We start from the raw sequence: 57,671 nt of genomic DNA, 5'->3' as shown, positions 1-57,671 counted from the left end.
CGCATCACCTCTAACCATAGCGTTATAGGCTTTTTCCACACGGTCCCAGCGGCTGTCACGGTCCATAGCCCAGTAACGGCCTGTCATCGTTGCGATAGAAGCATCATTTGCACTTGCTATGTCAGCTTCGAATTTCTCAAGGAACGGTAGGGCAGAGCGTGGCGGTGTATCGCGGCCATCCATAAAGGCGTGGATGCGCACAGGCACCCCAGCTTCAGCAATAATTTTTGTAAGTGCTGTCATATGATCCTGGTGGCTGTGCACACCACCCGGTGACATAAGGCCCATCAGGTGCGCTGTGCCACCGGATGCCTTAAGCGCATCAATAAAAGCAACAAGTTCCGAGTTGCTTGCAAGCTCACCAGTTTCAGCAGCTTTATCAATGCGCGGCAGGTCTTGCATCACCACGCGGCCACCACCAAGGTTCGTATGACCTACTTCAGAGTTACCCATTTGGCCGTCAGGCAAGCCAACAGCCAGACCACTGGTTTTCAGCCATGCACGCGGCACACTGTTCCACAAGCGGTCATAGGTTGGGGTATTTGCCAGTTTAATCGCATTATCCGCTTCCTGTTCGCGGTATCCAAAGCCGTCCAATATGCAAAGAACAACTGGTTTTTTCGGCGTGGCTGTGTTTGTGCTCATGGCAAATCCGTTACTCGTCTGACAGTTTAACTAGGGCGTTAATCCCTATGATAAGGGTGCCCAGTAATGATCGACCAGGCACGATATATTTGTTCTGATAGCATAACCCGCACCATCATGTGAGGCCACGTTAAACTACCTAAGGCAATTTTCAAGTCTGCACGGTTGAGAACACTGCTATCCAGCCCGTCGGCACCGCCGATTACAAAAGCAATATGGCTGTAGCCAGCCATCTGCCAGTTATCAATTTTACCAGCGAATTCACGGGATTTGAAATTCTTGCCGTTCTCATCCAGTACCACAAGGGCGGCGCCGTCTGGCACAGCCGCGAGCAAGCGTTCGGCCTCACGCTTCTTGCGTTCAGCCGCTGTACCCGCGGGCTTTTTCATATCGATTTCTATGATATTGGTCTTCCAGGGAAGGCGCTTTTGGTATTCATCCACAAGCGCCTGTTCAGGACCCCGTTGCATACGGCCAATAGCGATGATTGAAATGTGCAAAACAGCCTCTTCGAAGCGAAAAGCTTCGGTCAATATCCTGATAACAGAAAGGCAGGGTGATTAGTTCACCACTTCCTTGTCATCAAGATCAGCACCCCACATTTTATCCAGATTATAGAAGCTGCGAACTTCAGGGCGGAAAATGTGAACTACAATATCGTTAGCATCGATCAATACCCAGTCAGCTTGCTCAAGGCCTTGAACAACAAGGTCTCTGTGGCCAGCTTTTTTTAGATCTTTGATAACATAATCAGCAAGCGCAGCAACTTGGCGCTGAGAGCGGCCATTCGCGATAACGATATAGTCTGCAATACCTGATTTACCAGCAAGATCAATGGATACGATGTCTTCAGCCTTATTGTCGTCAAGGCTGGTAACTGCTGTTTTTAAAAGATCCTCAGCAGCGAGTGCCGGGGAAGGATCAGCGACGCTTGGCGTCTCCGATGATGTGTGCAACTAGGTGTCCTTTCTTTTCCAATTCGCATACCAATTATCACCAACTTGGTTACGAATTTGTGTTGCCGAACCCGGATGACGGGGAATCGTCATAAAGGTCCATGCAGGTGTTTTAGATCGTTTAAGCCTTCGATACGGCACTTGTTTGCGAGCAAACTGCCGGGCAAATTGGCTCTTCAATCCTTTTAAAGCATACTCTGACCGGTCAAAAACCGCAATGGGTAGGATTCCTGCTATCTTTTGCCAATCCCGCCAATGGTGGAAAGTGGCAAGATTATCAGCGCCCATCAGCCATATAAAGTTTGTGTGCGGTAGTTCTGATTTCAAGGCAGAAACCGTATGTATGCTGATGTTTGTCTCAAGTTCTGATTCGATATCTCTTACCCGGAAGCCTGCACTGCCGCCTACACGGTCGGCTACGCTTTCCATGCGTTCTTCTAAGCTTGCCATCCCTTGGGTTGGTTTTAAGGGGTTGCCGGGGCTTACGAGAAACCACACTTCATCAAGACCAAGGCGTTTTTTTGCTTCCCTAGCAATATGGATATGGCCTTTGTGGGATGGATTGAAGCTACCGCCATAAAGGCCGATGGATCGGCCTCTATATTTTGCAGCTTCCCTGAACAGGGTGCCGGATTTCCAGGGGGTATTCACGAGCGGGTTTGCCCCGTGCCGCGTACTTGATACTTAAAGCTTGTTAGCTGCTCTAGCCCAACAGGGCCGCGGGCATGAATGCGGCCAGTTGCAATACCAATTTCTGCACCCATACCAAATTCACCGCCATCCGCGAACTGGGTAGAGGCATTATGCATTACAATGGCGCTGTCTACGCATTTTAAGAATTTCTCTGCGGCTTCTGAATTTTCAGTGATGATTGATTCTGTATGCCCGGAAGAGTGAACAGAAATGTGTCCTATGGCATCGGCTACACCGTCCACGAACTTCACAGAAAGGATAGGCTCCAGATATTCTGTATCCCAATCTTCATCTGTAGCTAGTTTGTATGAAGCATCTAGTGCCGCGATAGTTTCATCACCGCGGATTTCACATCCCAAAGCCGCGATAGGTTCGATAATCTCTAAAGCTCTATCAGCGATCTTGCGATCAATCAGCAGTGTCTCCATGGCCCCGCAAATGCCTGTGCGGCGCATTTTAGCGTTAAGCGCTACGTCTTTTGCTTTTTCGATATCAGCATCTGCATCCACATATACGTGGCAGATGCCTTCAAGGTGCGCAAACACGGGCACTCGGCTTTCGTTTTGAACACGCTCAACAAGTGAACGGCCGCCACGAGGTACGATGATATCAATCACGCCTGTCATCTTCAGCATCATACCAACAGCACAGCGATCACGGGTTGGTACAAGCTGGATAGAATCAGCAGGTAGACCTGCGCCTTCTAAGCCTTCTACCAAACATTCGTGAATGAGCGTACTTGAATGGAAGCTTTCACTGCCGCCGCGCAGGATAACCGCATTACCCGCCTTAAGGCAGAGTGCGCCAGCATCTGCCGTTACATTTGGGCGGCTTTCATAGATCACGCCAATCACACCAAGTGGTACACGCACACGGCTGATGTTCAGGCCAGATGGTTGGTCCCACTGGGCCATAACATCACCTACGGGGTCATCCAATTTGATGATTTCTTCAAGGCTGGCTGCAATTGCTTCAATACGCGTATCGTCCAGCTTCAAGCGGTCAATCATCGCGTCCGTCAGGCTTTTTTCTTCACCGTAGATAATATCTTTGGTGTTGGCAGCAAGCAGGCGGCTTTTGTTGGCGCGCAGGCTGTCAGCCGCCATTTGAAGCGCTTTATTCTTTTGTTCTGTCGGGGCTTGAGCGAGCACACTTGCAGCTTTGCGGGCGCGTTCGCCCATGCCTGTCATCAACTCAACAATTTCCTCAGCGGTCTGCACCCTCAGTACTCCTACAATAAAACCAGGTCATCGCGGTGGATTAGGGAAGAGCGACCTGCATGCCCAAGAATGGCATTGGCTTCGCTGCTTTTAAGCCCCATCATTTTTTCCGCATCTGATGCCGGATATGATATCAACCCTTGTCCGACGAGATGGCCATCTGGCCCCATGATAGCAATAAGATCACCCCGTTCAAAATTGCCGTCAACTTCTGTAACACCCGCTGAAAGAAGACTTGCGCCTTTCTTTAAAGCGTTTACGGCACCTTCATCCACATGGATAAAGCCCTTTGGTGCCATCATGCCCTGTATCCACTGTTTCCGAACCGCCAGCGGGGTGGTGGTTGCCGGGAACAATGTGTTGCGCTCTCCGCCCAAAAGGCGCTTCACAGGGTTCGGTTTGTCGCCGTTCATAATAATCATCGAGCAGCCACCGGCTAGCGCAATTTTCGCTGCGCCGATCTTGGTAATCATACCGCCTGAGCCCACCCCTTGCTGTGCAGGTGGCCCGGCCATATCCTCAATGTCGGCTGAGATGTTTTCGATCACCGGCAGATGCTGTGCATCAGCATTAGAACGCGGATCAGCATTGTAAAGGCCGTCGATGTCGCTCAGGAGTAAGAGCGCATCTGCGCTTGCCATTTGGGCCACACGTGCTGCCAGTCTGTCGTTATCGCCAAAGCGGATTTCAGTGGTAGCTACAGTATCATTTTCGTTGATCAGCGGTACGGCGCCGTGATCAAGCAGGGCTTCAACCGTGTTACGCGCGTTCAGGTAACGCGGCCGATCTTCCATATCATCAATGGTAAGAAGCACCTGAGCAATTAGCGTATCATGCTTGTCAAAGAGAGACTGATAAGCTTGCGCTAGTTTGATCTGCCCAATTGCCGCCGCCGCTTGTGCTTCTTCAAGCTGCTTGGGGCGAGATGTGTAGCCAAGCGCTTCACGGCCCATGGCAATCGCGCCGGAAGAAACGAGAATAACCTGCTTTCCTTCAGAGCGGAGCATGGCCACATCATCGGCGAGTGCTTCCATCCAGTCTTTGCGCAGGCCATCACCGTCCACAAGTAAAGCCGAGCCGATTTTAATCACGACCCGGTTTGAAGTTTTCAGAAGTGTATGATGGCTTTCGGCTTGCATAATCTCTCGCTAAATTGGAGACCAGCCGCCTGTGCTTTCAGTCTCTTCTTCCTGCTCTTCTTCGATTTCTTCTTCATCTTTACGGCGGTTAGCCATATCAACTTTTACGATTTCCCAGAGAGCACCGAGAACTTCTGGCACATTGCCGCCAGTGGCACCTGAAAGTGGATAAACCACATCACCGGAAGCTTCCTCAAGGGCAGCTTTCTTTTCAGTAATTTCTTCGTCAGTCAGGCTATCAATTTTATTCAGGCCAATGATCATTGGTTTGCCAATCAGCTCACCGCCATATTCATTCACCTCATTCATGATGGTCTCATAGGCGTCCACCACGTTTTCTTGCGTACCGTCGATAAGGTGGAGAAGCACACCACAGCGTTCAACGTGCCCAAGGAAACGGTGACCAAGGCCAACACCTTCACTCGCGCCTTCGATAAGGCCCGGGATATCAGCCATCACAAATTCATTGTTCTTGAAGCCAACCACGCCTAGTTGTGGGCGAATGGTGGTGAACGGATAATCTGCAATCTTCGGGCGTGCGCGAGAAACGGCGCTCAGGAATGTGGATTTTCCGGCATTCGGCAAGCCAAGCAGGCCAGCGTCAGCGATAAGTTTCAGACGCAGAACAATCCACATTTCTTCGCCTTCACCACCTGCTGTACAGCGGCGAGGTGCGCGGTTTGTGGATGTTTTGAAATGAGTGTTACCAAGGCCACCTTCACCACCTTTTAGAAGGGTGATTGTATCACCTTCTTTTGCAAGGTCGGCGAGGATAAATTCCTGATCTTCATCATAAATCTGGGTGCCAACAGGTACCTTCAGGATCATGTCATTACCGGCAGCACCCGTCATGTTTTTACCCATGCCGTGCTGGCCTTTTGGCGCTTTATAGTGGCGCTTATAACGGTAATCTACGAGCGTGTTCAGGCCTTCGACAGCTTCAAAAGTGATATCGCCGCCTTTGCCGCCATCACCACCATTTGGGCCGCCAAACTCTACGTACTTTTCACGGCGGAAAGAAACAATACCGTTTCCACCCGGGCCGCTTTTTACAAAAATTCTTGTCTGATCTACAAATTTCATGGGCGCCTTGTAACAGATAGTGAAGCTGTTGATAACCCGCAGAAATGCTTATGCAGGCAATTTATTTTTGCATGAGTGGCAAATTTAGCCTGCTTTTGCTTCTTGTGTGCTGGATTGAGAGTTTTTGTTGATGGTATCAGACAGGCATTTATCGAATTTACTATAGAGCTCTGTACGGCCCGCTTTACGAGAATAAGCCAAATAAACCGGCATCATGTTAAGTGACTGTTCTGAAGCAACCACTTTATCTTCGAGGCCTTGCAGGGAAACACCGTATTCTCCCATACGTCTGTCACCAACAAAGGCATATAGTCGGTTTCGGGAAATACTAAGCGCCATGGCATCATATCGTTCGCGGGCGGCCAGTTTGAAGCGTTTTTGCTTTTTTGCGACTTCAAAAGCTTCAGAGATGTATACGTTTCTGATTGTGCCGATAGTTTTTCCGTATAATTCGCGCAAATCTGCACTGATTGGCTGCTTGTTTTCCTTTAGCGTGAAAACGGCCATATCAAGTGTGAAAATTGGTTGCTCGGAAAAAATATAGGTTTTGTCGCGCCCATTTGTTTTGGCGAGAGGCGCAATAGCATCTGCATGCCCCATCTCTGCATGCCTGAGAGCACGTGCCCAAGTGTGATTGCTCAGTTCGATCTGAATATCGCAGTTTTTACCAGCAGCTTTCAGGATATCGGCACCGATGCCGGAGACAGAACCATCATCTGCATAATTGAAATAGGGCGGTACATGAGTAGCGATCAAACGCAAAGGAGTTTGGTCTTCCTCGGCATATGAACTTCCGGATAAACATCCGATCGATGTCGCTAATATTAATAACACTCGAAACATTTGTTTCAGTCTATCTATTTCTTGGGCTGTCAACGCAAGGCGTCGTAAGGAAAAAAGCCCAGACTGACAAGCCTAATTTGAGGGTCAGCCTGGGCGAATCACTTAAGTGATTAGTATTACGCTATATATTTTTAACATCTGTTAAGAAGCTTTTGACCAGTCTTTGTAATTCTTCATTGTATTTTGCAAGTATACTTGATGATTCTTGCACTTTTGAAGAAGAGTTACGCGTTTGACTGGCGATGGTTTGAACTGTTTCCACGCGATGAGATACGGTTTCAGTCCCTTGATAAGCTTCTTGAACACTGCGAGAAATTTCGCTGGTTGCGGCTCCTTGCTCCTGTACAGATGTAGTGATGGAGGCTGAAATTTGGCTGGTGGCCTCAATTGCCCCTTTAATAGAATCTACAACAGAAGTTACTTCGTCTGATACAGCTTGAATGTTGCGAACATGTTGTGCGATATCTTCCGTCGCTTTCGCTGTTTCATCTGCAAGTGATTTCACTTCATGGGCTACAACTGCAAACCCTTTACCGGCATCACCTGCGCGGGCAGCTTCAATGGTAGCATTGAGAGCAAGAAGGTTGGTCTGTTCTGCGATATCATTGATAAGCTTCACCACTTCACCACTTCACCAACTTTCTCAGAGGACTGATTGAGCTGATCAACAATAGTGGCCGCTTTTTCGGCTCCCGATACCGCATTGTTGGATTTATGGCTGGATTCAGCTACATGACGGCCAATTTCCTGAATAGAAGCGCTAAGTTCCTCAGTAGCAGAAGCTACGGTTTGCACGTTGGCATTTGTTTCTTCGGCAGCGGAAGCAGCAGCAGAGCTTTCTGCTTCATTTCCTTCAGCCTGCTTTGCCATATCGTTCGCAGTTATATCCAGTTCGCCAGCGGCTTGAATTAAAGCTTCAAGGGCTTGGTTCACTGAGGAATCAAAACCTGCTGTAAGTTCTTCCATTTTCTGAACTTTAGCTTCCCGTTGCCTTGCTTCTTCTTGTTCTAGGGCCAGTGCAGCCGCTTTTTCCTCTTCGGCCTGAAGGCGGTCTTCTTCTTCCCGTTGTCTTTGGACTTCCTCACCGGCTCTGGCTTTTTCTTCAAGTTTCAAGCGTTCCCGGGCATTTTGTTTGAAGGAATAGATTTAGCCATCTGGCCTATTTCGCTACCGTAATCAATAAAGTCTACATGGGTATCAAGGTTGCCGTCAGCTAGTGACACCATTGAGTTCCTGAGTGATTTCAGCGGGCGAGCTATACTGCGGAAGGTAATGAAGCAAGCAGCCAACAGTAAAACAGTGCCAAGAACGGTTAGGATAATGATGGTGATCAGGCTCGAATAAGCGCTGGATGAAAGTGCTTCTGTTTTATTCCGAATAGTCTGTATTTGAAATAATGCCTTTTGTTTCAAGAGCATGGTCACGCATTTGCTGAACGCGCCGAACAGGTGTTCCTGCGACTGTCCTGTCATACATAGCGGCCACCTCAGCGGAACTATAATCTTTGAAGGTACCCATAAAGGCATTTTGCGCTTCAATCAGTCCTACGAAACGGTTGTAAATATTGGTAGGGAAAGTGCCTTTACTAAAACCATTATTACCCATCGCGCGTTCTTGCCCAGCACGTTCTTTCTGCTCCAGTAGGCCAATATAAGAAGTGATTTCACGCGAAATATCAGCATCTCGGCTCAGAAGGGCCATGCTTTTGATGATATCCAAAAGTTCAGCAATCGTGCCTGTATAATATCCTGCCATTTGGCCTACAGAGAGCTGGCCGTCGTTGATGGACTTACGGGTTTTGCTAAGTGATTTTAGGCTGTTTTGTGCCTTAGTGATCAGGTTGGAAAAATCGTTTCCGAAGGCGGCACTGTCAAAATCAGAAGTTGTTGCCTGAAAAAGTGCTAATTTAGTGTCCGTATCTTTCCGTTGGTTATTCATATTGCGCTGACTGTCGCCCGCACCTTCTGAACCAATGAAACCAGCTGAGCGTCCGCGTTCTTTTTGTAGTTCATGCACCAGGTTGCTGACAGATGGCGCATAGTGTGAAAGCTGACTCAATGCTGCGGCTTCTGAATATGTAGAAGCTGCATTGAAAGCCGTTTTTACTGCAAAAAATAGAGCAATGAGAAGAGGGGCTATAGCGAGGGCAGAAATACGAGCAGCTAGTGAAAGCTGATTCAGTTGTTTTTCCATAATGGAATACCTGATTATTAGCTATTGAATTTTGAATTCAATTCAAAGTTTCTATGCACTTTGTGTATAGTAATAGGATTACCCAATAGTTAACCATAGCTGTACAATTCAACTAACAATCAGAGAATACACAAAAAAAACGGGCTCCGAAGAACCCGTTTTCTAAATTCCGAATTTTCGGTGTGCTTAGCCTTCAACAGAAACAAAAGCTTTGTTGCCTTTGCCTTTGCTGAATTTAACCTGGCCTTCAACAAGAGCGAAGAGAGTGTGGTCTTTGCCCATGCCTACGTTTTCACCAGCATACCAGCGTGTACCACGCTGACGAACGATGATGTTACCAGCAAGAACTTGCTCACCACCGAATTTTTTCACACCAAGGCGGCGACCAATACTGTCGCGGCCGTTATTGGAACTACCACCTGCTTTTTTATGAGCCATTAGAGTGTCTCCTTAGCTTATAGCTTCAACGGACGCGGACTTAAGCCGCAGCTTCTTCAGTTTTCTTCGCAGCTTTTTTAGCTGTCTTAGCGATCTTAGTCACACGAAGTACAGTAACCTCCTGACGGTGGCCAACTTTACGACGGTAGTTGTGACGACGCTTCTTTTTGAAAACTGTTACTTTTTTGTCTTTCTTTTGCTCAAGTACTTCAGCAGTAACATTAGCGCCTTTTACAAGTGGCTCACCCACTTTAACGCCTTTGTCATCACCAACCATCAGTACTTCATCAAGAGTGATTGACTTACCAACTTCGCCGTCAAGCTTCTCAACTTTAACAACGTCGCCTTCAGTAACGCGGTACTGTTTACCGCCTGTTTTAACGATTGCGAACATCAAATGTTCCTTTCAATTCTTACCGCAGTAAACCGGGTGGGGCTTAACCCTTTGAAATATCCCACACTTTGGGCGGTTTCCGCTGGCTATAGTTACATAGCAAAAGAGGCAGCAGGAATCGCTTCCTTCTGCCGAATGGGCGGAATATACGGATTTGGGGCTAAGAGTCAACCAGAGTCTGCCTATCAGCAAGGTAGGCTCTTTAAGTAAATTGCCTGTGAGCATAGAATAATTGCATTGGGTATCAGGAAAAGGAAAGCTATAGCTTTTGAAAACCCATAGCGAGATACCGGGATGATACTGAACAGCTTCATATTACTCATAAGCCTGTTTTTGCCGTTAGAGCAAAAGAGGCAGGGAGATATTCCTGTCTATAGCTATGAAATTGTGAATGTTTATCCGCATGACACTACAGCCTTTACTCAAGGGCTTTTCTTCAAGGATGGCTACCTTTTTGAGAGCACGGGGCAGGTTGATCAATCCACTATCCGTAAAGTGGAGCTGGAAACAGGAAACACGGTGCAGGTAGAGAAGTTTCCAGCAGGTATATTCGGGGAAGGTATTATTGATTGGGGGGACCGTTTAATCGGCCTCAGTTGGCGGCACCAGACGGGATTTGAATGGGATATCAATTCCTTCAAGATGAAGGGTACATTCGAATATCCGGGTGAGGGCTGGGGGCTAACCCGCAATGATACGCATATTCTGATGAGTGACGGGACACCGGCGATCCGGTTTCTTGATCCGGAAACGCTCAACGAAGTTCGCCGGATAGAAGTAAAAGCCCAAGGGCGCCCGCTGATAAACATCAATGAACTGGAATGGGTGGATGGTGAGATATTTGCAAACATCTGGCAGACAGATTTTATCGCAAGAATAAACCCTGAAAATGGCGATGTTGTTGGCTTGATAAACCTAAGAGGTTTGCTGAGCCGTGAAGATATTATTCCTGGTTATACGGATGTTCTGAACGGCATCGCTGTTAATGCTGAAGGCAAATTATTTGTAACTGGGAAATACTGGCCAAAGCTTTTTGAGATACGGCTCGTTAAAATAAAATAGTTGGGAGGGCTTTATGAGCACGATTATTGGTGCGGTGGTGCAGGCTGGCACGCCGCTTTATGATAAGAAAGCAACTTTTGAAAAACTGGCAGACCTGATCAGCGATGCAGCAAGCCAGGGTGCGAAGCTTGTTGTGTTGCCTGAAGCCTTTATTGGTGGCTACCCCAAAGGATTGGATTTTGGCGTGAGGCTTGGCTCGCGTACGCCCGAGGGCCGTGTGGAATTTCAGCGCTATGTAGAAAATGCTATTGAGGTGCCTTCCGCTGATACAGACCAGATTGGTAAAATCGTTCAAAAATTGGATGTTTATCTGGTTGTTGGTGTTGTTGAGCGTGATGGCGGTACGCTTTATTGCACCAGCCTTTATTTCAGCCCTGATGGCGGCATGATTGGTAAGCACCGCAAGCTTATGCCAACGGCGCTTGAACGTGTAGTGTGGGGCTTTGGTGATGGGTCAACGCTCGCTGCCCCTAAAACCGAGATCGGCACACTTGGGGGCGCTATCTGTTGGGAAAATTATATGCCGCAGCTTCGCCTTTCTATGTACGGTAAAGGTGTAGAGTTTTACTGCGCCCCAACGGTGGATGATCGCGATGTATGGCTGCCGACAATGCAAACCATCGCTCTTGAAGGCCGCTGCTTTGTGCTTTCCGCCTGTCAGTATATGGAACGTGGGTACGGCCCAGAAGATTATCATCCGGTACAGGGCGAGGCTGATGATACAGTACTGATCAGGGGAGGAAGCTGCATTATCTCTCCCATGGGGGAAGTGTTGGCAGCTCCGGTATTTGGTAAGGAAACCATCCTTACGGCTGAGATGGATAAATCAGAAATTATCCGTGGTAAGTATGATCTGGATGTGGTGGGCCATTACGGCAGGCCAGATATTTTTAGTTTGCATGTGAATGAGGAACCACAGAGCACGTGTAAGTAGGAGTGCCGCGATTAAGCGGCAATCCCTTTTTTCACTGCAAAGAAATACTCATGCCCAAGATAGAGTGAATAACAAGGAGAGAATTTAGCGATAATCTCTTCTTGTTTTTCTTTGTTCATCAAATTCCATTCGGAGAGAATGAGGTTTGGTGTCCGCCTTTCTAGATCAAGTGCTTTAAGGATTGTGTAATCGTGTCCTTCACAATCTGTTACCAGAAGGTGCAGGTTGTCATAAAAGCTGTGATCCAGAAGCTCGTTGATTTCCACGAGGCGAGCCATTTGCTTCTCAAGAGTTTCTTGTATCTGCACATTAATGGCCAGATCTGTTTCCTGCGAACCATCTGATGTTTCATAAACATCATCCATCCCATTTTTATTGAATTCTAGGGTGGCCATGCCTTGTACCCATTTGGGCAGTTTTTCGCTCTGTACGGCATGTAAAGGAATATATCTTAGCTCTGCTTCGCCGTTACGGTCTGATACAGCGATATTCAGGAAACTTACATTTTTACGGCTTGCGTAATTCTGAACCAGAGTACGGAAGTAATCCACAACAGGTTCTATGAGTGTAATATGGATGTCCTGTCTATCCTGGATATTATGATAAACAGGGTCATAGGATACACCATCATTGGCACCGATCTGCATAACCTTGGAATTTTCCGGGCTGTCTGTAAGAGCAGATATAAACTTTTGCAGAAGGTCTTTGTCCTGAAGGTCTGTATAAAGTTTTGGTTCGTTCGTTACCGCTTGCTGTTGGGTAGCGGAACCGTAGCGCATCTGCAGCTCTTCACATTTTGCTACATATTCAGTTTTTTCCTTATCATTGGAAAGAGTCCAGAAGATAGCGTCAGGGCTGCAGCCCACATCGGAAAGAAATTTAGCATCAATCAAACTGACATTATCTTGGGCATACATATAGCTGCCAAGCAGAGCCATTTGGTCAATATACCAAAAGACTTGCGCTTCTTCTTGGCTGTAAAAAGCACTGTAGAGATAATTAGCGCAGCGGTTAATGAAGCCTTTGCCAGCATCAGTATGGGGAATAAAAACAAATGGCGCTGATATCGTATCCCAGATGGGGCTTTCACCAATGTAATAAAGCGCGATGTTTTCTTCAGTTTTATAAAATTTTTCCAGAGCTTTTTGATTATTCAGGAGGGAATCCGCATCAACAATTAAATAATCGGTTTTAAATTTTTCAATGAAGTATGCAGCACGAATGAATCTCAAAGAGGCAAGGTATGTAGGTCTTTCTGAAAACTCGTCTTCACTTGTTTCACTAGAGACAATTAATTGAGGTCCCTCATACCCATCCAGCCATGCTAAATCTTCTGTCGTGGGGTTCATTAGGTGAATGTGAACGGTATGGAGGTTTTGGCTGTTTTTCAGTGAAAGCAACAAGTTCTGGGCAAACTTGCCGAAGTAGCCACTGTCACAACTACATAGTATAACAGGCTTTTTAGCGAGTTGGTCCATACTGTCCGGCACTTTATGGAACGTTATATTGGTATCATCCAATATTTGTGCAGAAGCTTGACTATTCATTTCAAAAAGTTCTGCGGTTTTAAAGGGTAGAACCTGGCTAGGGCTTCCCATTAAAAACAAACTAAACGTAAAAGCTTTTGGTAAGGTGCTGTGCAAATTCTTACCGTTTTGGAGTGCTTTCTTTGAAGCTGGAATTGCTTTGCCGTAATCCTTCGCCAATGATGCAAGAAGCCCTTGAACAGACCAGGCATCAATATGGTCATCATTGTAGTAGGTGCAGAGCTGAAGATATGTCATGGCATCTGCATAGTGTGCAGCACGTACAAATATAAGGCCAATCAGGAAATATAAACTATCATCATTCGGGTGGTTTTTAATAAGCGATCTAGCAGAAGTAAGTAAGTCCATACGAGACATCGTACGAAAATTATTCATCATTTCCTTCAGAAGAAAAAAACTCTCTTCTGGTTTGTTTGCCGCTTTAGCATCACCGTTATCAAAACGTTTGGTGAGGGTATCAATATCTAGCTTCTTATAAAATCTGGGAACTGCAGCTTTAACAGAAGATAATATTTGCAGATAATAGGGGTTAGAGAGATGAATCCCTTTATAATCAATTTGCTGATGTAAATTGCTAAACGTCATTACTTTACCGAGAATACTACATATAAAAAGTGGACTAGAGTTGTAACATTCTAGTCCACTTGTATTCCAGTAAAATTACATGATTAAGCATCAGGTAAGCGAAGGTTCACTCCGCAGCTGCTTTTGCCGCGCTTCCGCCTAAAATCCGGTTCTTTGCTGTTGCATACTCATCCATCAACCGTGCAACCACTTCACCTGCTGGGCGAATATCCTTCACAGCGCCAATACCTTGGCCGCAGCCCCAAATATCTTTCCATGCTTTAGATTTTTCATTACCGCCAGAACCGAAGCTCATCTTGGACGGATCGCTTTCAGGCAAGTTGTTTGGGTCCATGCCCGCAGCTTCGATGGAAGGCTTCAGATAGTTCCCGTGAACACCGGTGAATAGGTTGGTGTAAACAATATCATCTGCAGCATAATCCACGATGGATTGTTTGTAAGCCTGATCGGCGTTTGCTTCTTCAGTTGCGATGAAGGCAGAACCAATATAGCCGAGGTCAGCACCCATTGCTTCAGCCGCTAAAACAGCATCACCTGTTGCAATAGAACCAGATAGCGCCAGCGGTCCATCAAACCATTCACGAATTTCCTGAATAAGCGCGAACGGTGATGTTGTGCCAGCATGACCGCCAGCGCCAGCGGCAACAGCGATGAGGCCATCAGCGCCTTTCTCAATCGCTTTCTTTGCGAACTTATTGTTGATGATGTCATGGAGTACGATACCACCATAAGAATGGATAGCCTCGTTTACTTCAACACGTGCACCAAGCGATGTGATGATAATCGGCACCTTATATTTCACACATAGTTCCACATCGTGCATCAAACGGTCATTTGATTTGTGTACAATCTGGTTCACTGCGAACGGTGCTGCTGGTTTATCTGGGTTGGCTTTATTATAGGCATCAAGCTCTGTTGTGATTTTGATGAGCCATTCTTCCAGAACCGGACCTGGGCGAGCATTCAGTGCAGGGAATGAACCCACAATACCCGCTTTACACTGTGCAATCACCAGATCAGGGTTCGAGATAATGAAAAGGGGTGAACCAATCACCGGAATACGCAAATTATCAAACTGTTCAGGTAAAGCCATGTTTCCCTCTCTACTAATTCTATTGTGCTTTTTGCTTAGCACTCTCGAAAGAGAGAATAGATTTATGGACCCAATAGTCCAATTATTATTGAAAATTAAAAAATCCATCCCGCTCGCGCTGTGATCACCGAACGGTGAAACCTGTTTATTGGTGTCATCTTAGGTACCGCCATACCATAGTCGATATTGAATTAGGCAGATGTTTATGTGGTTTGTTTTTTTTAAAGGTATGTTGAAATGGGCACAGCTTTTAGCGTGTGTATCTATTCTGGCTGCGTGCGGTAAAAGCTATGTAACGCCTGAAACGGTTGTGAATGCAAAAGAAGGTGTAGGTATTAAAGGGTATGATCCTGTTGCCTATCATGCTGCTGCCAAACCCGCTGAAGGTAATGCAGAGCAGGCTTATGAGTATGCGGGTGTTACTTACCATTTCTCAACGGCGGAAAATAAAAATGCCTTCGCATTGGCGCCTGAAAAATACATTCCCGCATATGGTGGTTATTGTGCCTATGCCATGTCTCTTGGTAATGTTGTCGATATTAACCCAAAAAACTGGGCGGTGGTTGATGGACAGCTTTATCTTAATGCCAATGGTTTTGCTCAGGCCCTTTGGAATCTGGATAGACAAGGCAATATCCAGGATGCCAACAGAAAATGGAGCGCTATCAAAACGAAGGCGCTTGAACCCTCTCCGGAAAATGTTAACCAACAGTAGGACCTCCCCCTATGTTTGATCCTCACTTCCCTGATGCAGATATGAATTTCTGGCACAATACCAGCGAACTTGGTGTTGCTGGAACTGGCTTTGCCCTTCCGGGCGCACCGATTTCCACGCCTGAGCTTCTCGCACATATGGAAAAGCAGTTTGGGCTCGAATGCGCAAAACGTGGCCGTATTTACGCTGAGAAAATGAATATCCAGCACAGGCACATTGCGCGCGATCTTCTGGAGCGTAGGGAAGGCCCAAGGGAGGGGCATAGTAACCCTGATCTGGCTGCTCAAGCGATTAAGGAAGCCCTTGCTGATGCAGGTATGGTGGTAAGTGATCTTGGTTATATCATTGGCCATACGGCAAGCCCGGCGCGTCTTATTCCTAACAACATGGCGTTTGTGGCAGATAAGCTCGAATACCGTGGGCCTTATATGGAACTAAGGCAGGCATGTACGGGCTTCGCCAATGCACTCGCTATCGGATACGGCATGCTTTCTGGCCCAAGCGCAAAGCCCATTGCTATCGTGGGCTCTGAAACCGGTTCTGCTTACTTTGATCCTGAGCGGGTGAAAGAAGATGCAGGCCAATTGGTGAATTTGGTGCAGATGGGTGATGCGGCAGGCGCGATTATTCTTGTACCTGAGGGATACGAAAGCAAAGGCAAGCTTTCCCACAGTTTCTTCGGGCATATAGGCCTCGGCCGTGAACCTGGGTTTACAGTACTTGAAGGTGGTTCAAGCGCACCCTTTACAAGTGGTGACGTGATTGAATTTGCTCATGAATTTGGCTCTGTACGTGTGAACGGGCCAGAGCTGTTTATCGCAGGTATTCAGGCATCGCTTTCCATCGGCAGCGGCATTGAAGATGTGAACCATATTATCCCGCATCAGGCGAACGGTAATATGGGTGCATTGATGGAAGAACATATGGGCATGGATGGCAGCCGTGTCTTTGTGAATGCGCATAAGCGCGGCAATACAGGCTCAGCCGCTATCTGGCTGGCGCTTGCAGAACTTAGAAAACAAATGGTTGGGGGGGAAACCGCATTGATACTGGGAGCTGAGGCAACCAAATATCTGTATGGTGGGTTCCGGTACACACATGGATTATGAACCACTTCTCAGCGTTTCCGTGCTTCAGAAACGCTTTGGTGAACGTATTGCAATTGATGGCTTTGATCTGACCCTTGAAAAAGGGCAGGTGTATGGGCTTTTGGGGGCTAATGGTGGCGGTAAAACCACATGCCTTCGTATGCTGGCAGGGCTTTTGCCACCGGATGGTGGCTTTGGCACGGTGCTTGGCTATAACCTTGAAGGAGGGGATAGAAAAGCGTTTGAAAGTATGCGTCACCGTGTGGGTTATATGGCGCAGAAGCATTCGCTCTATGATAATCTCACTGTTGAAGAAAATCTCCGTTTCCGGGCTGATGTTTACTGCCTGAAGGATGCCAAAGCGGCTGTTGCGAAACTTATTGAAGAATTCGAACTAGGCGAATACCGAAATGCCCGTGCGCGCGAGCTTTCAGGTGGCTGGGCACGAAAGCTTCAACTTGCCGCGGCGTTGGTGCACGGCCCTGAACTGGTGCTGCTTGATGAACCAACGGCCGGGCTTGATGCTTATGCTAAAGCCGAGGTGTGGGAATGCATCAGTAAACTGGCCGATAAGGGCGTTGGCGTTATTGTTTCCACCCATGATCTGATGGAAGCACAGCGGTGTGATAAAGCCAGCTTCTTTGTGGATGGTTCTATTGTTGCGAGCGGTACACTGGATGAGATTATTGGGCAATCTCTCGTAACCCGTGTAACTTTCTTGAGCACTGATTATGAAAGCTACCTCAAGGAACTTACCGAACAGCCTTACACGCTCAGTATCGTAAAGAAAACCGATGGCTCATGTCTTGCCTTGCCTTCTGAAGAACTGCCTGCCTTGATGGAGTTCTCGGAGCGGAAGGGAATACCAGTTCAGATGCAGGCCCCAACGATTGAAGATGCAGCGCTTGCGCTTGTGCGTGGTTGGTCAGAAGAAAAGGGCGGGCTTTATGTTCAGTAATATCAAACGCCGCCTGCACCGAATTACGGCTGTTGCCCGGCTTGAGACTATTCAATTGATGCGGGAACGTACCACGTTTTCCCTGATTGTGTTGATCCCTCTTGTGCAAATTATCCTTTTTGGGTTCGCTGTGAATATGAATCCTAAGGATGTACCTATGGCTATTGCAGGCACGCAGGATGGGCTTTATGAGCGGCTGGAAACGATTGCAGAAGGAACAGGTTATTTTCTTCCGCTGGATGGACTCTTGCCGCAAGGAAGTGCCGAAGCACGCGTGCGCAGCGGACAGGCGCTTATTGGTATTGAACTGGCGGAAGAAGTCGATTTTGATGATCTGGAAGCGGATGCAAAACCGCTTACGGTATATGTTGATGCGTCCGACGCGCAAGCAGTGGCAGCGGCAGCTAGTATGATGGAAAATGCTTACCTGAAGCACTTGCTGATGGGGGAAGTTGGGAACGCTACTTCCAATACGGTTTGGCTCTATAACCCAGAACGAGAAACCGCCTGGACAATAGTACCCGGCCTTGTAGGTGTGGTGATTATGATCAGCATGCTTATGCTGGGTGCGCTTTCACTGGTGAGCGAGCGGGAGCGGGGCACATGGGAAACACTTCTCACGACCCCGGTTGAAGGGCTTGATGCGCTTTTTGGCAAGCTTAGCCCGTGTGTGGTTATGGCGCTTTTGCAGGCGGTACTTGTTGTGGTGGCAGCGAATGTGTTGTTCAGTGTACCCATGAGCGGAGTTGCAGCGCTTTTGTTGATTGTGGTGCCGCTGTTTGCTGTTGCGCATTTAATGCTCGGTTTCGCTTTTTCAGCCCTCGCACAAACACAGTTGCAGGCCGTGCAGGGGGCCGTGGCTTTTTATCTGCCTTCCATGCTGCTTTCAGGTTTTATGTTTCCTTATCAAGGCATGCCAATCTGGGCCAAGGTGATTGCTGAGATACTACCGCTTACGCATTTTGTAAGGATGGCACGTGGTTTGATGCTAAAGGGGCAAAGTTTTGCAGCCGTGGCACATGAACTGCTGCCCATTCTTATCTTTATGGTAATTGCGATGCTGTTTGCTCTCAGGGCATACCGCGCGAAGCTGGACTAACTTTATCCCAAATAACTGTTTGGCAAATACTGCTTGTGCCGATGGGTTTTGGCATTCAGTATCCGTTTTATTGCCAAACGGTTTTCGGGGGTGAAAGCATAATGAAGCTGAAATTTCTTGGTATCGCTGCAGCGTTTATGATTTCAAGCGCCAGCGTGGCTGCGGATAAAGCAACAGAAACAGTGGTGCTTATCACTATTGATGGCCTCCGCTGGCAGGAACTGTTCACAGGCGTGGATAGGGCCTTCTTCGACCAGAAGGATTATATCGCCTACAAGAAAACCCACGGTGATTTTAAAAAGAAATACTGGCGGAAAACAGGTGATGAACGCCGCCGTGTGATGATGCCGTTTTTCTGGGATACGGTCGGCAAGGAAGGCCAGTTATACGGAAACCGTGCAAAGGGCAGTATTGGTAACATCACCAACCAATTTCATTTTTCTTATCCGGGGTATAGCGAAATCCTTACAGGATTTGCGGATGATGCCCGTATCACCAGCAATGATAAAATACCAAACCCGAACCGCACCATTCTTGAATGGTTGAACGGTAAGCCTGCACACAAAGGGAAGGTTGCTGCATTCGGTTCGTGGGATGTATTTCCGTATATTGTGAATGAAAGCCGTTCCGGTGTGCCTGTAAACGCTGGGTTTGAAGCGTATGATGAAAGTGTTTCACCAAGGGTGAAAGAACTGAACAAGCTGCAGGAACAAATTCCAAGTCCGTGGGATACAGTACGTCTTGATGCCTTCACCATGGGGTTCGCCCGTGAAGCAATGGCAAAGGAAAAGCTTGATCTCGTCTATATCGCCATGGGGGAAACTGATGATTTTGCCCATGATGGCCATTATGATCTTTATGTGGATGCTGCACACAGAACTGACCAGATGATTAGTGATTTGTGGGTATGGTTCCAGTCTGACAAGCGCTACAGCGGCAAAACCACCATGATCATCACAACAGATCATGGGCGCGGCAGTGAAAGCCTTGAAGCATGGAAATCCCATGGACGGTTTAAATACCGGAAAGAAGACGGTGCAGAAGCTATCTCCAGTTACAAAGGCGATACGGAAATCTGGATGGCGGTGATAGGGCCAGATACCCCTGCGGTAGGGGAGGTATCCGGTGGGCCTGTCGTAACCCTTTCCCAAATAGCAGCAACAACCGCCCGCTTCCTTGGGTATGATTATAAGGGTGACCACGCAGGGAAAAAAGCAGGCGCTCCCATCAAGGAAATGATGAAGTAAGAAGGTATTTGTTTGCTATCATCTTACAAATTGAGGTGAAGGCAATTTTCGAAGTATGAGGATGTAAATGAATAGGTGTTTCTTAGTTTTTCTTGTCTTTTTAAGTGTGGCGGTTAAGGCTGAAGAGAGGATAAAGGACAGGCGTTTTCAACTCGAAGAAAATTTGTGTGTTCACAACATAGACGGTGTTGAGATATTTCGAAATGGCACTGATTTTTTGATTGTAAAACTTAAGATTAAAGACACTGTGCTGCTGACATATATGGGCAACCATCCGCAAACATCGGTTAATTTTAGTGCGCTTTCCGAGCAATTACCGCCTTTAGTTCAGGAGGCTCCTTTTATCCTGATCCAAGGTACTAATGTTTATCGTCAAATGAATGAGTTTTTCCCAGCTTACCTGCATTTTATGGGAGTTGAAGATCTGTCTATTCTCGAAGACCTTAAACATATTCAAGTCACAGAGAAATGTGGTGAGGTAAAATCTGATTAGGTGATTTACTTCTGCTGCATGCTCATCGGGTGCCAAACATCTATAATGCATTAATTCGTAATGTTTATATCATCCTATCAAACTTGAAAACGGCTGATTGATTTCTGAAAAACATGTCCTAATCGTCCGAACAAGTCGCCTCAACTGCCTGTTTTCTATAGGTCGTGCGCCCAAGATTGAATTTTGCACAAGGTTCGAATTATATTCATTTTTATAATCGAAAGTTTGGCATCCCGTGATGTTCAGTGTAGGGTAAAACCTAGATATTGAACCCATTAACCAAGAAAGTTTTGAAATGCGTGTTCTAACCTCCCTTCTTCTCGTCGCATTCCTTGCAGCTTGCGGCAGTTCGGAAAATGAAACTCAGAAAGAAGCACCTGTTAAAGGGCTTCGGGTTTTTGAAGTAACCCAATCAGCATCAAAGATGCTGCGTACATATCCAAGTGTTATTCAGCCATCAGAAGAAAGTAAGCTTTCTTTTGAAATCTCAGGCCAGCTTGGTGAAGTTTCATTGGAAGTGGGAGAGCGGGTGAAGGCTGGTGATGTGCTACTGCAGCTTGATGATACATCGCTCAAGCTTGAGGTGCAGCAGGCGCGTGCGGCCCTTGAGCAAGCGGAAGCTTCTGAGAAAAATGCCCGTACGGATTTCGAGCGTAAAGCAGCGCTTCTTCAATCAGGCAACGTAACTCGCGCGGCATACGATTCCGCTGATACACAGCTTAAAAGCTCTGTCGCACAGGTGGAACAGGCGCGCCAGCAACTTGGTCTTTCAGAAGAAAAACTTGTTAAATCAACCTTGAAGGCGCCGTTTTCTGGTGTGATTTCAGCCCTTAATGTAGATTCCTTTAATACGGTTTCACCGGGCAATGCAGTGCTTACTCTTTACGGTGAAGGTACGTATGAAGTTGCCTTTAATGTGCCGTCTACTGTGATCAATGACCTGAAAGTGGGTGACCAAACGAGCGTTGAGGTTTCTGATCTGAACCTTACTGGCCTGAAGGGGCACATTAAGGAACTAGGTTCTCGCGCACAGCAGGTTTCTGCGTTCCCGGTGGTGGTTGTTCTTGAAGACAGCAACAGCAACCTGAAGGCTGGCATGCCAGCTGAAGTGGAAGTTTCCGTGAACCTCATTGGCGGTACAGAAGGGTTCCTTGTGCCTATCCACTGTTTTGTGCTGAGCGAAGCGGGTGAAATGGACCGTGCTCGTGCGGTGCGGGATGAGCATAAAGATACCAACCTTCTTTATGTGTTTGATCCTGTCTCCTCAACAGTGAAAGCCCGTGAAGTGGTGATTTCTGGCGTACGTGGCAATATGGCGATTGTAACATCTGGCTTGAACGCTGGTGAGCTTATCGCTTCTGCTGGTGTATCTTACCTGAGCGACGGCCAGAAAGTTCGCCGTCTGCCAGACCTGCGCTAGTTAGGGGAATTTTCATGTCTCTTACTGAATTTGGATTATCCAAATCACGGTTCGCCTACTTGCTTATGGTAGGCCTCGTGATGGCTGGTTTTATTCTATATCCGAACTTCTCCAAGCGGGAAGATCCGGAAATTACCATCAGAAACGCGCAGGTGGATGTAAAATTCCCCGGCCTGCCGCCGCAGAAGATGGAAAAACTGATTGCCGAACAGCTGGAACGCAAGGTTCGGGAAATCAAGGAAGTGAAGGAAATTAACACGGTTATTAAAACCGGTAGCCTTCGCACCAGCGTTACGCTGAAAGATGAATATTCTGATCTGGATGGTATCTGGCAGGACCTTCGGGATAAAATGAATGACCTGAAGCGTGATTTGCCTTCTGGCGCACAGGGGCCGTTTGTAAACACAGATGTGGGCGACGTGGCGATTGCCACTATTGCGCTTACGGCTGAGGGTTTTTCCTATAACGAGATGGAAGAAACCGCAAAAGATCTGCAGCGCACGCTTTATACTGTGAAAGGTGTGGCCAAAGTTGAAGTTTCTGGCGTGCAAGAAGAACGCATCTGGCTTGAGCTTGATGCCCGGCGGTTCGCCACTATCGGGGCGCAGGTAAACACGCTTATCGACAACCTGCAGAAGCAGAATATCATTCTGCCAGCGGGTGAGCTGAATGCGGATGGCGCTTCTTTCCAGCTCGAAGCATCGGGTGATTTCCAGAGCGTTGAAGAAATTGAAAACATGCTCATTAAAATTAATGATGCAGGTGATTTCGTACGTCTGAAGGATTTGGTAACGGTGAAACGCGGTTATGTTTCACCGAAGCAGAAACCAATTTTCTATAATTTGCGCCCTGCTGTTGTTGTAACAGTGCAGATGCAGCCAAGCTTTGATATCCAGCAGGTGGGTGATGGTGTGAAGACCGCCACTGAAGCTTTCGAAGATGGCCTGCCGATTGGTTATAAGCTTGATTTTGCAACCTTCCAGCCAGCTGAGGTAACTAAATCAGTAAACAATGCGCTTAGCAACGTGGGGCAAACCTTCGTTGTGGTGCTTATTGTGGTTCTTTTGTTCCTTGGTGTGCGCTCGGGTATTGTTATCGCCTCCATTGTACCGTTTGCGATTATGTTCTCGCTGATTGGAATGTCCGTACTTGGTATTGCGCTTGAGCAGGTTTCCATTGCCGCGGTGATTATCTCCCTTGGTCTTCTTGTGGATAACGGGGTTGTGGTGGTGGAAGATATTCTCCGCCGGATCAAAGAGGGGCAATCAAACCATGAAGCAGCGGTTGGCGCTGGCAAACAGTTTGCTGTGCCGCTTCTTGTATCGTCGCTTACAACCATGTTTGCTTTCACGCCCTTCTTCCTACTTGTGGGGAACGAGGGTGAATATGCCTTCTCACTAGGTACCGTTGTGGTGCTTACGCTCACGGGTTCATGGCTTTCTGCCATGTATTTCATGCCGCTTATCGCCGCTAAGGTGTTGAAGCTTTCAAAGAAGGATATGATACCTGAGGAAGAGCGTAAGCCGTCTAAACTGGCGGAGATTTACATGCCGCTTCTTCGCACCTTTACCAAGCGTGCGGGTGTTGTTGTGCTGGTGTGTTATGCCCTTGTGTTCGGTTCTATGCAGCTCTTTGGGTATGCGAAGAATGAAATGTTCCCGGTCAGTGAGCGCGGTGAAGTGCTGATTTATATGGATATGCCAAAGGGTGTTCATATTGAAGCAACAGAAGCCGTTGCCAAAGCAACGATGCGCTATATCGCTGATAAGGATATCAACCCTGAAGTGGTTGATCATATCGCTTATGTTGGTGATGGTGGCCCGCGTTTCTATCTGGCGCTTAGCCCTGAGGACCCTGATCAGGCATTTGCTTTCTTCCTTGTAAACACAAGTTCGAATGAAGGCGCAAATAAGTTTGGCGAACGCTTCAAACGGTATGCATTTGAAAATATTCCTGATGCTGTGTTCCGTGTGAAACGCCTTAGCATGGGCGCGGGCGAAAGTGGCACGGTTGAGATCGAGCTTTCTGGCCCTGATGCATCCCGTCTTCTTGATATGGGTAATGAAGTGAAGGAAATCTTCGCGCAGGCTCCAGGAGTGATTGAAAACAAGCATGACTGGGGTCAACGAGTAATGAAATTCCTGATTGATGTTGATCAGGATAATGCTCGTCGCCTTGATATTACGTCAGAGCAGATGGCGCAGGTGCTCAGCGCTTATTTTGATGGGTATCAGATTTCGGATTTCCGTCAGGCATCAGAAACTATTCCGATTATGCTTCGTGCTTCAGAACGGGACCGTAACAGTGTTGAAGACCTTCTGAACATTGTGCTTCCGGGCCCGGATGGTTTGATGTCGCTTGAGCAGGTGGCAACGCTGAATACCCAACTTGTTATGTCACAAATCCGCCGTAAGGATCAGGTGCGCACAATCACTGTTCGGGCGAAAAGCAACCAGCTTACTGCGCAAGAGCTCTATAACACCATTGAAGCTGATCTGAACAAGGTCGATCTATCTGGCGGCTATAAAATCACGATTGGTGGTGAACTGAAGGATTCGTCTGAGATCTACGGCAAGCTGGGCGCAGGCCTTCCGTTTGCTTTCCTTCTGATGATCCTTGCGGTGGTGTTCCAGTTCAACTCTATGCGCCGCAGTGCTATCATCTTTATGTCAGTGCCGCTGGCGCTTATTGGGGTGCCGGTTGGGCTGCTTGTAACGGGTGAGCCGCTTTCCTTCTTCGCAACACTTGGCATTATCAGCCTTGCGGGTATCGTGATTAACAACTCCATCGTGCTTGTTGATCAGATCGATATTGAGCGAAAGGAAACTGATTTGTTGAGCGCGATTGTAGCGGCAGGGGGAAAACGCCTTCAGCCGATCCTGCTTACATCCATCACAACGGTGGTTGGCCTCCTGCCGCTTTACTTAACGGGTGGTGCGCTGTGGTCTCCGCTCGCGGCAGTGATGATGTTCGGTTTGGCGATTGCGTCTGTGCTTACACTCTTCTTCGTGCCAGCACTTTACTACATGTTCTATCGCCGTGAGGCCGCGAACGCGTAAGACACAAGAAAGCTTATCAAGGCAAAGGCGCCCCAAGAGGCGCCTTTTTATTATGGCATGCGAACGCCGTTGTAGGCTTCAATGATGCTGTACCAGTCTTCCCTGTCCAGCGTGCACTCAAGGGCTGCAACAGCTTCATCAAGGCGTTTGGTTTTGATGGTTCCTGTGATGGGGATAATCTTCGCAGGGTGTGCCAGAAGGAAAGCAAGGCAAACAGATGCATTATCTGTTTTATGCTTGAGTGCGATGGCATCAATCACTGCTTTTATGCGCAGAAGGCGTGCGGCTCTATCTGTGCTCAAGCCTTCTGTATTCCCAGTAATTAGGCGGCCGTGCCCAAGTGGGGACCAGGCAATAGGTGCAATCTGCATTTCCATACATTGATCAAGTAGGCCACCTGTCATCGGGTTTATCTCGAACGGTGAGATTTCAAGTTGGTGGGCTACAATGGGACTATCTAAATAGGATGCCAGTGCGCTTACTTGTGAAGTGGTGAAATTGGAAACACCGATATGCTGGATTTTCCCAGCGGCTTTAAGCGCTTCAAGAGCGCTTGCCAATTCTTCTGGGTGTGTGAGCATATCCGGGCGGTGGATATAGTAGAGATCAATGGTTTCTACCCCAAGGCGTTCTAGGGAAGCTTCGCAGGCGCTGGTGATATAATCCCGAGACTGCACATAAGGCGCGCCCAGTTCTTTGTTGATACCGCCCTTGGTCGCGGTAAAGGTTCCTTTGAATATCTCTGGCGATGCTTCACGTGCTTTGCCAAGCAGAGCTTCGATGCTGCCGAAACCTAAAGGTGATTTGTATCCGTATATGTCAGCGCTGTCAATTTGATCAAAACCAAGAGAACGAGCGTGTTCGATAACAGCCACCGCATCGCTGACGGATTTTGGATCAAGGCCCATGGTGCCGAAGGCGAGGGGGAAAGATGTTAATCCTGATTGGCCCATAGGGCGTGCGTCTTTTGAAAGGGGGAGAGAGAGTGCCATGTGATTCTCATGTAATAATAACAAGTTGCAAAAACGAAGGGTTATAGTGGCTTAATTTTGGTCGATGTCTACCTAAATGTCGCACCGCAAAGCTCAAATTGGGGACAAACTGACGCAGTTAAAGGCATTTTTTGTGACAAGCTGCCGCACAGACATTCCCTTTTGACAAAAGTCAAACCAACTTCCGGCCCAACAACTTACACCTTTAAGCATGGTGTAATACCTATAAGGGCCAATATTGTGGAATACTTCTTACAGCAATGCCAAGTTGCGCTGGACGCAAACGGCAGCATTATCTTTTCGCTGTTCCTTGGCGGGCTGCTGGGAAGTGCGACCCACTGTGTTGGTATGTGTGGGCCCTTTGTTATGGCTCAGGTTGGCGGTAAAAAATCGGGCGGTGAAGAAGGTGTATTAAAACGTCTTCAAGCTGCGGCGCTTTTGCCGTATCATCTTGGCAGGGTCACAACATACATTCTCCTTGGGATGGTCGGAGCAAGTCTTTCCCAATTCTTGGTAGGTACACCTGTGCAGCGCGGCGTAGCTTTTGTGCTCCTAAGCGTTGCAGGACTTTTGTTTCTAGTTAATGCAGTTCCGAGTTTAAAGCGCTTGGTTAAAGCTAACACTGGATTGGTGGTTGGCCAGAAGTTTGGACATATTATCGGAAGATTGGCCCGTCCTTTTTTCGCGAACCCAGATCCTTTGCAGCGGTATGCTCTTGGCATTCTACTTGGCTTCTTGCCTTGTGGCCTTGTAGTTGCCGCGGTGATGGCAGTTGCTGCTACAGGGCACGCCGCTACAGCCGCGTTTGGCATGTTAGCTTTCGGGGTAGGAACCGTACCTTCGCTTTTTCTTGTTGGAACTGGAACTCAATTTGCGCTTAACCGCTGGCCCGCCCAGGTCCGCTCGGTTGCAGCGTTTGTTATGGCCGTAAATGGCGTCAGCTTAATGGTAATGGCTGGCGGTATGGTCTTGTGAGGGAAGAGGCATGAATAAACTCACGGAAAAACCAATCTATAATGACGAGATCGTAAAGAAATTTACGCTCGCCACTGTTTTTTGGGGTGTCGTTGGCTTCGCGGTCGGGGTATTTATCGCGTTGCAAATGGCGTTCCCGGAACTAAACTTCGGTGAATATTTCACCTTCGGTCGCTTGCGTCCGCTCCATACTTCAGCTGTGATTTTTGCATTCGGTGGTAACGCACTGTTCGCAACCAGCTACTTCTCAGTTCAGCGTACTTGCCGTACGCGGTTGTGGGGTGATGGTTTTGCAAACTTTACTTTCTGGGGATACCAGTTCTTTATCGTCTTAGCGGCTGTTGGTTATGTAACAGGTGTTACACAGGGTAAAGAATATGCTGAACCTGAGTGGTATGCTGATCTATGGCTAACCATTGTTTGGGTTGTGTATCTGGTTGTGTTCCTGATGACCCTGAAGAACCGCGAAGAAGCACACATTTATGTGGGTAACTGGTTCTTCCTGTCGTTCATCGTAACAGTGGCGGTTCTGCACCTCGCGAACAACGCGGTTATCCCTGTGTCTTTCACAAGTGTGAAAAGCTACCCACTATGGGGCGGGGTACAGTCTGCGCTTATTCAGTGGTGGTACGGCCATAACGCTGTGGGCTTCTTCCTGACAGCTGGTTTCCTGGGTATTATGTATTATTTTGTGCCAAAACGTGCTGAGCGTCCGGTATATTCTTACCGTCTGTCTATTCTGCACTTCTGGTCACTGATTTTCATCTATATCTGGGCTGGTCCTCACCACCTTCATTACACATCTCTTCCAGATTGGGCACAAACACTGGGTGCGACATTCTCTATCATGCTTTGGATGCCTTCATGGGGCGGCATGGTAAACGGTATGATGACCCTTTCCGGTGCCTGGCATAAGTTACGTGAAGATCCTGTACTTCGTTTCATGATCATCTCACTTGCTTTCTACGGTATGAGCACATTTGAAGGCCCACTGATGTCTATCAAAACAGTGAATGCTCTCAGCCACTATACTGACTGGACTATTGGTCACGTACACTCTGGTGCGCTTGGTTGGGTTGCTTTCATCAGCTTCGGTGCCCTTTACCACTTGGTTCCAGTTCTCTGGAAACGCGAAGGTCTTTATTCACTCAAGCTTGTGAATATGCACCTGTGGATCGCGACAATCGGTATCGTGCTTTATATCGCAGCTATGTGGGTATCCGGCATCATGCAAGGCCTGATGTGGCGTACATACGACGATATGGGCTTCCTTGAGTACAGCTTTGTAGAATCTGTGATGGCTATGCATCCATTCTATCTGATCCGTGCACTGGGCGGCATCCTGTTCCTCGTTGGCGCACTGATCATGGTTTACAACTTCTACAAAACAATCAAAGGCGACAGAACTGAAGAAAGTGAATCTCGCTTTAAGGAGGTAGCTCATGCTTAAGCATCACGAGAAGTTAGAGAAAAACTCAATCCTTCTGCTCCTTTGTACTGTGATTGTGATCTCAATCGGCGGGATTATCGAAATCCTGCCACTCTTCCGCATGGAAACCACTATCGAGCCGGTGAAAGGAGTTCGCCCTTATACACCGCTTGAACTGGCGGGTTACAATGTTTACCTGCGTGAGGGTTGCTATAACTGCCACAGCCAACAAATTCGTCCACTCCGTGACGAGGTTGAGCGTTATGGTCACTACTCCCTTGCAGCAGAAAGCATGTATGATCACCCATTCCAGTGGGGTTCAAAACGTACGGGACCTGATCTCGCACGTGTAGGCGGTAAATACTCTGACGAATGGCACATTCAGCACATGAAACGCCCGAAAGATCTGGTACCGGAAAGCATCATGCCTCCGTACCCGCATCTGGCTGAGCGTGGTGCTGATCTGGAAAATATCGCCAGAGATATGCAAGTGCTGCAGACCATTGGTGTTCCGTACACTGATGAGATGATCGCCAATGCCCATAATGATGCGTATGCACAAGCGGCAAACGAAAGCGATTATCATGATGGTCTGGTTGAGCGTTATGGTGAGAAAGTGAATTACCGTAATTTCGACGGTAAGGAAATGACCACTGAGCTCGACGCACTTATCGCTTATCTGCAGGTTCTTGGAACAATGGCAGAGCTGAAAGACTATAAAGCTGCGCCTCCGAAAAGAGGAGGCGAGTAATGGTTGATTGGCTTGCCAACAACGCCGGTACAACGGGACTTTTGTTCTTCTTCGGCACGTTCCTTGTTATCGCCATTTGGGCGTTTCGTCCAAAAGCGAAGCAGCAGATTGAATCCTATAAAAACATTCCTCTAGCGGAGGATGACGCATGAGACCTGAGAAAAAAGATATTGATGAACTAAGTGGTATTGAGACCACAGGCCATAGCTGGGACGGTATTAAAGAGCTTAATACACCTTCCCCGCGCTGGTGGCTGATCATCTTCATCGTTAGCTGTGTGTGGGCGGTTGGGTATTGGTTCTATTACCCAGCATGGCCAACTCTAACTGGTAACGGTGAACGTGGCGGCACCGAAGGCACTGCAGGCTGGACCCAGTATAAACAGCTTGAAGAGCAACAGGCAGAGATCGTAGCTCGCAAAGCTGCTTACCAAAGCCGTTTTGATGCTGCGGATTTCTCAACAATCCAGAATGATGAAGAGCTTTATGCCTTCGCCATCGCTGGTGGTAAATCTGCCTTCAAGGATAACTGCGCAACTTGTCACGGTACTGGTGGTGCAGGTGGCCCTGGTTATCCAAACCTCAATGACGATGACTGGATTTGGGGCGGTACCATTGAAGATATTCAACAAACTCTTCAATATGGTATCCGCGGGAATCATGACGAAACACGTTTCAATGAAATGCCAGCTTATGCTGATATTCTGGATGCGGAAGATATCGAAGCTGTTGCTGATTATGTGGTGGCAAAAGCGGCTGGTAATGCGCTTCCTGAACGTGGTGCCGTTGTATTTGAAGAAAACTGTGCTGCATGTCACGGAGAGGACGCCAAAGGTCTTCGCGAGCTTGGTGGGCCAAACCTCGCTGATGCGATCTGGCTTTATGCCGACGACCGCAATGCCATTGTGTCACAGATCAGAAAGCCAAAACACGGCATTATGCCAGCGTGGGAAGGCCGCCTGAGCCCAAGTACTATTCGTCAGCTTACAATTTATGTTCATAGCCTTGGTGGCGGTGAGAAGTAAGAGTAACTGAAAGAAAACATTATGAGTGATACTGCTGCACCCTTGAAGCTGTTCGCCAAAAAAGAACGCGTTTTTCCAAAGCGTGTTTGGGGTACATTCCGTAAGATTAAATGGGTGGCTATGGTCACCCTCCTCGGAATTTACTATCTCGCACCGTTCCTGCGGTGGGATAGGGGAGAGTTCGCACCAGATCAGGCCATTCTTATTGATATGCCTGCGCGTCGTGCCTATTTCTTCTTTATCGAGATTTGGCCTCAGGAGGTATATTACCTCACCGGCATTCTCATTGTCGCGGCGGTGTCACTCTTCCTTGTTACCAGTTTGTTTGGCCGCGTCTGGTGCGGCTATGCTTGCCCTCAAACAGTATGGACTGATCTGTTTGTTTGGGTTGAGCGGATTGTGCAGGGCGACCGTGCCAAGCGCATGAAGCTTCATAAAAGCAAATGGACTTTTGAAAAAATCTGGAAGATGGCGCTTACCCATTCTATCTGGCTGGTGATTGGTATGCTCACTGGTGGTGCCTGGGTTTTCTATTTTAATGATGCGCCAACGCTTCTGGAGCAGATTATCCACCTTGATGTACCGATGAGCGTGATCAGCTGGGTAATTGCCCTTACGCTCTCTACATACATCATGGCGGGTTTTGCGCGCGAGCAAGTGTGCGAATATATGTGCCCTTATGCACGTTTCCAGTCAGCCATGTTTGATAAAGATACGCTGATTATTTCTTATGATGAAGATCGTGGTGAAAAGCGCGGTAAGCATAAGAAAGGCGAAAGCTGGGAAGGCCGAGGCCACTGTATTGATTGTACTGCCTGCGTGCAGGTTTGCCCGGTTGGCATTGATATTCGTGATGGTTTGCAGATGGACTGTATCGCTTGCGGTCTGTGTATTGATGCCTGCGATGATATTATGGACAAGATCGACCTGCCGCGCGGCTTGATCAAATATGATACCACCACGCAGCTTGAAAAACGCCGTGAAGGTATTCATGAAAAGCTACAGATATTCCGTACCAGAACTTTCTATTATTTTGGTATTCTTGCCGTTGTTGGAAGTGTGATCCTTTATGGTCTCCTGAACCGTGCGGAAACAGAATTGCATGTGCTTCATGACCGTAACCCGCTGTTTGTTCAGCTTTCTGACGGTACTGTGCGGAACGGCTATGATATCAAAATCCTGAATAAAACCCATGCGGACAGGCATTTCATACTGAGTGCCGCAGGGATTGACGGTGCGAAAATCCGTATGCAGGGCGCTGGTAAAATCGAAGCAGATGATCTGACAGTGTTTGCAGATAGCGTGGGCCATTTCCGCTTGTTCCTTTCTGCGCCGAAACCTGCGGCAAAAAGGCATGAGATTGTATTCGAACTTCGTGATACATCTGGCGCACTTGTTGAAACATATGACAGTGTCTTTATTAGCGAGAAACCATAATGACTGACGCGACAAAACATAATGCTGATATGGCAGAGGGCGGCCCACGTAAGCGTGACAGGTTGATCCCTTGGTATTTTGTCGCGTTCTTTGTTGTGCTCGCGGTCCTCGACGGTATCTTCGTTTATGTAGCCACAACGACTCATACAGGGGTGGTTACAGATGATGCCTATAATGAAGGCCTGAACTATAACGAAACGATTACCGCAGCGGCTAAGCAGGAAGCACTGGGCTGGTCGAGCGATATCTCTCTGGAAGGCGGTATGATTAAAACACGCCTTCTGGATGCAAATCAAAATCCGATTAACGGGGCGAAGGTAAGTGCCTTTTTTATGCGCCCTGTTGTAAGCGGCAAGGATTTCACCGTGTCCTTAACTGAAAACGGTGATGGCCATTATGCGCTTCCGGTTGATCTGGAACAGGGCCAATGGAATGTGAGGGTTTTTGTAGAGTGGAAGCAGCAAACCTATCAAGCGTCGACACGACTTGTTGCAAAACAAAAATAGAGTGTAAACACTGCGGTGAACCTGCGGGCGAGAACGGTTTTTGCTGCTCTGGCTGTGAAGCGGCGTATCATGCTGCCGCAGAAGCACATCAGTCGACCATTTTCTCTGGTCTGGCGCACGAGCTTGAGGATGGTGAATACCGCCTTGAGTTAGGGGCTGAAGGTATTCACTGTGCATCCTGTATTCGCTTGATTGAAAACGCGCTCGCTTCAGAAAATGAAGTAACCTATGTGCGCGTGAATATGACAACAGAACGCCTTTCCTTTTCCTGGAAGGGGGTACGCGAGCGTGGTGATGCGCTTTCTGCTAAAGTTAGCAAGCTTGGTTATAAGCTCCATGCCCTTGGGGATAATGACAAGCACGGCGAAACTTCTGAAACCGAAAAGAATTTGATCCGCGCCATTGCGGTAGCTGGCTTCGCGGCAGGTAACCTTATGCTGGTTTCCATCGGACTTTGGTCCACAGATGCTGTAACCATGGGTGTTGCAACACGGGATTTGTTCCACTGGGTATCTGCGCTGATTGCACTTCCTACTGTCATTTATTCTGGTATGCCGTTTTTCCGCTCTGCGCTTTCTGTACTAAAGGAAGGCCATACCAATATGGATGTGCCGATCTCGCTGGCGGTTGTTCTTGCCTCCGCTATGAGTATTTCAGAAGTGATGCGCAGTGGTGAGCATGTGTATTTTGATTCCGCTGTGATGCTTCTTTTCTTCCTTCTGATTGGGCGATATCTGGACGCACGCGCGAAAGGAAAGGCTCGCACCTCTGCTTCTAGGCTTCTTTCAAAACTCGCCGGAACCGCTGCGATACTCGAAGAAGGTAAAATTAAGCGCGTACCGATCATGGAACTGCACAGCGGCATGACTGTTGTTGTTGCTGTCGGGGAAAATATTCCTGCAGACGGTACAATCACCAAGGGTGAAACCGAGGTTGATATGTCACTCATCTCAGGTGAAACCCTGCCGCAGCATGTGCAGGAAGATGGGCAAGTATTTGCCGGAACTCTTAATCTATCGGCGCCGTTTGAGATGGTGGTCACTAAGGCATCTGAAAACAGTCTCCTTAGTGAAATCGTACGCATGATGGAAGTGGCCGAACAGGGAGCCGCCAAATATGTGCGTCTCGCTGATCGTGCTGCAAAATTATACACACCAGTTGTGCACACATTTGGCCTGTTTACATTCCTTGGTTGGTGGCTCTTGATGGGGGCGGATTGGCAAGTAGCACTGTTAAACGCTGTTACTGTTCTAATCATTACGTGCCCTTGTGCGCTTGGCCTTGCGGTGCCTGTTGTGCAGGTACTTGCGTCTGGCAATCTCCTGAAAGCTGGTATTCTGCTTAAATCCGGTGATGCGCTTGAACGATTGGCGACTGTTGATACCATTGTGTTTGATAAAACCGGTACGCTTACTCTCGGTAAACCGGAGCTGCTTGATGGTGATTACGCGCCTGAGCATCTAAAGCTGGCGGCGTCACTTGCCGGTAAAAGTAACCACCCGCTTTCTCAGGCAATTACTCGAGCGTACGATGGTGAAATTGAAACTCTTGATGTGAAAGAGCTTCCGGGCAAGGGTTTGCAAACTGAATGGGACGGGAAAAACGTCCAACTGGGTAGCCGCCGCTGGTGTGGTGATGAAAACCACGGTGGTGATGCGGTTCTTGAACTATGGCTCGCCATCGACGGTAAGCCTGAAGCGCGGTTTGCCTTCGCAGATCAACTGCGCCGCGATACTGTGGATGTGATTAAGAAGCTGAAGAAATTGGGTGTGGATACATATCTCCTTTCTGGTGACAGACAGGTAGTTGCGGATGAAATTGGCCGTGAGGCTGGTGTCGACCATGTAACTGCAGAGGTTAATCCGACAGAAAAAAGTGCTTTCCTTAAAGACTTGCAGGCTCAAGGCAAAAAAGTGCTTATGGTCGGAGATGGTCTTAACGATGCACCAGCGCTCGCAGCAGCGGATGCTTCCATGTCGCCGTCAACCGCCGTGGATATCAGCCAGAATACAGCGGATATTGTTTTTCAGGGTGAAAAACTGATGCCAGTTTATGAAGCAGTTTCCGTGGCGCGTTATTCCACCAAATTGGTTGCGCAAAACTTTGGGCTGGCGATCATCTATAATATTATCGCTATACCGCTTGCGATTATGGGGTATGTTACCCCGATGGTGGCTGCGGCAGCTATGTCTGGTTCGTCGCTTGTGGTAATTTTGAATGCGTTCCGTCTGAACTTAAGGAGCAAAAACTAATGGGTGTTCTCGCTTATTTAATTCCTATTGCATTGTCCCTTGGTGTGATCGGTTTAGCGGCGTTTTTATGGTCTATGAAGTCTGGTCAATATGATGATCTGGAGGGGGCCGCACACCGCATTCTACTGGATGACGATGAATAATTGAAAATCGTCTGAAAACGTTGGTTTTCTTAGGAAAAATTGACTTTCATCAAAGTGAAATACGCTAGAATCGCTAAATTCCACTCATACACTATCAGAGAGGAAAAAGAGATGCGTATTTCTCCTTTATTTAAGATCCTAACTTGCGCTGCTGCACTTCAAATGGGCGCTGTAGCAACTCTTGCTGACGACGAAAAAAGCCCATGGCAAATCCGTGTGCGTGCGATTTCTGTAACTCCAGATGAGAGCAGCACAACATCAATCGGCGGAGAGGCGACAGCAGACGGTTCTATCGTGCCAGAGCTGGATATCACATACTTCTGGTCAAAGAATTTTGCGACTGAGCTGATCCTTGCAACTTCGAAGCACAATATGGGTGCTCGTGGTACTGCTCTTGGTAATCTGAGCCTTGGCGATACTTGGGTTCTGCCTCCAACCTTGACATTCCAGTATCACTTTAACCCTGAAGGTGGTGTTCGCCCATATGTTGGTGCGGGTATCAACTACACAATCTTCTACGGCGGTGATGAAGGTGATGTGGATTCTGTTGAATATGATGACGGCTTCGGTTGGGCACTTCAAGCTGGCGCAGATTTCAAGATTGATGACAACTGGGTATTTAATATTGATGCCAAAAAGCTATGGCTGAACACAGATGTTGAGATTAACGGCGGTGCTGTAACTGCTGATGTTGATCTGGACCCATGGGTGTTTGGTGCTGGTTTCGGTTACCGCTTCTAAACCCCTGACAGGTTAGAGCAAAAAAACACCCTGCGGGATGATCCTGCAGGGTGTTTTTGTTTGTAAGCAGTTTATTGCTGGCTAAGACACTGCAAAGGAGCAAATATGATGAGGAAACGGCTATTCTTAAAGCCGTTCCCGGATAGGTAAGTGTTTAAGCCACTTGTGAATGTTGGGCTGCCTGCGGCTGAATGTAGGCATCAAAGGCGGCACAAACAATTCGGGAAACCTGCGCTGCATCAGTTTTGATGCGGATTTCAGAACCACGCATTTCCACAAGACCATCAGCAATCAGTGGTGTAAGTTCCGCCATGTAATCGCCGAGGGAAGCATGATTGATACCGTGTTCCTCACAAAAGCGAGCAACATCTATTCTTTGGTAGCACATGATATGTTCAATAAGAGAACGTCGGGCCTTATCATCGTCTGAGAGCTCCAAGCCACGAGCAATATCCAGATCGTTGTCATCTAGCGCGCGGTAATAATCTCGGTTGTTTGGTGTATTCTGGTAATAGCCCTGTGGTAGGCTACTGATCGCGGATGGCCCAAAACCGATAAGAGCTGGGGCTTTATCTGTTGTGTAACCTTGGAAGTTGCGTTGTAGTTCACCCTTTAGGTAGGCGCGCGCCATTGTATCTTGCGGCTGAACAAAATGATCGAGCCCGATTTGAACATATCCTTTTTCAAGGAGGGCTTCGCGCGCTGCTTCAAACTGCAACAGGCGTTGTTTGCCGTCAGGTAGTGTTTCTTCAGCAATCAGCTGCATATGTTTTTTCATCCAGGGCACATGTGCATACCCAAAGAGCGATATACGGTTTGGCGAGAGCCCGGCGGCGATACGAACATTCTCTCTGATCTTTTCAATGTTCTGATGCGGAAGGCCATAAAGCAGATCAATGCTGATATCGCTGATCTCATACGCTCGAAGCAGGCTAACGCATTCAAATACTACGTGAAGGGGCTGAATACGGTTGATAGCCTTTTGCGTGTCTCGGTGGAAATCTTGTACACCCAGGCTCGCACGATTCACCCCCGCTTGCGCATATGCTGCTACTTTGGGCTCAGTGATCTCACGAGGGTCCATCTCAATGGCGATTTCACAGTTATGCGCAATCTTAAAGTGCGCACGCACCGTGCTCATAATATCTCTGAAATCATCAGGCTGTAGATAGCTGGGCGAGCCGCCACCAAAATGAATATGGGTTACACTTGGTGCGGCTTGCAGCTTGGATGCCGTTACCTCAATCTCTTTCTTAAGGTAAGAAACAAATGTGGCAACCGGATCATACTTTTCTGTCGCTTTAGTGTGGCACCCGCAATACCAGCAGATTTTCTTGCAAAAAGGCACATGAAAATAAAGGGACAGATTAGTGCCATCATCAAGTGTGCTCAGCCATGAAGATACAGTTTCGCTATCTACCGCGTCTGAAAAATGCGGGGCGGTTGGATAACTGGTATATCGAGGCACTTGATTATTGTGCTTGAGTAATGCTTTTAAGGTTGTTGCTTCCACGGTTTTATCTCACAAATTTGTCTCACGATCCTCCTATAAAACAGCCGGGAATAGGGGTATTTGACTCATGTCAATTGCATCTGCTTCACCTTGTGGTTTTCTGCGCGCAAGGGAAGAGAAAAGAGCAATGGTGTGACAGCTTTGGAAAAGCTTTTGGAAAGCTATGTCACGGTTTGTAATGATGTGATCAGTGCAAATCGGGATAGATTTCCATACGGACAAATTTGGGAGGCGGCAGAACAAAAACTGTTTGGTCGCTGTTTCCGGTTTGAAATTAATGTCGAGGGCAGGTTGGAATTTTATTCCTGTACGCTTCATGATGGGCGTATATATCCGCTTCAGTCAGAGGCAGCATGCCTGACGGTACGCTTCACAGAAGATTACGTACGTTCTGTGGTCGACAATCCGGCTAAATTTATTGAAAATCCAACCCTCATCAATTGGGATTGGCTCCAATTTTCACCAGAAAAAGATTGCAAATGCTCTTTAATGAAGGTCGTCGCAGGGAAATTCGCTGGAACAAGCAGTACAGGCATAGTGTGACAGAGCGTCAATTTCCGGTATTTCTACGTTTGAACCCTTAACCGCAATGCTCGTATCATTCCTAAGCTTGTTAAGCGCGCGGGAAAAGGTTTCGCTTTTCATACCAAGGCGCGCTGCGATCAATGATTTATCATACGGCAATTGAAGGCTGATCGGTTCAACATCATTCACCCGGCACAGGCGCAACAGGAAGCAGCCAATACGCTGTGACGCATTCTGAAGGTTCAGGCTTTCGATTTCCCGTGTTTGCTGTTTGCGGTGGCGTGACATGGAGCCCAGCATTGCAAGAGCCACAGCATGGTTTTCTGCTACAGCTGCCTTCAGCATTTTTGATGGGAACCGCAGCAGATCGCATTCCTCAACAGCAGTGGCACCAAAGGAGTGAATGCCGTCATCAATAATCGCACTTTCACCAAATATATGGCCAGTGGTTACCATGTCGATCACTGCTTCATCGCCGTCCAGTGTTTCGCGGAACAGCTTCACCCAGCCTTTAGTGATGATATAAAACCATTCGGCTTCGTCATTTTGCATGAAAAGGGTTGAACCCTTTGAGACAGTAATAGGCTGAGCTGCCTGAACAAAACCTTCTACAAGTGTATCAGGCATTGCAGCAAATAAAGAATGTCTGGCAATAATGTCTTCAAAGCAGAATTTTGTATCTGCTTTTTTGCAGTTCACGGCAGCCATATGTGTACCCCTGTCTTTACACATTCGGTTATTTCAGTGCTCACATAACCGTGATCGCGTTATTTTGCAATGCGGCAACGTGGCGCACTCATACGATAGTGTATGTATTAAGCCGTTAAATTGCAATTAACACAGCAAGTTTCTTCTTATTGTCAAAGTGCGCGAATTGTCGCGTTTCTCTTCCGATTTAATCTGAATTTGCTATGGTAGCGTAAATAATTTGTCAGGTCCCCTATGTCCGGAAGGATTTTTTATGCGTACATTCGTTAAAGTGGCAGCGGTAGCAGCCCTTGCAACAGTAGCTTCAGTAAGTAGTTTTGCGGAAGGCGATGCCGCCAAAGGTGAAAAAGTGTTCCGTAAGTGTAAAGCGTGTCACACTCTTGAGGCAGGTAAAAACCGTGTTGGTCCATCACTCTCTGGTTTTATTGGCCGCAAGGCTGGTGGTCTCGATGGCTACAAATATTCCAAAGCTATGAAGGCGGCTGATTTTGTTTGGGATGATGCAAACTTTAGCGAATATATGAAATCCCCACGTAAATTTGTGAAAGGCACAAAGATGGCGTTTGTTGGCCTTAAAAAGCCACAAGATGTTGCCGACCTTCTTGCATACCTGCGCGCGAATGGTGGTTAGAGAAATAGCCAATACCATACGAAAAGAAGAAGGGCCGGAATTTCCGGCCCTTTTTACTTAGAAAGTAAAGTCAGCGTTATTAAGTGTATTAAGAGTGAGGCCTTGAAGGAAAACGCTGTTTCCTCCTCCTAAATCGATCAACACACCAGATATACCGCTTATCGTGGTTTCACTAGCGGCTGCGGTGACAGAAGCTAGATCAGTAAAATCTGTTGTTGTATTTGAGATATCCAGTACATCATTCGCGGTGTTGAAATCGGTAATAACATCATCTCCACTGTTTCCGTTGAAGAAGAAGGTATCACTACCTGTACCGCCAGTAAGTTGGTCGTCTCCTGCGTTAGCACGCAGAGTATCGTCCCCGCTTCCACCGGTAACGGTATCATTGCCTGCACTGTTAAATAGATCATCGTCTCCGGCACCGCCGTCAATAGTGTCTGAGCCGCTACCGCCAAAGATAGTATCGCTACCGTTTCCACCTAGAACGCTGTCATCTCCGAAAGAGGCAAAGATTTCGTCATTGCCATCTTCACCATCCAGCACATCATTTAGAACGCCTGAATCCGTATCGCGACCACCAAAAATGACGTCGTTGCCATCACCAGCCAATACTGTGTCATTACCTATTCCGCCCCCAAGAATATCTGACCCCGCATCGCCGTAGAGCACATCATCACCTGAGCCAGCAAAAGCGGTATTGGAAGAGGAATTCGTGAAGACTAATTCACCTGAATCTACAATCAGATCGCCGTCGCTATCATCGAATTTAGCGGCAATTATCGTATCATTCCCAGAGCCTCCGAAAAGAGTGTCAGAGCCTGCTGCTGTTGAAACGCCTTCGATATTAGCAAGGCCTTGGAAACTGCTGGTTAGTGCATCACCAACAATAAGGTCATTTCCGCCGCCGCCAGCAAGGATATCATTACCGCTTTCACCTACCAGAACATCATTCCCGGTATCACCGCTCCCAGCAAAGACTTCATCATTACCTCTACCAGCCGAAACTGTATCGTTTCCTGCGCCGCCAACGATGAAATCGTTTCCGTCATTGCCTTGAAGCCTGTCATCACCTTCTTCACCGCGAATACGATCATTGCCGTCTGCGCCTTGCACCGTATCGTCACCTTCGCCACCTTCAATCAAGTTGTCAGCTGCATTTCCGATAACACGGTCATCTTCGACTGAAGCGATGATATTTTCGATCACAGTCTCCGGCGATACAAAAACAGTTTCGGTCCTGGTTCCAACAACTCTGCCGCCACCAAAATAGCGAATGGTCGTACCTACATTGATAAAAGCACCGCCAAGGTTATCTTGATCAGGGGTGAGGTTAATGTCCACGCCAGTGCCTGCCCCGGTGATCCTGATAGTGTCTGTACCACCTAAATCATAAATGGTCTCAAAATAACGATTGGACAGGTCGAATACATAGGTATCATCACCGCTGAAGGCTGTATCAAGGCCATCATATATATGGCGAAGTGTTAAAATATCTGCATATCCGAATGTCGTGGGGAAAAGGTCCGCCGATGTAACATCGTCAAAGAAGGCAGATTGAAAACTTGGGACAAGTAATGTGAACTCTGCACCAAAGAACTGGCTCGGAAATTCGTCTGTTGGATGGCTAAGTCCAAGAGCGTGCCCAAGTTCATGAAGAGTGACAAAATCCAGTCGTGAATTGTCGCCGATAAAGTCTTCAAACAAGAAAATATCGCCCGCAGTATTCGACCGACTAGGCAGGCCTGCTATACCCAGAACGTTTCCTGAATCAGCATTGTTGCCCGAAAGCCTTAGGACACCAAAGTTGGCTCCGTCCTCCTGAATTTCCTCGAATTGAACATTGGCAACCTCAGAAATAAAATCTAGCCCATTCCTGAAGATTTCAACGGCTCTTGCTGAGGCAGGAACATTGGTTTCAGTTAGATCTATCTCTGTGCCTGCATCTTCGTCATCTAAAATAAACGGTGCTGTAAAAGTTGCATCTTCATCTGGGAAACTGAAAGTAACTCGTGTGATGCCATCATCGCTTGGTGAAAATTGCTGTGTGGTTGTTAGGCCGTTGATAACATTATTGCCACTGTTTGGTGTGAATTCAGTTTCATGTTGATCTGGGCGCGTGGAGTTTTCTTCTGTATCGACATACAGCGTATAACTCCCTGTATCGATTTGATTGGTGTTGTCAAAGTGTGAAGCTCCAATCAAATATGTACCTGATACGGTCGGCGTGAATAAAATACGGCTGTTTGTAACCAAGCCACCATCATCATTACCGTTTGCAACACGTGTAACACCATCTTCCAGAAAAATGCCTGTGAGTAATGGATCGGTTAGTGTGCCTGATGCAGTGGGAGTTCCTTCAAGGTCAATTTGATAGGTAACACCAGCCTGAAGAACTACTTCAATAAAGTCTACTTCGCCTTCAACGCTAATCGTTCCTGTAACGCTACTTCCTACAGTAACACTGGCTTCGGCTGTCATTTGGGCGGTTTGGGTATCGCCCGTTGTTGCTTGAGCGCTGCCGGTGGTCTGGTTTGTTGCCTCTGTATCCGTGGATGCCTGAGCATCAAAAGAGGAAGCGCATTCATCACTACAAAAATCGCTGGAACCGCTTGAGCTACCGCATGTTTGGCAACTGTTACTGTTGCCTAGTAATAACAGATCACTGGGTTTTACCTGTGACGCTGGCAGGGTTGTTGTTTCAGTTTCATTTTTTGATGTATCGTAGGACGACTTACAATCATCGCTGCAAAATTTACTAGAACCACATGAGCTGCCGCATGTCTGGCAACTACCGTTATTATGATTATGCACTATATCTCACCTGATTGAGGCAAACACCGCGGTCAAATGTTTGCGTTTACTATTCAACCCTATCTGCTATTTCAAACTAAAGTTTTGAAGATTTAAAGAAAGACTTGAACACATTTCTGTGTAAATTCAGATGCGCATAACGCAATTATGCGCCACTAAGTGATTGTTCTAACGAATAAGTAAGAATGACTGCGCGCTCAAAATCATTAAGTTTTTGAGGGGTCGCAGCTAGTAGTTTCACAGCATAATCGTATGATTGGTTTGTTAGTGCTTCTTCCATCTGTTTAAAGGTAGCATGTATTTCCAAAGCGCCAACTGAGCCTGCTGCACCTTTTGCCGCGTGGGCACTGGCTTTTGCTGCTTCATAGTCTTGTTTGTGCAGGGTAGCTTGGGTTTCAGCTAATTTTTCCGCTAAAGTTTGAAGAAACTTGGAGACCAGTAATTGTCCCTCGGCCACATCGGTTTCAAAAATGAAATCTATCCGACTTGAATCAAACAAAGCTTCAATATCCAGCATATGGTCGGGCGTTGGTTCTGTTTTATTTTCGCCGTTTGTATTTGGTGCTTCCTGAAGTGCCACTGGTTCGCCTTGTGTGCGTCTTAATTGATCTGCTGCTGGCAGCCATTCACAAATAGTAGCTTCAAGGTCATCCATTTCAATAGGTTTACTTAGAAAACCATTCATGCCGATTTCTCGGCATTTATCCTTGGTCTCTTTCAAGATATCCGCTGTAAGGGCGATCACAGGAATATTGGTATGCCGTTTATTCTCTAGTTGCCGCAAAGCAATTGTGAAATCCATACCGTTCATAACCGGCATATGAAGATCAGATAAAATTAGACCATAGTTATTCTGCTGTATTTTTTCCAAAGCTTCTTCGCCGTTGGAAGCTATATGAAACGCAAAGCCAAGGTGCTTCAGGGTCTTTTGAATTACGATCTGGTTAACAGGGTTATCTTCCACCACCAATATCAGGCACCCATGAGAAGCTGCGTGAGCATCACTTGGTTGAGTGTAATTCAATGCGGATATTTCTTCAGCTCTCACGGTGTTTAGGTGAACACCATCACGTACAGATGCAAGCAATTCAGTAAGTGTTTGTGGGTGGGCTGGCTTGCTGATGTTCCCGTCAAAAGGTAGGAGATTTTGTAGAGAATTACCGTAAAGGCCTGCAGGAGTGAGGAGGGCTACTTTACAGCCTTTTTGGCTGACTGTGCGGCGCACTAGGGTTCGCAGAACCTCATCATCACTTAGCTGGTCATAATCCAGAAGCAGGATCGTATCACGTGTGGATAGCTTACTGATATCATCATGTCGCTGTGCAACAAAAGCATTGCCGCCCGCCAATTCTATCCATTCTTTCCATAGATCGGTGTTTTCTGCTCGGCTGCGCATAATGATATGAGCGTTATTCAGCGGAGCTAAGGTTTGCCTTGAACGCTCATCTACCACTTCGTAAGGAATGGTGAAAAAGAAGTCGCTGCCAACATTAACAATGCTGTTTACACCGATAGACCCACCTTGAAGTTCTGTGAGACGCTTACAAATGCTTAGCCCAAGGCCAGAACCTCCAAACCTGCGAGCAGTTGAGGTTTCTGCCTGTTCAAATGGTGTGAAAAGTCTTGGCAGTACGTGTTCATCAATACCAATGCCGGTATCAACAACCTGAAATGTAACTTCGGCTACATTTGGAACCGAAGCAGCCATCATATGAGATGCTTTTAGTGTTACATGGCCAGTTTCTGTAAACTTCTCAGCATTCCCGATAAGATTGATCAAAATCTGTCTGAGACGGTTAGGATCCCCATTGATCAGAGAAGGAATGGAGATATCTACATCCACAATCAGTTCAAGCCCTTTCTCCGAGAATTTAGGGGCCATAAGGTCGGCCACTTCCCTGATAAGGGTATGAAGATTGAACGGCGTTTTCTCTATATCAAGTTTGCCAGCTTCGATTTTAGAGAAATCAAGAATGTCATTGATGATAGATAAAAGCGCTTGGGCCGAACGGTTAATAACGCCCGTCATATTTGCCTGCTCTGAATCCAGTTTGCTCTGCGACAGCAGGTCAGACATGGTAATGATACCGTTCATAGGAGAACGGATTTCATGGCTCATAGTAGCAAGGAATTGGCTCTTAGCTTCAGTTAATTCTTCCGCGCGAGCTTTTGCTGAGGCGAGAGATTTTTCAGCAAGCATATGTTGGGTTACATCAGCTAAGATCATTTGCAATGCAGGAGTGTCGTTCCAGATCAATCCTGTGGTAACCAAATCCACCCATTTTTCTTCGCCGTCTATATCGTCCAGATGAATACGGCTATAGCTGTTTACTTCACCAAGTTCTGGAACGGAAAAGACTGTTTTTGGAAGTTTTTTGAAAATGTCTCTATGGCTTTCCATATTGTCATCTGTATTCAAGCCAAACAATTTCGAGAAAGCACTATTCCAGAATAAAGGGCTATCATCGGCGATAATGATAATCGCCTGAACTGAGCCTTCAACGATAGAGCGGAACTGGCGTTCGTTCGCCAGAATACGTTCCTGCCGTTCATCAATTTCCTTGATGAAATAGCTAACGGAATTACCAATTTCTGCGATTTCATCATTGCCCGAAGTTGGAATTGGTTTGGCTTCCCCTTCAGCGCGAGCAACCACGGCCACATTGAGATCTAATAAGCGGCTGGTAATGTTACGGTCAAAATAAACAAAAATAACAATGCCGATGGTAAAGGCCAGGAGTGATGCAACCATGATATACTGAATTTGCTCGTCAGCCAGAGTAATGAGTTCTGATGTGTTTTCTGAAGCGGTACTGTTGATTGTCTCTGACAAGGTTGCCATCGACTTAATCATTTCATTTACAAGTACTCTCGTCTGGCGTTCCAGGCCTTGTACCCTGAGGCGTAGACGAACGGCATCTGTTGCCGTTTTAAAAAGCCCTTCACGGCCTAAAATAATCTGCTTCAATTTATTTTCGGTCGCGAGCTGATATGATAGCAGTTCAGGATTTGAGCTAAGATGATTAGCTTCAAAAGAAGTGAACTCGCGCCTGATTTCCTTCTGTATAGAACGGATATTCTTCAGGTTTTCAGTGCGGCTGATCTGGAAAGATTCCAGTGTAATCAGGGATAAATTTGACTGCCATTTAAAGAGCTTGTGTTGAAGAGGGCTGTCGTCAAAATTATCTTCAACCTCTTGAAGATACTGCCCGATCTCGATGGTGAAGGTGTTCAAGTCTCCTTCGATTTTATTAATTTCAACAGACTTATCCAGATGGCGGGATTTAATGGTGTTCAGGTCCTCGACAGAGATGGATAGCACCTCAACCATCGAAGTGAATAACAGGTCTTTATACTGCCCCTTCAGGTTATCGGTAATCAGCTGTACGCGCTCAAGCGCTTCGCGGCTTTCTGAGATACTGATCCGCCGTTCCGCATGGCTTTGCACTCTAGCCAATTGCACAACATTCAATACTACATTTTCAAGTTCAGTGTTGAGTTGGGCGGCACCAGACAATGCTGGTAATGCTTCGGAAGACAGGCTTTTTACATCGTCCTGGAACCGTGTCAGTGAGTAATAAGAAATGGAAGCAAGCAGTAAAACAAGGGCCACCAGAGTTAAAACCCCAAGGGTAATACGAACGCTGATGCCGAGTTTACTTTTACTAATAACCTGATGTTGCACGCTATTTCCTATGAAGCAGAGCTTCCTGTTGCCTGATCATTTAACCTGTTTTCTAATTTGGGAGCTATGGTTTGCTGTTCTTCTAACTGATTTGCCACAACTTCCCAGAGTAGTTTACCTGATAATAGATTAGTTTTCTTTGGCATGTTTTGTAGCATTTTAAAACCATCACCTCCATTTGCGAGGAAGTTTAATGTTGCAGCTGTATAGGTTTTTCCGGTTTCCAGCGGCTGCCCGCCAATAAGAACATTAATAACACGCTGCCCAGAGGGCGCTTTGCTGTTATATTCCATTTGAATGTTTGAAACCTGAAGGAAGCAGCCATCTGTTTCATCAAGGCAGCTCAAGCCGTGTTCAAGCGCTCCCTGAATTTGCTCACCCGTAATTTCAAAAAGCTGCACCGTATTATTGAAAGGCAATTCTGATTGAATATGCTCGCGGGTTAAAATAGTACCTGCAGGATACCGGGTGTTTCCTCTAATGCCCCCGCTGTTAATAAAGGCAATATCTGCTTTCATCGCGTTTCGAATTGAATCGGTTACAAAATTCCCAAAAGCATTCTCACCAGTACGTACGGTGTTGCGCTCGGTATTCATGGCGGTGTCTGTTGTGCCGAGCTGTTGTCTGAAGAGAATGTTTAATCGCGCACCATAGGATTCAACGATTGATTTGATCTCTGGATCTTCTTCAAAGGAGGCAATATCTGACAGTTCAATAGAAGCTTTTTTGCCCTCAGGATTATCCAGATCCACGTTGATGGTGATGAGTTGACCGTCCAGCATACCTTTGCTGAGTTTTTCCACACCAGTATCCACAGAATAGGGGTTGCCGATATTATGTGCATAAAGGATCAGATCAACTGTGCCGTCCGCTGTATAGGTTGAAAGATCATCATAGTCTGTATCTGCCATAAGCACGACATATTCAGCGCCTTCAGAGCGAAGCTGATCGGCGGTTTTTTTTATGGAATTTTCAAGAGGTAAAGCTTCCAACTTATAAGAACCATACTCGTCGATAACATTTTCAGATGTTACCGCCATAAAGCCGATGCTGTGGGCCAGTGTATCAATCACATAATATGGCTCCAGCCCCACAATAGGTGTTTGGCCTTCTTTCAACTGGATATTAGAGGAAATGAAAGGGAACATTGCTGATTGTGCATGGAGGGAAAATTGATCTTCCTTGTAGGAAAACTCCCGTTTGCCAACGCCCATCACATCAGGTTCAAGGATGTTTAAGACATCAATCATATGCGCGCCATTATCCATTGCACCCAGGATAGAAGGCCCAAGAGAGGCACCGCCGTGGACAAAAATAATATTATCGGATTTAGCGCGTTCTTCGCGCACGGCTGTAGCAATTTGAGCTAAAGAAAAGTCATGCTTGTTTTTTATGATCTCAGGTAATGAGGAAATATAGAGAATTTTTACCTCTTCAGCTGTACTTAAAACTGAGAAAAAACATAATGTTCCCAGAGCACATAGCGTCTTTAGAAGCTTTCTCATTTTTCTATCCTCATGATCATTCCTTAATCATCTTGGTATGGGAAAGTTAACTAAGCGTATAATTACATGATAAAATAGATAGTTGCACAGTAAAAACAAAATGCTGTTACAAAACCGGGAGAAGTTTTGCCTGTGGTTACTTCGAGCAGTGAAACTATCTTTTGATCTGTTTTGTTCATATATGCAGATTAACGGCTTGATTGATTTTCAAGCCTTTGTTGATGGCATGATAGGTCGGAAAAGGTGCGCGGTGGGATAGGTCGATATCGCGTTTTAGCCATTCTTGTTCTTCAAGAATACCAAGAGATTTTGATAGCGCCCGATCTGTTATGGTTTCAAGTCCTGTTTTAATATGGGAAAAGCGCTGCGGTGTTTGTGTTACAGCAAGAATTGGTACAGCCCAGTTGCGGCGGATAAGCGAAAAATCAGTTTCCTTAGTTACAATTTCAATAATACGGCTGGCCATTGCTGCTGCGATAATGCCTTCTGGTGTAAGCCTGAATTCAGGCCTTAGAGGGTGGCCGTGCCCCGGGTTTTTCTCAACAAGGCCAAGTTCCATCAGGTGCGCAAGGCTGGATGTGAAAGAACTGCGGCTTGCCTCAGTCGCAGCCAAAAGCGGCGCTTGCCGCGCTGGGGTGCCTGAATGCAGTAAAGCCAGAATTTTAAGAGACCAGGCTTTTGATGTGAGCTTGACAAGGTACGCAATATTCATAAAGTATAGTTACTATACTTTTGCTACAAGGGGAAGCATTATGTCGGTAGTATCGCTAGATAAAACAATCACACTCTCACTTTCTGTGAAGGATAGGCATGCAAGTGCTGAGTGGTATGAACAAAACCTCGGCTTTAAACTTCTGTTCCATATTGATGAAGCTGGCTGGAGCGAGATGCAAACCAACACAGAAGGTGTAACGCTAGGCCTTGGTGAACAGGTAGAGCCCACACCGGGAAACTGTGTTCCGGTGTTTGGTATTGCGGATATTGCGTCAGGACGGAAAGCCCTGGAGCAGGCTGGTGTGAAGTTTGATGGGCCGACAGAAACGATTGAAGGCATGGTTAGCATTGCGACGTTCTATGACCCTGATGGAAATGCCCTGATGCTGGCGCAAGATCTATCGCAGTGAATAATAAAAAAAGGTGTGGTCTAGATGACCACACCTTCTCTGAAGGAAGTGCGCTTTTGTCTATAGGGCAAGAACCAGCGTTTCCGCCCGCGCACTGCGGACGGTAATAATCTGTTTGATTTTGTTAAGAAGAACGTTGGCATGTTGGTCTGCTACATCTGTGCAATCCAGTTCAATCCACTGCATGCCGTCGACTGTACGGCGGGCAGATACACTATCACACGCTAGGCCGCGGATAGAGAATAGCTCAAGCACTCGGGCAAGGGTGCTGGCTTCATATTCCGCTTGCACGGAAAATTTCGTTTTAGTTGATCCTAACAAAACCATTTGATTTCTCCCTTCATTATGGCTGCAAGAAAAATAGCCAAAACCCGCTGAGAAAAAATCTCTAATATTGACGATATATAAAAAAATATGAGAACATATCTCGGTTAGTTTAGCTAATGTGAGAATTTATCTCGTATGTATGATGATCTTGATGCAAAAATCCTGAATGAGCTGCAAGAAGATGCTCGAATCCCGCTTGTGGATTTGGCCGAAAAAGTAGCTTCAAGCAGGTCTGCTGTTTGGCGGCGTATCCAAAAGCTGGAGCAGGATGGTGTGATTGAACGTCATACAGTTATCCTGAACCCGGAGAAGGTTGGCCTTGGAGTAATGGTGATTGCCCAAGTGAAAATGCAGGCCCATACCCGTGATAGTTTGCCCCTGTTTATTGAAAAGGTGAGGCAGTTTGATGAGGTGGTAGAGTGTCATACCCTGATGGGGGATGTAGACTTCTTCCTGAAAATCAGAGTGAAAGATGTACAGGCCTACGAAGACTTCTTCTGGAACAAACTATCACCTATTGAAGGGGTTCGGGAAATCAGCTCATCTATCGCGCTGACCAACTGGAAAAACACCACTAAGTTCAATGTAAGTCTATAATAAAAGCCAGCACCGCGTTTGCAGTACTGGCTTCTGAAAGATTGATTGGTGTTTACTGAGCGCGTACCTGTGCCAAGAAATCATGTACATTATTTGAAATGTCGGTGGATAGCGCTTCAAGTTCCTCGGATGCTTGCTGTACGTTTCCTGATGCTTCGCCTGTCTGGTTCGCGCCGTCGCTTACCATAGCGATTTGCTCTGTCACTTCATTGGTTTTTTCAGAGGCAAACTGAACGCTACGGCTGATTTCCTGTGTCGTTGCTTCCTGTTCTTCAATAGAAGCAGAAACCGCAAGAGTAAGTTCGTTAAGACTTCCGATGGTTTCATCAATGGCGCTCATGGCTTCAACTGCCTTGCCTGTAAGGCCCTGCATCTCAGCAATCTGGTTCGTGATTTCTTCTGTCGCACCGGCTGTTTGGTTTGCGAGCGATTTTACTTCGCTTGCTACCACGGCAAAGCCTTTACCGGCATCACCCGCACGGGCAGCTTCGATAGTTGCGTTAAGGGCAAGAAGGTTGGTTTGCTCTGCGATATCATTAATCAGCTTAACCACGTCTTCAATCTTGCTGGAAGCAGCAGAGAGGGTAGAGATAGCATCAGAACCACTGTTTGCCACATTTACTGCCTCCGAAGACATACGGCCTGCATTCTGGATCTGGTTGGAAACTTCTGCAATGGATGCTGCGAACTCTTCAATGGCTGATGCCATGGTTGAGATATTGCCCTGCATTTCGTTGGAAGCGGCTGTTACCGTGCCAGCTTGATCACGGGTCATATCTGCAATAGACACCATATTTCCTGCGGTATTACGCATTTGCCCGGCATTGCCATCCAAACGGCCAATGGCGTTAGAGATGGTTTCGTCAAACTGGGCAATAAGCTGTTCCACGCGTTCCGCTTGGCGTTGGCGGCTTTCTGAAGCAAGGCGTTCTCGCTCCATCTTCTCGCGTTCTTCTTGCTGTCGTAGCTCGGACTCTCTGATTTGTGCTTGTTGTGCTGCTTCTCTTTCTTCTGTGAGCTTTTCTGATTTGGAAAGTTCATCGCGGAAGAAACTGAGAGCTTTGCTCATATCACCGATTTCATCATCACGGTCCGCATAAGGGATATCGGTATCCAGTTTGCCAGCCGCGAGTGAGCGCATAGTGCCCGTGATTTCCTGAAGTGGCGGCGCGATAGAACGGCCGATGAAACGCGCAATATATATAGCGAGGAATACGCCAGCGATAAAGGCTACAGCGAGGGAGATGTTCTGCACAAGGAAGGCATTCGACATGTTAGAATCTGTGAGTGCCTGCTCCTTTGTTTGCAGCTCCACAAGATCATTAATGGAGAACAGCACCTTCTCAAGCGGAGGCCAACTAACGCCGTCGATCTCCATTTGAATGGCTTGCTGTTGTCCATCAGTGGCATCGCTGAGCGCCAGCTCCATCTGTTCTGCAAACACTTTACTCATAGCAGTAACATTGCGGCCAAGTTCACCAGCAAGCTTCAGGCCTTCAGGGTTTTCAGCGAACAGTTTTTTTAGTTCGGCAAGGTCCTGGTTAAAGGTTTGCTCGCGTTCTTTATAAAGCCCGCTTAGAAAATCATTTTTTGTCAGCATTACACCACGGGTAAGCGCCAGCATATCTGTTACATCATACTGAACCTGGCGTAACATAGCGGTGGATTTCAGGCGGTTTGTTGCTTCATTCGCTGTGTTCTGCACATAGAGAATCTGTGCCCAGATAACGATGAGAAGCAAAGCAAAGAGCCCTACAAGAGCTCCTTGGCCGCGTGAGAGTTTCCGAGTGATTGGGAGGTTATCAAATTTTGACGTTGGTGAACCTGACATACGAGCATACCCTAACCCCCGTGATGGAGGTTTATAAATTCATTACAGTGGAAGGTAAAACAATCATGCTTCCCCAATGTTGCATGGTTTCACCAGTTTTCCACGAACCCAGTTTTTGACTATAAAGTCAAGAAACGAATAAAACCTATAATGGTTAAGAGACTGTTACAAGCCTGTACAATAAGCAAAAGCTTCATTCTACTTGCAGCTGCCCACATCTTCACGGTATATCCATAAGCGGTGGTGCCTTATATCATTGAGGTTAAAAGGGAACTCAGGATGCCAGCTTGGTTTGTCTGGGGCTGTACCCGCAACTGTGAATGGAAAGCTTTACTGCAAAACCACTGAACACATTTCTGTGTTTGGGAAGGGCAGTCAGGTGTTTGATCCATAAGCCAGGAAACCTGCCACCGTGTCGCCTTTTCACAGGCCGGGTTAGCCAGGTGAAAGCGGAAATCCGTATTGGCGACAATCCCATGATGTGTGGAGATTGTAATTGTGGCCAATATCGTATTGATATTCATAAGTTTTGTAGGGATGTTGTTCTTCTCTCGCGCTGTTGTCGCAGAGGAAACGGACCGAATAGCGTCTATTGATTTTTGCGCGGATCAATATTTGCTCGCGCTTACAGAAAATAAACGGATCGCTGGCGTTTCGGAAGATGCGGTGGGGGACCGGTCCATGTTCCGGGAAAAAGCACGTGACTTAAAGATTGTGTCCGCCAATCTTGAAGAATTACTGTTGCTTGATCCGGCCTATGTGTTGCGTTCGTGGCGGGGGAGTTCACGTGGAGACGTCCTTCTAAAAAAAGCAGGTATTGAAGCTATCCAACCGCCCTATGCTGCTACTTTTGAAGCAGCGATCGAGAATTTTGAAAAGGTAGGTGAGCTCATCGGCGAAAGGGCCAACGGCGCTAAACTACGAGCGATCTATAGCCAGCGCTTGAAAGAGTTGCAGAAGCTTTCATCCTATGGGCTTAAGGCAGTGTATGTAACGCCAAGCGGGTTCACCGCAGGCACGGAAACTTATATTTCCAAAATGATTGAGCTGGCAGGGTTCAAACCTTATGTGGCTGATTATGGGCTTCAGTATTGGGCACCGCTTTCTCTTGAGCATATTGCCAACAACAAACCAGATGTGGTGATCGCCAGTTTCTTCGGTGATGAAGATGTGCATATCTCCCACTGGAGCAGTGGCAGGCACCCTATCTATCGCCGTCTTATGGCCGATATCCCAACCATTCACCTGCCAAGCCGTTATTTTTCCTGCGGCAGTACCTTCGCGGTAGATGCTGTCGAAGATATTCGAAAGCAAGCCAAGCTGCTCGGGCTTAAAACAGAAGGAGAAAGCCGGTGAAATCTGTTTCCAGACTACAGCAGAATATGCTGCTTATCGGTCTTTCGGGGCTTCTCCTGGTTGCTGTATTAGCTTCCAGCATGTTCGGCGCTGTGAACCTGTCCCTTAGCCAAGTGATTGAGGCGCTATTTGGTGGTAGCGATACGGGTGTGAATATCATTGTGCAGGAACTCAGAATGCCGCGCATTATCCTTGGTCTTATGGCTGGCGCTACGCTCGGGTATACAGGGGCCGCACTTCAGGGTCTGCTCAGGAACCCACTTGCTGATCCCGGTGTGATTGGGGTTTCATCTTCTGCAAGCTTTGGTGCGGTGGCTGCTATTTATCTGGGGTTAAGTGCTTATTCAGCGATGGCAATTCCGGGTATGGCGATGATGGGTGCGTTGGTAGCGACCTTGATTTTGATGCTGCTTGCATCACGGGACAGCAGTGTGCTCACGCTTATTCTTGCCGGTGTGGGTATTTCCAGTATCGCAACGGCTGGCATTTCGCTCATTATGAATTTTGCGCCTAATCCTATTTCCCTTCAGGATATGATTTTCTGGATGCTGGGTTCCCTTGAGAACCGCACCTATGATGACCTGATGCTTGCAGGGCCGTTTATTATCGTCGGCTGGTTGATGATGATTGGTGTAGGACAAGGGCTTAACGCGCTTAGCCTTGGTTCAGAAGCTGCGCATACTTTGGGGATTGATCTCAAACGTCTCAGGTGGCGCGTGGTGCTGGGTACAACGCTTTCAGTAGGGGCGACGGTTTCTGTATGCGGTGCAATTGGCTTCATTGGCCTAGTGGTGCCGCATCTTATTCGGGCGCTTATTGGGTATGAACCGCGTAAACTTCTGCTTCCGAGCGCACTCGCAGGTGCTGTGCTTATGACGGCTGCCGATATCCTCACTCGCCTGCCTATTGGCCACGGCCAGCTCAGGCTCGGTGTGGTTATGGCGGTTATCGGCGCGCCAGTCTTTATCTACATAATCTTTAAAACGCGGGAGAGCATGAGATGATTGGTCTTGAGATCAATAACCTTGGCGTTGTGCTTTCTGGGAGAGAGATTGTGCGCGGCGCTAGCTTCACCGTAAAGCCCGGTGAAATTGTGGGCCTTATTGGCCCTAACGGCGCGGGGAAAAGCACGGTGATTAAAGCCATTTTGGGGCTTGTAGAAAAAGCTTCAGGCGATGTGCTTCTAAGCGGTGTTGGCACCGATGAATTTGAAGCCAAGGAACGGGCGAGGAAAATTTCCTATGTGCCGCAAGGTGCGCCGATCCACTGGCCACTTACCGCAGAACGTACGGTAGCGCTTGGGCGCACGCCGCACCTAAACCCCTGGCAGGATATGCGGGATGAAGATCAAACAGCAATCAGGAAAGCCATGAAGCAAACTGATTGCTGGCATCTGAAGGACAGGTTAGTCACCAATCTCTCTGGCGGTGAACGGGCGCGGGTAATGCTAGCGCGTACTATGGCGGTGGGTGCTGAATATATGCTGGCGGATGAACCAACTGCATCCCTCGATCCGTTTCACCAATTACAGGTGATGGATATTATGAAAGCGCAAGCGAAGGCTGGCGTGGGTGTGCTTATCGTGATGCATGATCTTAGCCTCGCGCTTCAGACCTGTGATAAGCTTGTGTTGATGCATGATGGTGCTGTGCTCGCCAAGGGTACAGCCGCTGAGGTGCTGACAGATGAGAACCTGAAAACGGCTTTCGGTGTTGCTGTTACCCGCTGGTCGGAAAATGGTCTTGAGTACATTGCCCCAAGAGCTGCAGGTTAAATCATGGTCGCGAAATCATTGATGTTTCAGGGTACGGGGTCTGATGTAGGGAAATCTATCCTCGTGGCTGGTTTGTGCCGTGCCTATACCCGGCGCGGGCTAAAGGTATTGCCGTTTAAGCCGCAGAATATGTCAAACAATGCAGCTGTTACCCCGTGTGGCGGTGAAATTGGTCGTGCCCAACACCTGCAAGCACTGGCGGCGCGAGCTGAACCTACGGTGCATATGAACCCGGTGCTTTTGAAGCCTGAAAGCGATACGGGCGCACAAGTGGTGGTGCACGGCAAGCGGTATGACCGTGCCGAAGCAGGATCTTATCAAGCTATGAAAAAGCACCTGCTTGGCGCTGTGATGGAAAGCTTCACCAAGCTTAAGCGAGAAGCTGATCTCGTACTGATCGAAGGGGCAGGTAGCCCCGCTGAGGTGAACCTCCGTGCGAACGATATTGCCAACATGGGCTTTGCGCTACCAACCAATACACCTGTTGTGCTGATCGGGGATATAAACAGGGGCGGCGTAATTGCGGCTGTTGCTGGCACGCATAAGCTACTGCCGCCCGAAGAGCAGGCGCTTATTAAAGGTACCATTATCAATCTGTTCCGCGGGGATGTACGTCTTTTTGATGGCGGGATTTTGCGCATGGAAGAAGAAACAGGATGGCCAAACTTTGGCGTGGTGCCATTCCTCAGGTGCGTTGGTGATTTGCCGCCCGAGGATGCGGTGGTGCTCGAAAAATCCGCGTATTCGCAGAAGGAAAAATTCCGTGTGGCGATACCTATGCTGCCGCGCATCGCGAATTTTGATGATATTGATCCCTTAAAGAATGAAGAAAATATTGAGGTGGTTTTCTGCAGGCCCGGTACGCCACTGCCAAGAGATGCTGATCTCATCATCATCCCTGGCAGTAAAGCCACCATCGCCGATCTCCGTTTTATGAAATCGGAAGGGTGGGATATTGATATTCTGGCCCATGCCCGCGCGGGCGGTGCTGTGCTCGGCATATGCGGTGGCTACCAAATGCTGGGTGACGTAGTGGCAGACCCAAAAGGAATTGAGGGGCAGGTAACCCACGAAAACGGCCTTGGTCTCTTGCCTATCAGTACGCTGCTGGCGGAAGAAAAACAAACCCGAGTGTGTGAAGCGACGGTGATGGGGCTGGAGGGCAGTATTACAGGCTATGAAATCCATTCGGGGGAAAGTGACGCTGGTGGTGGGTTCGAACCTTTCATGACTGTGGGCAATGAACTTATTGGTTTAAAGGCCATGGGCGCCCCTGTCTGGGGCACATATCTACATGGCCTGTTTGAAAATGGTGCCTTCAGAAAAAGCTTCTTCGCTGGTATCGGTGCGGAAATCTCGGGCGCGGATTTTGGCCCCAAGGTGGAAGCAGCGCTGGATGCTCTCGCTGACGCGCTTGAGGAGCATCTTGACCTTGATGCAATGCTGCTGCACGCTCAGTGATGGTTGACCCGCAAGCTGCCTTCGGGCATTTGGCGGTTAACGGTATTTAGCTGAAAGAAAACCTTATGGAGCAGTTGCTGACATTCTTTGATCTCGCCGGTGTGTTTGTGTTCGCCATCTCTGGTGCGCTTGCAGCTGTGCGCAAAGGTATGGATGTATTCGGCATTATGGTGCTTGCGCTTATGCCTGCCGTAGGCGGCGGTACACTCCGTGATCTGGTGCTTGGCGAGCCTGTTTTCTGGGTGCAGAATACGGCCAGTATCTGGGCAGCCCTTGCTGCAGCAACGCTTACATTTTTTGTGGCACCAAAGCTTGAAAGCCGGATGAAATGGCTCATCTGGGCGGATGCTGCGGGGCTCGCGCTTTTCTGTGTGGTGGGGGCTGAGAAAGCTTTAACCGTTTCGGGTAGTCCGCTGATCGCAGTGATGCTCGGCGTAGCAACAGGGGTTGCGGGCGGTATTGTGCGCGATATCATTTGCAATGAAATCCCTCTTGTGCTGAAAAGTGAGAGCGAGATTTATGCGACCGCAGCTTTTGTGGGCGCAGGCCTTTACTGCATCATGATTTTCTTCGCACTTCCCCCAACCTACGCCCTTTGGGCAGGTATGTTAGCCGCCTTCCTTACGCGTGCTGCTGGCATCAAATACGGCTGGCGCTTGCCGAAAGCACTTTACTAAAAGAAAAGCCCTTCAGGTTTGAAGGGCTTTCTTATTTCTAAAACTTCAGGATATGGCCGTCTTGTGGGCTGGCGGTGCCGCGGGTGACAGCATCATAAATCTCGCCCATTTTATCTGTGCCTTCTGAGGTTACGATGTTGGTCCAGCCGCTCGCTTTGGTGATGAATTTAATCCATGCGTCTGCGGTGCGGGCCTGAAAACCTTCCGCGCCCCAATCCTGCTGGCGTTTTTGGCCTTGGGCTGGTGCGAAAAACAGTGTTGGTTGCGCGCCTGGCAGGTTATCATTTGATCCCATCTGGTCCCAGTGGGAAGCGCCTACTGAGCAGCTGTATTTCAGATTATCCCCGAAATGCACATGCACATCACGGCGCACATCGCCGTTCCCGGCCATATCCACATAAACAGTTGGTTTGCTCGCGTCTAAGGTGCTGATATCACCGTAGGTAACCGTTTCACCGTAGCTGCCCATGCCTTTCACGAAATCAACATTGCCGCCTGATGTAAGGCCGATCACCTTTACACTGCCGCGCATGGCGAGAAGGAAAGCAAGGCCGTAAGCGGTTTTGGAAGAAGCACTTGAAAGCACAATCTGTTCCGCGCCGAAGAAGCCGTTGTCATCAAGGAAATCATCAATGAGGAAGCTGGTCATAAACAGTGGACGGAACACCATCTGCAGCCCTTCCATATCCGCGCGGTATGCTGGATCACCCGTTGTGCGGTTATAGAAATTATAAATGGGGCTCAGGTGTTGGCGGTGGGCGGCACCATCAAAGAAACCAGCGGCAGAGGCTTTCACTGGCTGTACCTTCAGGTGTGATGACATGGGATAGTAACCATATAGCCGTTCGCCCACTTCCACGCCTTCGCATTTTGATGCCACTACATCAGCAAAGCCCCACACTGGTACCCGGCCCATGCCTTCGCGCGCTGGGAAGAAATCCCAATATTTCATATGCACACCAAAGGCGGCATAGGTGGTGTTGTTGGCCGTGAAGGCGAAATGATCCACTTTCAAAAGCACTTCACCCTCTGCTATTTCCGTATCACCAGAGTTTTCAACCGTATGTTTGTGGATATCCGCGCGGTCCACGAGGAAATGTGTCATTTCAGTCATGCTGCTTCCCTTCAAATTTTGTTTACACTGAGGCTAGGGCAGCAGCTTTCGGTTTCAACCTAAAACGCTAATTATCCGTTCAATTGTCCAGAATGCCGCGACGGAACCTGTGGGGTAAAGTGCGAGTTTTTGTAGCTGTTTTTTATGGGTGGCGAGCGGTTTTATATGCAGTAACAGCCAGTAGAAACCATAAGCCAGCAGCACGAAAATTATCTGCCCGATTTCCACGCCGATGTTGAAGAAAGCAAGCGCCTGTAGCTGGAGACCATAAGGCAGGCCGATTTCCATGAGTGCACCGCCAAACCCGAAACCATGGAGAAGCCCAAACCCTGCGGCCACCAGAATAGGGTAGCGGTATGTGAGTGTGGTTTTATCGCCTTTCATAATTTCTGCGGCAAGCATAAGAATGCTGAAGGTGATAAGGGGTTCCACCAGCTCAGACGGCAAGCTTAGTTGCGCAAGCGCCGACATGCCGAGGGTGATGGAATGCCCAAGCGTGAAGCCGGTTACAGTTAAAAGAACCCGCTTTGGTGCGGCAGCCAACAGCATAAGGCACAGCACAAACAATAGGTGGTCATACCCTTCAAGAATATGATCTGCGCCGATGACAGTATAATCATAGGCCACGCTCCAAAAGGTGTGCGCTTCGGGAAGAGGAATTGTAAGCTCTTCGGGGCCTTTGATAATTGTGCGTTCCTCTGCTGAAAGCTTTTGGTAGAGAACCAGCGTGGAAAGCGCAGGGTTGGTGTGAGGGTAGGTGAGCGTAACCGCTGAAACACTGCCTCTACATTCATAAAGCTTTGCGCCAAGAAGCTGGGGGCGGTGGGTGCCTGCGGTTAACTGGCAATCTCCCATCAGTTCAATGTTGGGTTCAGCGC

At 47.7% G+C, this 57,671-nt stretch carries 56 protein-coding genes and 1 riboswitch (2 of these 57 only partly in view); of the genes, 29 read left to right on the top strand and 27 right to left on the bottom strand.

Features of this window, described 5'->3' with window-relative positions; all coding sequences use genetic code 11:
- The 14 genes from gpmI to rplU form a co-directional block, all read right to left on the bottom strand.
- Window positions 1-645: the 5' end (the start) of a 2,3-bisphosphoglycerate-independent phosphoglycerate mutase gene (gpmI, locus tag MF542_RS02455; protein ID WP_247015584.1), read on the bottom strand. It extends 921 nt beyond the left edge of the window; the window shows 645 of its 1,566 coding nt (coding positions 1-645); it begins with the start codon at window positions 643-645; its stop codon lies off the left edge, out of view.
- Between the two features lie 38 nt (window positions 646-683).
- The gene (rlmH, locus tag MF542_RS02450; RefSeq protein ID WP_343264830.1) at window positions 684-1,139 is read right to left on the bottom strand and encodes a 23S rRNA (pseudouridine(1915)-N(3))-methyltransferase RlmH; all 456 of its coding nucleotides are present in this window, start codon (window positions 1,137-1,139) and stop codon (window positions 684-686) included.
- 66 nt (window positions 1,140-1,205) lie between these two features.
- Window positions 1,206-1,601, bottom strand: a complete 396-nt coding sequence (gene rsfS, locus MF542_RS02445; protein ID WP_247015580.1) for a ribosome silencing factor — start codon at window positions 1,599-1,601, stop codon at window positions 1,206-1,208.
- A complete protein-coding gene (nadD, locus tag MF542_RS02440) occupies window positions 1,602-2,252 on the bottom strand; it encodes a nicotinate (nicotinamide) nucleotide adenylyltransferase (protein WP_247015578.1) in 651 nt (216 codons plus the stop codon).
- The gene (locus MF542_RS02435; protein WP_281501509.1) at window positions 2,249-3,484 is read right to left on the bottom strand and encodes a glutamate-5-semialdehyde dehydrogenase; all 1,236 of its coding nucleotides are present in this window, start codon (window positions 3,482-3,484) and stop codon (window positions 2,249-2,251) included. The genes nadD and MF542_RS02435 overlap by 4 nt, the downstream gene beginning before the upstream one ends.
- A gap of 41 nt (window positions 3,485-3,525) precedes the next feature.
- Window positions 3,526-4,653, bottom strand: a complete 1,128-nt coding sequence (proB, locus tag MF542_RS02430) for a glutamate 5-kinase (RefSeq protein ID WP_247015574.1) — start codon at window positions 4,651-4,653, stop codon at window positions 3,526-3,528.
- Between the two features lie 9 nt (window positions 4,654-4,662).
- Window positions 4,663-5,736: a GTPase ObgE gene (obgE, locus tag MF542_RS02425; RefSeq protein WP_247015572.1), complete on the bottom strand. Its 1,074-nt coding sequence runs from the start codon at window positions 5,734-5,736 to the stop codon at window positions 4,663-4,665.
- An 84-nt stretch (window positions 5,737-5,820) separates the two neighbouring features.
- On the bottom strand, window positions 5,821-6,498 hold the full coding sequence (locus MF542_RS02420; protein ID WP_247015570.1) for a substrate-binding periplasmic protein: 678 nt from the start codon (window positions 6,496-6,498) through the stop codon (window positions 5,821-5,823).
- Between the two features lie 202 nt (window positions 6,499-6,700).
- Window positions 6,701-7,198: a methyl-accepting chemotaxis protein gene (locus MF542_RS02415; RefSeq protein WP_247015568.1), complete on the bottom strand. Its 498-nt coding sequence runs from the start codon at window positions 7,196-7,198 to the stop codon at window positions 6,701-6,703.
- Window positions 7,195-7,692, bottom strand: a complete 498-nt coding sequence (locus MF542_RS02410) for a hypothetical protein (protein WP_247015566.1) — start codon at window positions 7,690-7,692, stop codon at window positions 7,195-7,197. Before MF542_RS02410 ends, MF542_RS02415 begins: the two co-directional genes overlap by 4 nt.
- Window positions 7,689-7,991 carry a HAMP domain-containing protein gene (locus tag MF542_RS02405; protein ID WP_247015563.1) on the bottom strand — a complete coding sequence of 101 codons (303 nt, stop codon included), beginning with the start codon at window positions 7,989-7,991 and terminating at the stop codon, window positions 7,689-7,691. Before MF542_RS02405 ends, MF542_RS02410 begins: the two co-directional genes overlap by 4 nt.
- On the bottom strand, window positions 7,948-8,772 hold the full coding sequence (locus MF542_RS02400) for a nitrate- and nitrite sensing domain-containing protein (RefSeq protein WP_247015561.1): 825 nt from the start codon (window positions 8,770-8,772) through the stop codon (window positions 7,948-7,950). The genes MF542_RS02405 and MF542_RS02400 overlap by 44 nt, the downstream gene beginning before the upstream one ends.
- A gap of 186 nt (window positions 8,773-8,958) precedes the next feature.
- On the bottom strand, window positions 8,959-9,210 hold the full coding sequence (rpmA, locus tag MF542_RS02395; protein ID WP_247015559.1) for a 50S ribosomal protein L27: 252 nt from the start codon (window positions 9,208-9,210) through the stop codon (window positions 8,959-8,961).
- A gap of 40 nt (window positions 9,211-9,250) precedes the next feature.
- Entirely contained in the window at window positions 9,251-9,604 is a 354-nt protein-coding gene (gene rplU / locus MF542_RS02390) for a 50S ribosomal protein L21 (protein ID WP_247015557.1), read from the bottom strand.
- 294 nt (window positions 9,605-9,898) lie between these two features.
- Between rplU and MF542_RS02385 the strand changes: the two genes are divergently transcribed.
- Entirely contained in the window at window positions 9,899-10,666 is a 768-nt protein-coding gene (locus MF542_RS02385; protein WP_247015555.1) for a glutaminyl-peptide cyclotransferase, read from the top strand.
- A gap of 13 nt (window positions 10,667-10,679) precedes the next feature.
- On the top strand, window positions 10,680-11,600 hold the full coding sequence (locus MF542_RS02380) for a carbon-nitrogen hydrolase family protein (protein WP_247015553.1): 921 nt from the start codon (window positions 10,680-10,682) through the stop codon (window positions 11,598-11,600).
- A gap of 11 nt (window positions 11,601-11,611) precedes the next feature.
- Here the strand turns inward: MF542_RS02380 and MF542_RS02375 are convergent, their stop codons facing one another.
- Both MF542_RS02375 and MF542_RS02370 read right to left on the bottom strand, forming a co-directional pair.
- Window positions 11,612-13,732, bottom strand: coding sequence for an FkbM family methyltransferase (locus tag MF542_RS02375; RefSeq protein WP_247015551.1), 2,121 nt, complete (start codon window positions 13,730-13,732; stop codon window positions 11,612-11,614).
- Window positions 13,733-13,838: 106 nt separating this feature from the next.
- Window positions 13,839-14,825 (bottom strand): NAD(P)H-dependent flavin oxidoreductase, encoded by a 987-nt coding sequence (locus tag MF542_RS02370; RefSeq protein WP_247015549.1) that lies wholly within the window; start codon window positions 14,823-14,825, stop codon window positions 13,839-13,841.
- A 205-nt stretch (window positions 14,826-15,030) separates the two neighbouring features.
- On the opposite strand from MF542_RS02370, the gene MF542_RS02365 reads away from it, so the two are divergent.
- The 8 genes from MF542_RS02365 to MF542_RS02330 all read left to right on the top strand — a co-directional run bounded on the left by MF542_RS02365 (window position 15,031) and on the right by MF542_RS02330 (window position 24,904).
- A complete protein-coding gene (locus MF542_RS02365; RefSeq protein ID WP_247015547.1) occupies window positions 15,031-15,540 on the top strand; it encodes a YHS domain-containing (seleno)protein in 510 nt (169 codons plus the stop codon).
- 11 nt (window positions 15,541-15,551) lie between these two features.
- Window positions 15,552-16,649 (top strand): 3-oxoacyl-ACP synthase III family protein, encoded by a 1,098-nt coding sequence (locus MF542_RS02360; protein ID WP_247015545.1) that lies wholly within the window; start codon window positions 15,552-15,554, stop codon window positions 16,647-16,649.
- Complete coding sequence (locus MF542_RS02355) at window positions 16,639-17,586, top strand: ABC transporter ATP-binding protein (protein WP_247015543.1); 948 nt, start codon at window positions 16,639-16,641, stop codon at window positions 17,584-17,586. Before MF542_RS02360 ends, MF542_RS02355 begins: the two co-directional genes overlap by 11 nt.
- The gene (locus MF542_RS02350; RefSeq protein ID WP_247015541.1) at window positions 17,576-18,685 is read left to right on the top strand and encodes an ABC transporter permease; all 1,110 of its coding nucleotides are present in this window, start codon (window positions 17,576-17,578) and stop codon (window positions 18,683-18,685) included. The genes MF542_RS02355 and MF542_RS02350 overlap by 11 nt, the downstream gene beginning before the upstream one ends.
- A gap of 101 nt (window positions 18,686-18,786) precedes the next feature.
- The gene (locus MF542_RS02345) at window positions 18,787-19,932 is read left to right on the top strand and encodes an alkaline phosphatase family protein (protein WP_247015539.1); all 1,146 of its coding nucleotides are present in this window, start codon (window positions 18,787-18,789) and stop codon (window positions 19,930-19,932) included.
- 67 nt (window positions 19,933-19,999) lie between these two features.
- Window positions 20,000-20,425 carry a hypothetical protein gene (locus MF542_RS02340; protein ID WP_247015537.1) on the top strand — a complete coding sequence of 142 codons (426 nt, stop codon included), beginning with the start codon at window positions 20,000-20,002 and terminating at the stop codon, window positions 20,423-20,425.
- 295 nt (window positions 20,426-20,720) lie between these two features.
- Window positions 20,721-21,845, top strand: coding sequence for an efflux RND transporter periplasmic adaptor subunit (locus tag MF542_RS02335; RefSeq protein ID WP_247015536.1), 1,125 nt, complete (start codon window positions 20,721-20,723; stop codon window positions 21,843-21,845).
- 14 nt (window positions 21,846-21,859) lie between these two features.
- Window positions 21,860-24,904, top strand: a complete 3,045-nt coding sequence (locus tag MF542_RS02330) for an efflux RND transporter permease subunit (protein ID WP_247015534.1) — start codon at window positions 21,860-21,862, stop codon at window positions 24,902-24,904.
- Between the two features lie 50 nt (window positions 24,905-24,954).
- Here MF542_RS02330 and MF542_RS02325 read toward each other — a convergent pair whose 3' ends face one another.
- Window positions 24,955-25,896: an aldo/keto reductase gene (locus MF542_RS02325; RefSeq protein ID WP_247015532.1), complete on the bottom strand. Its 942-nt coding sequence runs from the start codon at window positions 25,894-25,896 to the stop codon at window positions 24,955-24,957.
- A gap of 240 nt (window positions 25,897-26,136) precedes the next feature.
- Between MF542_RS02325 and MF542_RS02320 the strand changes: the two genes are divergently transcribed.
- The 10 genes from MF542_RS02320 to MF542_RS02275 all read left to right on the top strand — a co-directional run bounded on the left by MF542_RS02320 (window position 26,137) and on the right by MF542_RS02275 (window position 35,154).
- A complete protein-coding gene (locus tag MF542_RS02320) occupies window positions 26,137-26,871 on the top strand; it encodes a sulfite exporter TauE/SafE family protein (protein ID WP_247015530.1) in 735 nt (244 codons plus the stop codon).
- Window positions 26,872-26,881: 10 nt separating this feature from the next.
- The gene (gene ccoN, locus MF542_RS02315; protein ID WP_247015528.1) at window positions 26,882-28,321 is read left to right on the top strand and encodes a cytochrome-c oxidase, cbb3-type subunit I; all 1,440 of its coding nucleotides are present in this window, start codon (window positions 26,882-26,884) and stop codon (window positions 28,319-28,321) included.
- Entirely contained in the window at window positions 28,314-29,051 is a 738-nt protein-coding gene (ccoO, locus tag MF542_RS02310) for a cytochrome-c oxidase, cbb3-type subunit II (protein ID WP_247015526.1), read from the top strand. Before ccoN ends, ccoO begins: the two co-directional genes overlap by 8 nt.
- Window positions 29,051-29,203, top strand: coding sequence for a cbb3-type cytochrome oxidase subunit 3 (locus MF542_RS02305; RefSeq protein ID WP_247015525.1), 153 nt, complete (start codon window positions 29,051-29,053; stop codon window positions 29,201-29,203). Before ccoO ends, MF542_RS02305 begins: the two co-directional genes overlap by 1 nt.
- Complete coding sequence (ccoP, locus tag MF542_RS02300; RefSeq protein WP_247015523.1) at window positions 29,200-30,075, top strand: cytochrome-c oxidase, cbb3-type subunit III; 876 nt, start codon at window positions 29,200-29,202, stop codon at window positions 30,073-30,075. Before MF542_RS02305 ends, ccoP begins: the two co-directional genes overlap by 4 nt.
- A gap of 21 nt (window positions 30,076-30,096) precedes the next feature.
- Complete coding sequence (ccoG, locus tag MF542_RS02295) at window positions 30,097-31,512, top strand: cytochrome c oxidase accessory protein CcoG (RefSeq protein WP_247015521.1); 1,416 nt, start codon at window positions 30,097-30,099, stop codon at window positions 31,510-31,512.
- The gene (locus MF542_RS02290) at window positions 31,512-32,018 is read left to right on the top strand and encodes a FixH family protein (RefSeq protein WP_247015519.1); all 507 of its coding nucleotides are present in this window, start codon (window positions 31,512-31,514) and stop codon (window positions 32,016-32,018) included. The genes ccoG and MF542_RS02290 overlap by 1 nt, the downstream gene beginning before the upstream one ends.
- Complete coding sequence (locus tag MF542_RS02285) at window positions 31,964-34,270, top strand: heavy metal translocating P-type ATPase (protein WP_247015516.1); 2,307 nt, start codon at window positions 31,964-31,966, stop codon at window positions 34,268-34,270. Before MF542_RS02290 ends, MF542_RS02285 begins: the two co-directional genes overlap by 55 nt.
- Complete coding sequence (gene ccoS, locus MF542_RS02280) at window positions 34,270-34,413, top strand: cbb3-type cytochrome oxidase assembly protein CcoS (RefSeq protein ID WP_247015513.1); 144 nt, start codon at window positions 34,270-34,272, stop codon at window positions 34,411-34,413. The genes MF542_RS02285 and ccoS overlap by 1 nt, the downstream gene beginning before the upstream one ends.
- A 111-nt stretch (window positions 34,414-34,524) precedes the next feature.
- Window positions 34,525-35,154 (top strand): OmpW/AlkL family protein, encoded by a 630-nt coding sequence (locus tag MF542_RS02275; protein WP_247015511.1) that lies wholly within the window; start codon window positions 34,525-34,527, stop codon window positions 35,152-35,154.
- A gap of 154 nt (window positions 35,155-35,308) precedes the next feature.
- Here the strand turns inward: MF542_RS02275 and hemN are convergent, their stop codons facing one another.
- A complete protein-coding gene (gene hemN, locus MF542_RS02270; RefSeq protein ID WP_247015509.1) occupies window positions 35,309-36,667 on the bottom strand; it encodes an oxygen-independent coproporphyrinogen III oxidase in 1,359 nt (452 codons plus the stop codon).
- A 132-nt stretch (window positions 36,668-36,799) separates the two neighbouring features.
- Here hemN and MF542_RS02265 point away from each other — a divergent pair, with 132 nt between their 5' ends.
- Entirely contained in the window at window positions 36,800-37,210 is a 411-nt protein-coding gene (locus MF542_RS02265; RefSeq protein WP_247015507.1) for a hypothetical protein, read from the top strand.
- On the opposite strand, the gene MF542_RS02260 is transcribed toward MF542_RS02265, so the two are convergent.
- Complete coding sequence (locus MF542_RS02260; protein WP_247015504.1) at window positions 37,154-37,900, bottom strand: Crp/Fnr family transcriptional regulator; 747 nt, start codon at window positions 37,898-37,900, stop codon at window positions 37,154-37,156. The genes MF542_RS02265 and MF542_RS02260 overlap by 57 nt on opposite strands.
- A 253-nt stretch (window positions 37,901-38,153) precedes the next feature.
- On the opposite strand from MF542_RS02260, the gene MF542_RS02255 reads away from it, so the two are divergent.
- Window positions 38,154-38,531: a c-type cytochrome gene (locus MF542_RS02255; protein ID WP_247015502.1), complete on the top strand. Its 378-nt coding sequence runs from the start codon at window positions 38,154-38,156 to the stop codon at window positions 38,529-38,531.
- 57 nt (window positions 38,532-38,588) lie between these two features.
- Here the strand turns inward: MF542_RS02255 and MF542_RS02250 are convergent, their stop codons facing one another.
- The 4 genes from MF542_RS02250 to MF542_RS02235 form a co-directional block, all read right to left on the bottom strand.
- Window positions 38,589-41,342, bottom strand: coding sequence for a hypothetical protein (locus MF542_RS02250; protein WP_247015501.1), 2,754 nt, complete (start codon window positions 41,340-41,342; stop codon window positions 38,589-38,591).
- 145 nt (window positions 41,343-41,487) lie between these two features.
- The gene (locus tag MF542_RS02245) at window positions 41,488-45,027 is read right to left on the bottom strand and encodes a hybrid sensor histidine kinase/response regulator (RefSeq protein WP_247015499.1); all 3,540 of its coding nucleotides are present in this window, start codon (window positions 45,025-45,027) and stop codon (window positions 41,488-41,490) included.
- Window positions 45,028-45,035: 8 nt separating this feature from the next.
- Complete coding sequence (locus MF542_RS02240) at window positions 45,036-46,532, bottom strand: bifunctional metallophosphatase/5'-nucleotidase (RefSeq protein ID WP_247015497.1); 1,497 nt, start codon at window positions 46,530-46,532, stop codon at window positions 45,036-45,038.
- A 175-nt stretch (window positions 46,533-46,707) separates the two neighbouring features.
- Window positions 46,708-47,244, bottom strand: coding sequence for a winged helix-turn-helix transcriptional regulator (locus MF542_RS02235; protein ID WP_247015495.1), 537 nt, complete (start codon window positions 47,242-47,244; stop codon window positions 46,708-46,710).
- Window positions 47,245-47,284: 40 nt separating this feature from the next.
- Between MF542_RS02235 and MF542_RS02230 the strand changes: the two genes are divergently transcribed.
- Window positions 47,285-47,656 (top strand): VOC family protein, encoded by a 372-nt coding sequence (locus MF542_RS02230; RefSeq protein WP_247015493.1) that lies wholly within the window; start codon window positions 47,285-47,287, stop codon window positions 47,654-47,656.
- 60 nt (window positions 47,657-47,716) lie between these two features.
- Here MF542_RS02230 and MF542_RS02225 read toward each other — a convergent pair whose 3' ends face one another.
- Window positions 47,717-47,983 carry a hypothetical protein gene (locus tag MF542_RS02225; protein WP_247015491.1) on the bottom strand — a complete coding sequence of 89 codons (267 nt, stop codon included), beginning with the start codon at window positions 47,981-47,983 and terminating at the stop codon, window positions 47,717-47,719.
- A 135-nt stretch (window positions 47,984-48,118) separates the two neighbouring features.
- Here MF542_RS02225 and MF542_RS02220 point away from each other — a divergent pair, with 135 nt between their 5' ends.
- Window positions 48,119-48,580 carry an Lrp/AsnC family transcriptional regulator gene (locus tag MF542_RS02220; protein ID WP_247015488.1) on the top strand — a complete coding sequence of 154 codons (462 nt, stop codon included), beginning with the start codon at window positions 48,119-48,121 and terminating at the stop codon, window positions 48,578-48,580.
- 52 nt (window positions 48,581-48,632) lie between these two features.
- Here MF542_RS02220 and MF542_RS02215 read toward each other — a convergent pair whose 3' ends face one another.
- Window positions 48,633-50,411 carry a methyl-accepting chemotaxis protein gene (locus MF542_RS02215; protein ID WP_247015486.1) on the bottom strand — a complete coding sequence of 593 codons (1,779 nt, stop codon included), beginning with the start codon at window positions 50,409-50,411 and terminating at the stop codon, window positions 48,633-48,635.
- A gap of 224 nt (window positions 50,412-50,635) precedes the next feature.
- Window positions 50,636-50,837: riboswitch (cobalamin riboswitch) on the top strand.
- Window positions 50,838-50,909: 72 nt separating this feature from the next.
- On the opposite strand from MF542_RS02215, the gene MF542_RS02210 reads away from it, so the two are divergent.
- The 5 genes from MF542_RS02210 (at window position 50,910) to MF542_RS02190 (ending at window position 55,679) form a co-directional block, all read left to right on the top strand.
- Window positions 50,910-51,767, top strand: coding sequence for an ABC transporter substrate-binding protein (locus MF542_RS02210; RefSeq protein ID WP_247015484.1), 858 nt, complete (start codon window positions 50,910-50,912; stop codon window positions 51,765-51,767).
- Entirely contained in the window at window positions 51,764-52,771 is a 1,008-nt protein-coding gene (locus MF542_RS02205) for a FecCD family ABC transporter permease (RefSeq protein WP_247015482.1), read from the top strand. The genes MF542_RS02210 and MF542_RS02205 overlap by 4 nt, the downstream gene beginning before the upstream one ends.
- Window positions 52,768-53,541, top strand: coding sequence for an ABC transporter ATP-binding protein (locus MF542_RS02200; protein ID WP_247015480.1), 774 nt, complete (start codon window positions 52,768-52,770; stop codon window positions 53,539-53,541). The genes MF542_RS02205 and MF542_RS02200 overlap by 4 nt, the downstream gene beginning before the upstream one ends.
- A 3-nt stretch (window positions 53,542-53,544) precedes the next feature.
- The gene (locus MF542_RS02195) at window positions 53,545-55,002 is read left to right on the top strand and encodes a cobyric acid synthase (protein WP_247015478.1); all 1,458 of its coding nucleotides are present in this window, start codon (window positions 53,545-53,547) and stop codon (window positions 55,000-55,002) included.
- A gap of 65 nt (window positions 55,003-55,067) precedes the next feature.
- Window positions 55,068-55,679 (top strand): trimeric intracellular cation channel family protein, encoded by a 612-nt coding sequence (locus MF542_RS02190; protein WP_247015476.1) that lies wholly within the window; start codon window positions 55,068-55,070, stop codon window positions 55,677-55,679.
- 37 nt (window positions 55,680-55,716) lie between these two features.
- On the opposite strand, the gene MF542_RS02185 is transcribed toward MF542_RS02190, so the two are convergent.
- The gene (locus tag MF542_RS02185) at window positions 55,717-56,793 is read right to left on the bottom strand and encodes a DUF2855 family protein (RefSeq protein WP_247015474.1); all 1,077 of its coding nucleotides are present in this window, start codon (window positions 56,791-56,793) and stop codon (window positions 55,717-55,719) included.
- Between the two features lie 54 nt (window positions 56,794-56,847).
- A protein-coding gene (locus tag MF542_RS02180) for a HupE/UreJ family protein (protein ID WP_247015472.1) crosses the window boundary here: on the bottom strand, window positions 56,848-57,671 show its 3' portion. It continues 145 nt past the right edge of the window; the window shows 824 of its 969 coding nt (coding positions 146-969); the start codon falls outside the window, past its right edge — the gene reads right to left on this strand; its stop codon occupies window positions 56,848-56,850.

Origin of the sequence: Kordiimonas laminariae, assembly GCF_023008165.1 — a bacterium.
GTDB lineage: Bacteria > Pseudomonadota > Alphaproteobacteria > Sphingomonadales > Kordiimonadaceae > Kordiimonas > Kordiimonas laminariae.
Note: the sequence above shows the minus strand (reverse complement) of the source record. Positions and strands in the feature narration are given on the sequence as shown.

Coding starts and splice junctions, on each gene's coding strand:
- MF542_RS02375 (WP_247015551.1), bottom strand. CDS start 13,732: ATGACGTTTAGCAATTTACATCAGCAAATTGATTATAAAGGGATTCAT.
- MF542_RS02400 (WP_247015561.1), bottom strand. CDS start 8,772: ATGGAAAAACAACTGAATCAGCTTTCACTAGCTGCTCGTATTTCTGCC.
- MF542_RS02235 (WP_247015495.1), bottom strand. CDS start 47,244: ATGAATATTGCGTACCTTGTCAAGCTCACATCAAAAGCCTGGTCTCTT.
- MF542_RS02365 (WP_247015547.1), top strand. CDS start 15,031: ATGTGGTTTGTTTTTTTTAAAGGTATGTTGAAATGGGCACAGCTTTTA.
- MF542_RS02260 (WP_247015504.1), bottom strand. CDS start 37,900: ATGGCTGCCGTGAACTGCAAAAAAGCAGATACAAAATTCTGCTTTGAA.
- MF542_RS02335 (WP_247015536.1), top strand. CDS start 20,721: ATGCGTGTTCTAACCTCCCTTCTTCTCGTCGCATTCCTTGCAGCTTGC.
- MF542_RS02435 (WP_281501509.1), bottom strand. CDS start 3,484: ATGACAGGCATGGGCGAACGCGCCCGCAAAGCTGCAAGTGTGCTCGCT.
- MF542_RS02215 (WP_247015486.1), bottom strand. CDS start 50,411: ATGTCAGGTTCACCAACGTCAAAATTTGATAACCTCCCAATCACTCGG.
- proB (WP_247015574.1), bottom strand. CDS start 4,653: ATGCAAGCCGAAAGCCATCATACACTTCTGAAAACTTCAAACCGGGTC.
- MF542_RS02370 (WP_247015549.1), bottom strand. CDS start 14,825: ATGGCTTTACCTGAACAGTTTGATAATTTGCGTATTCCGGTGATTGGT.
- rplU (WP_247015557.1), bottom strand. CDS start 9,604: ATGTTCGCAATCGTTAAAACAGGCGGTAAACAGTACCGCGTTACTGAA.
- MF542_RS02325 (WP_247015532.1), bottom strand. CDS start 25,896: ATGGCACTCTCTCTCCCCCTTTCAAAAGACGCACGCCCTATGGGCCAA.
- MF542_RS02225 (WP_247015491.1), bottom strand. CDS start 47,983: ATGGTTTTGTTAGGATCAACTAAAACGAAATTTTCCGTGCAAGCGGAA.
- rpmA (WP_247015559.1), bottom strand. CDS start 9,210: ATGGCTCATAAAAAAGCAGGTGGTAGTTCCAATAACGGCCGCGACAGT.
- MF542_RS02230 (WP_247015493.1), top strand. CDS start 47,285: ATGTCGGTAGTATCGCTAGATAAAACAATCACACTCTCACTTTCTGTG.
- MF542_RS02185 (WP_247015474.1), bottom strand. CDS start 56,793: ATGACTGAAATGACACATTTCCTCGTGGACCGCGCGGATATCCACAAA.
- obgE (WP_247015572.1), bottom strand. CDS start 5,736: ATGAAATTTGTAGATCAGACAAGAATTTTTGTAAAAAGCGGCCCGGGT.
- MF542_RS02305 (WP_247015525.1), top strand. CDS start 29,051: ATGGTTGATTGGCTTGCCAACAACGCCGGTACAACGGGACTTTTGTTC.
- MF542_RS02340 (WP_247015537.1), top strand. CDS start 20,000: ATGAATAGGTGTTTCTTAGTTTTTCTTGTCTTTTTAAGTGTGGCGGTT.
- MF542_RS02195 (WP_247015478.1), top strand. CDS start 53,545: ATGGTCGCGAAATCATTGATGTTTCAGGGTACGGGGTCTGATGTAGGG.
- MF542_RS02290 (WP_247015519.1), top strand. CDS start 31,512: ATGACTGACGCGACAAAACATAATGCTGATATGGCAGAGGGCGGCCCA.
- MF542_RS02275 (WP_247015511.1), top strand. CDS start 34,525: ATGCGTATTTCTCCTTTATTTAAGATCCTAACTTGCGCTGCTGCACTT.
- MF542_RS02220 (WP_247015488.1), top strand. CDS start 48,119: ATGTATGATGATCTTGATGCAAAAATCCTGAATGAGCTGCAAGAAGAT.
- MF542_RS02385 (WP_247015555.1), top strand. CDS start 9,899: ATGATACTGAACAGCTTCATATTACTCATAAGCCTGTTTTTGCCGTTA.
- MF542_RS02350 (WP_247015541.1), top strand. CDS start 17,576: ATGTTCAGTAATATCAAACGCCGCCTGCACCGAATTACGGCTGTTGCC.
- ccoN (WP_247015528.1), top strand. CDS start 26,882: ATGAATAAACTCACGGAAAAACCAATCTATAATGACGAGATCGTAAAG.
- ccoO (WP_247015526.1), top strand. CDS start 28,314: ATGCTTAAGCATCACGAGAAGTTAGAGAAAAACTCAATCCTTCTGCTC.
- MF542_RS02190 (WP_247015476.1), top strand. CDS start 55,068: ATGGAGCAGTTGCTGACATTCTTTGATCTCGCCGGTGTGTTTGTGTTC.
- ccoP (WP_247015523.1), top strand. CDS start 29,200: ATGAGACCTGAGAAAAAAGATATTGATGAACTAAGTGGTATTGAGACC.
- MF542_RS02240 (WP_247015497.1), bottom strand. CDS start 46,532: ATGAGAAAGCTTCTAAAGACGCTATGTGCTCTGGGAACATTATGTTTT.
- MF542_RS02200 (WP_247015480.1), top strand. CDS start 52,768: ATGATTGGTCTTGAGATCAATAACCTTGGCGTTGTGCTTTCTGGGAGA.
- MF542_RS02255 (WP_247015502.1), top strand. CDS start 38,154: ATGCGTACATTCGTTAAAGTGGCAGCGGTAGCAGCCCTTGCAACAGTA.
- ccoG (WP_247015521.1), top strand. CDS start 30,097: ATGAGTGATACTGCTGCACCCTTGAAGCTGTTCGCCAAAAAAGAACGC.
- MF542_RS02345 (WP_247015539.1), top strand. CDS start 18,787: ATGAAGCTGAAATTTCTTGGTATCGCTGCAGCGTTTATGATTTCAAGC.
- ccoS (WP_247015513.1), top strand. CDS start 34,270: ATGGGTGTTCTCGCTTATTTAATTCCTATTGCATTGTCCCTTGGTGTG.
- MF542_RS02330 (WP_247015534.1), top strand. CDS start 21,860: ATGTCTCTTACTGAATTTGGATTATCCAAATCACGGTTCGCCTACTTG.
- MF542_RS02380 (WP_247015553.1), top strand. CDS start 10,680: ATGAGCACGATTATTGGTGCGGTGGTGCAGGCTGGCACGCCGCTTTAT.
- MF542_RS02355 (WP_247015543.1), top strand. CDS start 16,639: ATGGATTATGAACCACTTCTCAGCGTTTCCGTGCTTCAGAAACGCTTT.
- MF542_RS02360 (WP_247015545.1), top strand. CDS start 15,552: ATGTTTGATCCTCACTTCCCTGATGCAGATATGAATTTCTGGCACAAT.